This window comes from Novosphingobium rosa NBRC 15208 (assembly GCF_001598555.1).
In the GTDB taxonomy this organism is placed as follows: Bacteria; Pseudomonadota; Alphaproteobacteria; order Sphingomonadales; family Sphingomonadaceae; genus Novosphingobium; species Novosphingobium rosa.
Genome location: NZ_BCZE01000027.1, coordinates 57,672 through 102,054, shown reverse-complemented (window position 1 = coordinate 102,054; position 44,383 = coordinate 57,672). Strand labels below are relative to the sequence as shown.

Genomic DNA, 44,383 nt, shown 5'->3' with positions numbered 1-44,383 from the left:
GGCCTATGTCGCGGCGCCCACGGCGGGCCCTTCGGCAGGCCTCACCGGCGCCTTGGCCATGGCCTATCGCACCGCCACGCGCCAATGGCCGATGCATTGGCATGCCGCGCCATCCGCCGCCCATGACGCTCTCACGCAGGACAGCACCCATGCATAGCCCCCTTCCACCGCAGGCCGCGGACGAGGCCAATGAGGCGCATATCACCGTGTCGATTGTCCTGAGCGCGGCCGGGGCGGCGCTGGGCGGGCTGCTGTTCGGTTTCGACACGGCTGTCATCTCCGGCGCGACCCAGCCCTTGCAGGCGCATTTCGGGCTGAGCGAGGCGATGCTGGGCTTCACGGTGGCCTCCGCGCTGATCGGCACGGTTCTGGGCTCGCTGATCGCAGGAGCGCCGGCGGACCGCTTCGGTCGCCGCAAGGTGATGCTGGTGGTGGCGATCTGCTATGTCATCTCGGCGCTGGGCACGGGGCTGGCCGATCAATGGCCTGTGCTGATCGCCTTCCGCTCGCTGGGCGGACTTGCCATTGGTGCGGCTTCGGTGGTGACGCCGATCTATATCGCCGAGGTGTCTCCGGCCCGGTTCAGAGGGCGGCTGGTGGCCCTCAACCAGTTCAACATCGTGCTGGGCATTTTGCTGGCCTTCCTCTCCAACTATGCGGTCTCCAAGCTGGTGGCGGAAAGCGTGGCATGGCGCTGGATGTTCGGCATCGTGGCCTTGCCCTCGGCGCTCTATCTGCTGATGACGCTGCTTTTGCCCGAAAGCCCGCGCTGGCTGGCGATCAACGGCCTGCCCGAGAAAGCCGAGCGCGTGTTGCAGCGGCTGGGCTTTGCCGATCCGCGATCCGAACTGGCTCGCATTCAGGAGGCCGGGGCGCAGCTGACGGGGGCGGTGGAGACAAGGCTGTTCGGCGCCACCTATCGCAAGCCTGTGGCCTGCGCGGTGGCGATCGCCATGTTCAATCAGCTCTCCGGCATCAATGCGCTGCTTTATTACGCGCCGAAGATCTTTCAACTCGCCGGGGCGAAGGGAGACAGTGCGCTGCTTCAGTCGATCGCGGTGGGGGGCACCAATTTTGCCTTCACGATCCTTGCCCTGTTCCTGATCGACCGGTTCGGTCGCAAGCCCCTGCTTTATGTCGGTTCGGTGCTATGTGCGGGGGCGCTGTTGCTGGTCGGCTATCAGCTGGAGGCCGCGGCGCCCAATGGATCGCTGATCCTGGCGGGGTTGCTTGGTTTTATCGCGGCCTTTGCGGTGTCTCAGGGCGCGGTGATCTGGGTCTTTATCTCGGAAGTCTTTCCCAGCGCTGTGCGTGGCAAGGGGCAGGCGCTGGGCAGCACGACGCATTGGGTGATGGCGGCGGCGATTACCTGGCTCTTTCCGGTTTTTGCCGCGAAGGTGGGGGGATGGGTCTTTGTGTTTTTCGGCGCGATGATGATCCTGCAGCTGATCTGGACCTGGAAAGCCATGCCCGAAACCAATGGCATCGTGCTTGAGGACATTCACGTCGGTTGAAACATGGCGCGCCGCTGCGCGCAACGTGACAGCAACGCTCATCTGGTCCCGGATCGACGGTATCGCTGATCAGCAGATCGGCATCTTTGGCAAAGCGTGTGGCCGCCTTGCCTGCGATGTCATCGATGTCGGCAGGCGTGAGGTGATCGATCACCGGAACTTTGCCGGCGAGGCCTGTCTGGGGTCTGAGTAAGATAAGCAAGGCGGGAAAGTCTGAAGAAGGGGGGGAGAAGAGAGCGCTCTCAGCCTTGCATGCGAAATAATGGAAATGTATGCATTTTCTCTCTTGCGCCCGAAGATGCAGCTCTTTGAAATTCGGCGTAAACCAGGCGGGCGCGTGATAATTTTTGTTAATTCGATCTGCGCGGGACAACTCGCAGGGACTTTCAGGCAGTTCATTACCCTTTCCTAACCAGACGAGCCCATCCTTGAGGCCAGAAGGTCTCTGGAGAGAAACGGATATGGAGGCACGCTTCGCCCCTGGTCAGCTTGCCATGGTTTTCCCAGGGCTCAGGGGGTGGCGATATGGCCTGCCCTGCGCGTTCATGATGTGTCATGCCTTTGCCGGGCAGGCGATCCCTGAACACAAATCCGTCGTTTCGCTGGGTTTTCTCACGCTGGCTCCGCTTATCGCGGGCTTGCTGTGCTGGTGGCGAGGCAGGGCCGGGGCGGCACAGGGTTGGTTGCTGCTCGCGCTGGCCATGCTCTTATGGGCCGGAGGGATGGCTGCCAATGTGTTGGTCTATCTCGCGCTTGGCAATGTCACGGGGGAGTCGATCGCCTCCATGCTGCTTTTCGTCCTTTATGGCGTGCCCATTATCTTCGCCACAGCCAGCCCCACCAGCGAAGCCTGGCCGGTGAGACTGGTCGATGCCATACTTGCTGCGGCGCTGGGGGGGCTGTTCTTCGCCCATACCTCCACATTCTCGACGATGGCGGGCGCCAGCGTGGAGGGCGCCGGCAAATTGGCGCGGATGTTCGATATCGAGAATGTCTTCATCGCGGTTTTCGCGCTGGTTCGCTTTTCTGCCTGCCGCGATGCTGCCGAGCGGGCGTTTTTCAAGGCCCTTTCGGTCTATGCGCTGCTTTACCTGATGACAGCCGCCTATATCAACCACTGGCAGGAAAACGCCGATTTCGGCGATATGGTCGATGTGATCATCGATCTTCCGTTTCTGGCGCTGATGGTGATGGCGGCCCATGCGCAACCCACGCAGGATCGCCCCGTCCAGATTCCCCTCAGGCGCGAAAGGCTGGTGCAGGCGGCCAGTCCGCTGATGTTGCCCGCCACTTTGCTCGCGGTGGCAACGGCGCTGGTCTGGACGCATCCGGTGTGGACGATGGCCGGGTTCGCGCTGGCAACGCTGGTTTATGGCTTGCGAAACATTCTGGCGCATCTGCGCAATCTCGAGGAGCGGGACAGGCTGGATGCGCTCTCGCGGACCGACGGCCTGACCGCCCTGCCCAATCGGCGCAGCTTTGACGTCGCCCTTCAGGCTGAATGGGCGCGTGCCTGCCGTAGCGGGGGCTCTCTGGCGATCCTGATGATCGACATCGATCATTTCAAGCAACTCAACGATCGGTTCGGACATCCCGAAGGCGATTGCCGCCTGCGCGATGTGGCGAAGGCGCTGGCTTCCTGCGCCACCCGGGCGGGCGATTTCGTGGCGCGTTACGGCGGCGAGGAATTCGTGGCGATCCTGCCCGCCTGTGACGCGCATCAGGCCAGGGATCTGGCGGAGATCATGCGGCTTTGCGTGCTGAATATGGCGCTGCCTTCACCGGCTGAGGGCGGTGTCGTCACCGTCAGCATCGGTGTTGGCTGGGGGCGTATGACCAAGGCCAACACCCCCGAAGCGCTGTTGTCACGTGCTGATGAGGCGCTCTATGAGGCCAAGCGCGGCGGGCGCAATGCGGTCCGCCTCCTCGAAGACTTGCCTTTCCCCAACGCCGCCCCCGGCTGATCGGTGATACGCCGGTCAACGATAAGGGCGACGAAGGTGGATGGTCTGTCAGGGGGTCAGGGTTTCGCGCAAGCCTTGCGCGTTTCAAGATAGATCGGATTTCCGATCAGCAGGCGCTTGCCATCGGCGCCGCGCACATCGGCTCGAAACCAGCGGGCCTGGATCGCGGCGGGCAGGGTGAAATCGATGGTGGCCTCGTCCGAGGCGATTGCTCCTCCGCCCGGCAGCCCCTGATGGCGGCCATCCACGATCAGATCGACATGCGCGCCCTTCTCGCCGCGCACATGCACCTGACCTGCCACCGCCAGACAGGCGCCGCGCTCCAGCGTCGACCCCATGGGCGCCATCGGCCCGCCTTTGACGCCGGCTGCCATATCGAGCAGATGCGCGGGATTGGCGCCGCCCAGATCGATGAACACCCGGCCCGAGCGCACCCCGGCAAGAAGATCGCGCTGAGACAGGTTCTGGGCGAAGACCACCGTGGCGGGCATCCCCACCGGCGATTGCCCGCCCACCGGCGAGGTGCCCGCCCGGCCATCGAGCGGATCGTGGTTGTCGCTGCCGCCGATGCCGGTGAGGTGATGGCCCTTGTTAAGCTGTGCCTCCCACCATGCCGTGCCGGATCCTGAGCCATCGTCGAAATGGCCGCCCGCATCGGCGGCGATCCCGCCATTGGCGACCTCGATGGCATCGACCCGCTTGAAATCGGTGTCAGGCGCCGACCAGCCGCAGCCGAGGCAAGTTTCGCCCGTGGGGATTTCGGGGTGGTTGAGGGAGATCAGCGCGCCTGTCGGTTTGGCGGCGTCGAAGATGGCGTTCACCGATGGATAGCCGGCGCCGCCGACGCGAAAGTCGATGAAATCCGTGATGCCGGTCAGATTGAAATGGCCGTATTGCGTGGTCATTTCGCGGCCCGGGATCACCAGCATGCTGTCGAAATAGGGGGCGTCCTGCGCCAGCTCGGCATAGTGCGAGGTGACATTGTGGTCGGATACCGAGACGAAATCGAGCCCCTTGTCATAGGCCGCCTTCAGCGAATGCCAGACCGGACACGGCACCGCCTTGCCGCCGGGGACGGAGCGGCACTGGGCATCGCTCTGGCCGGTATGGACGTGGAAATCGCCGCGATACCAGCCCGGCCCCGCCTTCTTCACGCCGGGATCGAGCACCTGCGCGGCAGGGCCTTGATCGAAATGGACCGTGACCTTGTAAGGCGTGACATTGCCCGGCTTGATGAAGGCCACCGCCACGCTCAGCCGCCAGCGTCCGGCAGGCAGAGGGCCGGGCAGATAGGAGGTGGAGGCGAAGGTTTCGGCCAGCGTGATATGCGGCTTGATGGCGCCGCCCCAGCCGCGTTCGCGCTGCGGATCGTAAACGCCCAGCACCAGATAGGTGCCTTTGGAAGGATCGGCGCCGTCGACATCGATGGTCATCTTCGTCACGCCCGCCGGAACATCGAAGGGCAGTTCCCGGTAGGTGGCGCGATCGCTGTCGTGAAGCGTGCCGGTGAGGACAACGTCCGGCAGGGGCGCGGCGAGGGCGGGTTGCGCCATGGTAAGAAGGGCAGGGGCAAGCAGGGCAGGGGCAAGCAGGGCAGGGGCAAGCAGGGCAGGGGCGAGCAGCAGCGTGCGGGGCATCGGGGCGTCCTTAAGGCTTATGGGCGGGGCAGCGGGCGGTGACGGGGTTGCAGCGCAGCTTGCGCCCGCCCGGCAGGCTGGCGCGATAGGCCAGCCCCTGCGGGTTGGGCACGCCGTCGTAATAGTCGGTGCTGACGAATTGCGCGCCCGAGGCCACGGCGGACTTCAGGCGGGTGGAATCGTTGGCGCGGGCCTCTTTGGTGTCGGCATCGGCGCGGGTGCGGACCAGATAGCCGGCGCGGAGCAGGCGGGCGATCTCCGCTTCATGGCCGCGCGGTTCCTGAATGTTGAAGACCGCCGCTTCGGGCGCATCCTCGGGGTAGTAGCCGAACATCGCGCGGCCCCGCAGCGAGGGATGACCGCTGCGGTACAGCGCCTCGTGATGGTCATTGCCGTCCAGCACGAAGAGGAAGCGACCTTTGGCCTGCCTGAGCGTCGGCCATGCGTGATCGTGGGAGGCTTGCGCCAGCGTGGCGCGCTCGCCCCGCACATCGTCGGGCGTGATCAATCGCTCCCGCCCGATCACCGCGAGGAGATCGGCATCCAGTGCTTCCAGCGAGGCGGCATCGAACACCGCATCATGCAGCCAGAAACCCTTGATCGGCGGGTGGTCCGAGGCATTGACCAGCACCGTCAGCGGAAGATGGTCGGGATGCGTGTCCGACCAGCGGCGCAGCACGGCCAGACAGTCGCGGAAGGTGAGGCAATGGCTTTCGATGTCGAGCTGAGGCACATGCAGCACCTTCGCGCCCGGCGCCATCATCGCATCGCGTAGCGCCGGCGCGGCCATATGGTAAGGTGTGGCATAGAGCCCGCCTTCAGGATCGGGCGCGACATCGATCTCGATCTGGCGGATGCCCAGCGCAAGTTGCGCCTCAAGCGGCGGATGGCCGTAGCTCAGCTCATCCCGGTATTGCGGGGCCAGGGCCAGCAGCCGCGCATCCTCTTCCGCCGAAGGATAGCGCTTGTAGCTGTTGTGCGAGCCCAGTTCCTGCAGCTGATCCAGCCGCAGATCACCCGGCATGCCCTCGACCGGCTGCGCCAGCGCGACACCTGCCAGCAGCAGGGCGGCGGCCGGGATCGCCCCGGCCGCCATCAAGCCCCTTACCACTGGTAAGACGCCGTCAGCTTGAAGAAGCGCCCGGTCTGGACATAGGAGCCGTTGCCCCCGCCATCCTGCGTGCCCAGATATTGCGTGCCTTTGCCCATCGTCTTCCAGAACTGCGCCTTGTCGAGCAGGTTCTGCACCTGAAGCCCGAAGGTCACATGGCCCAGATTGAGCCCGACATTGAGGTCCAGCGTGCTGGAAGGTTGCAGATACTGGTCCAGATTGTTGCTGGTCAGGCTCAGCAGTTGCAGCCCGGTGCGCTGCCACGTCAGCATGGTGTTGAAAGGCCCGTGCTCATAGCTGACGTTGACATTGTACATCTGCTCGGGCGCGCGGGGCAGCCAGGTCTTGCGGTTGTCATAGGCGGCGCCCGCATCGGCGCTGCTGTGCTGGAAGGTGGCATTGGCGCCGATGCCGAAGCCGGAGAGCAGCCCGGGCAGCTCCTTCAGCTTGTGGTTGGCGCTCAGCTCGATGCCATAGAGATGCGCCGAGGTGCCGTTTTCGGGCATGGTCACATCGCCCAGCGTGCCGCTGGCGCTGTTGGGCAGGCTGCCGGTGGCGCTGGCGGTGAAGATGTAGTTCTGCAGCGCCTTGTAATAGGTGGCGACCGTCAGGAACGAGCCGTCATGCCCATACCACTCCACACCCAGATCGAAATTGTTCGAGGTGGTGGCTTTCAGATTGGGGTTCGAGCGCGAAATATACCGCGTGCCCGAAATATCGTCGATGGTCACCGTCTCGGGCCCGGCGATCAGCCCGAAAGCGGGGCGCGAGAAACCACGATGCGCCGAGGCGCGCACCACCAATTGCTGATCCGGTCGCCACACCAGATTGAGGCTGGGCAACAGTTCGCCATAGGTGTTCCCGCTCTTGACCCAGCCGCCGGTGTCGGTGGTCAGCACCTGCCACTGGGTCGCCTTGAAATCGGTGTATTCATAGCGCAGCCCCGCCACCGCCTGCACCGGCCCCAGATGCAGATTGGCCTGCACATAGGCGGCATAGGTGCTTTCTGTGCCATAGACCGAATTGCGCAGATAATCGTTCACCGTATAGACGCCCGGATTGCCGGTGACCTGCCCGGTGTCGGGATCCAGCCCATACTGGCTGGTGTATTTGTAGGGCACGATGCCATTGACGAAGGTGGAGCGATCGAAGCTTTTCCACGCCAGCCCATAGGCATCGGTGATCGCCGTGCCCGCCAGCTGGCTGACCGTGGGCCCCTGCGGATTGGTGTAGGCCACGACATGGCCCGCCGCATCCTTGATGACGAAATTGTCGCCATTGTTGCCCATGAACTGATGCTGATATTCATAGCGCTTGGAAATGCTGACCCGCGCACCCGCCTTCACGCTGTCCAGCCAGCCATTGCCGACCTTGTATTCGGCGCCCACCTTGCCGGCATAGAGCATGTTGGAAGCGCCGCTGTCCGACCCCTGGAACTTCCAGAGGGCCGTGTTGTCGGCATTGCTGGCATAGTTGCGTGCGGTGGCATTGGTGTAGGCCACTGTCGGCGCGGCGGGGTTGGCGGCGTCGAAATTGGCCGAACCGTCGACGATGTACTGGCCGTAGAGCGAACCCTCGACATAGTTGGGCCGCGCCCAGGTGCTGCGCCCCACCGAAAGGTCATAGGTCAGCGTCAGGCGGTCGCTGAATCTGGTGGCGCCGCCCGCCTGAACCGAGGCCAGCGAGGTGGTCTGGTCGCGCGTCTGGAAATAGCCGCTGGACAGCAGGCCGACCGGTACGAAGCTGCCGCTGGCGTCATAGCCGGTGGCGATGGAGAACAGGCCGTGCTGGCTGTCGGTGGCGCTGTTTTCATAGCGGCCATAGGTGCCGCGCAGATAGAGCGTCTGGCGATCGCCATGGTAATCGAGCGCGATGTTGCCGCCATAGCGCTTGATATGGTCGCGGTAGAAGTCCGACTGCAGGCCCTGCAGCGACACCCCGCCCTTCAGATTGCGCCAGTCGCTGACATTGGCCTCGCTTTCCAGCGTGGGCGTATAGCTGCGGGCCTGAAGCGTGGTGCCCACCGAACTGCGGTTGTCGTAATAGGCGGTGGCGTAGATCCCAAACTGCTTCTCGGTCCCGAAGGTGCGGGCGAATTCCCCCTGCGCCGTGCCGCCCGCCGCCGGAAAGCCCATATCCACCGCCTTGCCCGACAGCGTGCCGGCCAAAGTGATCTTGTTGAGCCGCCCCTTGGCGAAATCGAAGGCCGAGGGCGTGGCGATATCGATCACGCCGCCGATGGCATCGCCGGGCATGTCGGCGGTGGGGGTCTTGGTGACCGTCACATTGGCGATGCCATAGGGCGCGATCATCTTGAGCGAGAGCGCGCGGGTCGAGAAATCGGCGGTCGGCACTTCGATGCCGTTCATCGTGTAGCTGTTGTAGCTGGCGTCGATGCCGCGGATGGTGACGAATTCCTTCTCGCCCGTCGCGGCCTGGCCCAGGCCCATGTCGCTGTAGCCGGTCAGGCCCGGCAGATGCGAGATGATGTCGACGATGTTGCCGCCCGGCTGCCTGGCGATCTCCTCGGCGGACATGACCTCCACCGTGGCGGCGGACTCTTTCTTCAGCTTGACCGGGTTGGCGATGTGATCGCCGGTGACGATGATCTGGCCGTCACCGGCGTCCGCGGCATCGGTCGCGGCAGGCGCGGTCGCAGCAAATGCGGGCGTGGCCAGCGCACAGGCCAGCGCTGTGAGCGGCAGGGTGCTGCCGCCCCAATATTTTGACTTCATGGAAAAATGACCCTCGGCTGTCTCGATCGCCGCTACATATGATAGCGATAAATATCGTTTTTGTGACAGTCTTCAATTTTTTATGGCAGCCGGGGCAAGAGGCGATGCGCCAGACCGCCCTGTCCCCTCCGGCGGAGGCCGGAAAGGGCAGGGCGGCGCGTTATGCGATTGAAAATGACCTCAATCGGTGCATGTCCGCATGCGGCCTGACGCTTGCAAAGGTCGCATCGGTCATGGGGGTTCAGAAGCTGATCCGGGCGGTCCCCAGCACGCTGCGCGGCGCGCCGGGCATGTTGAGCAGCGCCGACGTGCCGTGGCCGGAAACGATGTAGCGCTTGTCGGTGAGGTTATAGACGTTGATCTGCAGCCGCAGCGGCCCGAATTCCGCCCAGCCCATCGCGTCGAGCGTCACGTAATGCGGCAGGATCGTGGTGTTGGCCGGGTCCGCCCAGCGGTTGGAGACATAATTGCCGCCGCCGCCGATGCCGTAATGCTTGGCGATCGTCTGGGTCACGAACAGATTGGCCTGATTCTTCGGCGTCAGCGTCGCGCTCTTGTTGACGAAGCTGGGCGTGGCCGAGGCGACGACCACGCTGTCGAGATAGGAATAGCCGGCAATCGCCTTCAGCCCCGATCCCAGATCGAGCGTGCCAGACAGCTCCACGCCCCGTGTGCGCTGGGTGCCGATGGGCACGACCGCATTGGTGGTGGGATCGGTGCCCTTGATGTTGGTGCGACGCAGGATGAAGGCGGCGACATTCAGGGACAGGCGGTTCTTGAACAGATTGTATTTCGCGCCGATTTCCTTGTTCTCGGTCTTCTCCGGCGCAAGGTTGGCGTTGGTGGTGGCAAGCGCGAAGGTCTCGCCCGAGGGCTGGTAACTGCGGCTCCACGAGGCGTAATAGGACTGCTTCGCATCCGGCTGAAGGACGAGGCCCGCGCGCGGGCTCCATGTGTTATCCACTCGCGAAAGGTTGGGTTGCCCCGCGATGCGTTGCACGGTGCGCTGCGAGAAACGGTCGTGACGCACACCGATCAGCGCCTTGATGCCATGCCCGAAATCGAGCAGATCCTGCGCATAAAGGCCGGTGACGTTGAAATAATTGATGTTGCTGGCGCTGATCGCGGTGAAGCTGGAGGGATCGACCTGCGGCAGCACCGGCGCGAAGGCCGAGGTGGTGCCCACCACGCGCGAGGCGAGGGTGATCGCGCCCTTGGCCTGACGCGCCTGTTCCCAACCATACAGCAGCGTGTTCTTGATACCGAGGACAGCCAGCTTTTGCGTCAGTTCTGCCTGGTTGGACCAACCATCCTCGTCACGCGCGATGCCGCCATGGCTGAGGGTGATGATGCCGGTGGTGTCATTGGCCGCCGTCACATTGGTGTTATGGCGGTCCAGCGTGTAGTGATAATGGCGGAAACCGTCGCGGAAGCTCAAAGTGTCCGAGATGCGCTGGGTCAGCGTGACGGTCTGCGAGAACACTTCGGAGCGCGCGACATCCGTCGCCCGCGCATTGGCCGCGCCATAATAGGTGCCGGGATCGACATTGACCGGGCGGCCCTTGATCGCCGGAATGCCGAAATCGTTGAGACGGCTGTCCATCAGATAATCGGCCTGCAGCAGCACGGTGGTGTCCTTGCCCTGCCCGAAGACGAAGGAGGGGGCGACCGCCTTGCGTTTGAGGAATTGCTGCGAGCGGAAGCTGCCATCATCCTCATAGGCGCCGGTGATGCGCCCGCCGACACCGGCCTGCGGGTCGAAATGGCCGACATCGAACTCGCCGCGATAGGTGTCATAGCTGCCGGCGGTGAAGGTGGCGGACATGATGTTCAGCGTCGGCTTCTTGGTCACGCGGTTGATCAACCCGCCCGACGAGCCGCGACCATAGAGCACCGCCGCCGGGCCCTTCACGACCTCGACCCGCTCGACATTGGACAGATCGCGGAAATAGAGGCCATCGTCGCGGAAGCCATCGACGAACTGGTCGGCAATGGCGGTGAAACCGCGAATGAACACCTGATCGCGCTGGCCGTCGCCCGAGCTCATGCCGATGCCGGGCACGTTCTTGAGGGCGTCCTGCAAGGAGAGGGCGCGCTGGTCGAGCAGCACTTGCGCCGGCACCACGGTGACCGATTGCGGAATGTCGCGCAGCGGCGCCGCGATCTTGGCGGCATTGGTGTCGTCGACCGCATAGGATCGGGGCGGGCGCACGCCGTTCACGATGATGTTGGAAGCGTCTGTCGGCGCTTCGGATGCGGGTGCGCCGGCCCAGGCCGCCGTGGCGGGCAGCGTGAGCGTGACGAGCAGAAGCGAACGGAATGATGCGCGCATGATGGAAGATGGCCCCTTGTTTGACAGGAGCCATAGTCAGGGGTTGAAGCTATTGCAATGCATTCGCATCATTGTATCTGTCTTTTGCGTGAAATCCAATGGCCCATGGCGCGGACCGTTGCCGCCCCGATGGGTTCAAAATTTGAAGGTGACGATGCTATTGATATAGGATTCATTCCTGAATCCGGCGCGGGTGAGGACGCTTCCGGCAAAAATCCGGTCGAAATTGACCTGCCAGTTCAGGTGCCGGTTAAGCTTGAGATCCATCTTGGCGCGCCAGATGTCTCCAACGGTACTGCCGCGCACATTCTGCGTGCCTGCATAGGCCAGCGAGGTGCCGCCATTGTAGACGGCATCGTGATCGTCCATGCGCCAGACGTGGCTGTATTCGGTCGACAGATTGAGTCGCGGCGTCGGCTGGATCGAGGCCTGCGGCCCCACGAAGACGGCATTGGTGTAGACCAGATAGTTGTTCGACGTGGTCAGAATGGTGATGCCATGCATGAAGTTGAAATCATGCAAGGTGCCCTTGCCGTAAGCCCCGCCGCCCGACGCCACATCCGCGCGAAAGCCGATGCGGGGCTGAAGCGGGCTGGTGGCCAGCAAATAGGAGGCCTTGGTGAAGACTGCATAGGCTGAAACAGCGCGACCGGCAAAGCTGCCCGTCTGCCGGAAGGCGCTCCAGTCGAGCGCCATTCTGCCGATGTCGCCATGCAGATAGGCGCCGTAGATGTCGCGGTCGTCCCGCCCGCTGGTCTGGCCCCAGCTGCGGTTCAGGCCGTAGTGGTAATAGATCCCGTCCAGAAACAGGGTGGTCTTCACCTTGCCGACATGGCCTGTGTCGATATGCGTGCCCAGCACCGCGCCATCGAGGCGCTCGGCATGATTGACCGGATCGTTGAAGGCCCCGTCATTGAGCGTGGTGCCATAGAGATGGAAGACATCGACCCGGACATCCTTCCAGAGCCCGAAGGCGCGCACGCCATTCCACATTTGGCGGATGTTGGGATTTTCGCGGACGGTGGCGAGCTGGAGCGGGCCATCCCAGAAATCCTGCCGCCCGACGCGCAGGCCCAGATAGCCCTTCAAGGCCTTGCCATGGACCTCGCCAAAGGCCTGCAGGATGGTGGCGTCCTTTTGCTGGTTGGTCGGGATCTTGTTGAAATTATGCCCGCTTGCCAGGCCATTGGCGACTTCGGCATAGGCCGTGAACAGATCGCCCAGATCGACCCGCGCGCCCGCAATCGTCCGCTGCAGCACGGTGGTCTGGTAGCCGGTGGATTTGAGGCCGGGATTGTTCTGATAATCGATCCAGTTGCGCATCGTGCCGTTCAGGCTGAGCCGGACGACACCCCCCCGGGTCAGCGGGATCTCCTTCAGGATGTTGAAGATATCTCCCTTGTGGCGCGGTACGTTGCGCCAGTCTTCCATATATCGCGACATCCAGTAGCCGCCGCCCTGATAAGGCCCCCAGCCGCCGCCTCTCGGCCAATAGATATCATATTCCCCCTTGGGCGAGTCAGGCTTGCGTGGGCTCGCCGGGAACAGGACGGCAAGATTGGCGCCGCGCGGGTCGGGCGTCACGATTTGGGGCGTCGCGATCCGGGGCGGGGCATCGCTGTCGGGCGCGGAGGCGGCAGCCGGGGTCGACAAGCCCGCAACGGCGCCCGCCACCCCCGCCAGCACAAGGCGGTTGACGTACATTCGGAACATCCTCTGTGTTTTCGCGCCGGCTCATGCGTGAGCCCTGGCGGTGTCGGGAAGATCGCCGCGCCTAACCGCGGAGCGGGACTTCCATCAGATCGCGGCCCACCACGATCTCGCCCTTGTAATGCCGGGCGACAGCCTGCCGCCACATATCGTCGGTGATCCAGTCCATGTCGCCGGGCACGAAATGGGTGAGCACCAGCTTTTTCGCCCGCGCCCGCGTCGCGATCATGCCGACCTGTTCGGCGGTGGTGTGGCTGTTGATCAGATGGTTGCGGAAGGTGGAGGTGCCATGGGCGCGTTTGACCAGCTCATCGACACCCGGAACATACAGCACCTCGTGCACCAGCACGTCGACATCCCGCGCGAAATCGGCCAGCGCCGGATTGTAGGCCGTGTCGCCGGTGATGACGATGCTGCCATGGGGCGTCTCGAAACGGTAGGCGAGGTCCTCGATCGGGGGATGCGGCGTGGTGAAGGCGGTCACGCTCACGCCATCCTGAGTCATGACATGGCCTTGCCGTGCGATAAAATCATGGGTGCGCAGCAGGGATGCGGGATCGACGCGCCCCTCATCCACCATGCGTGTTGCGATATCCATATGGTTGAGGCGCCAGAAATCGGCGGCCATGGCCTCCAGCCCTGCCGGGCCATAGGCATCGATCGGGCGGTGCAAGGCGCCGGCGGCCCAGATGTTGTAGACCAGATTGCCGAATTCCAGCTCATGGTCGGAATGCATATGCGAGATGAAGATCGCCCTTATGTCGGCAAGGTTCAGGCCTGCTTTGACGCATTGCGCCGTCACGCCCAGGCCCGCGTCGATGATATAGGCATTGCCGTCCACCACCAGCGCATTGGCCGGGTTGGCGCGTTTGCCGCCCACGCGCGGACCGCCCTTCGTGCCCAACAGCACGAGCTTGGCTCCCTTGCCTGGCGATGCTTGCGGCGCGGTGGCCGCGAAAGCGGGATCGATCAGCATGCCCGCTGCCGCAGCGGCCGTGCCCTTCAGAAGGGTGCGGCGATCGAAGGCGCGAAAGCGCGCGTGATTGTTCATTCATCCTCTCCATCCATGCTCAACAGACCTTGAGCCATGTCAGATGACTTGCGCCTATCACCGCTGCTTTCCGCGCGTCAATAAGAATGCGACTCGTATTCTGTTTTTCGAGGCGTGGACAATCTGCGGCAAATCGGCGATGCACCGCGCCATGACGGACCCCACACTGGCCATCGACGTGGAAGGCGACCTGGCGAAGATCGGGGTTGTTCCCGCCCTGCAGGCGCGCAGCCGCACCTTGCGCGACGCGCTGATCCGCGAGGGCCTGGCCATCGCCCGGCGGACCAGCTTTGACGCTGTCAGCATCCACGATATCTGCGCGGCGGCGGGGTGCTCGACGGGGGCCTTCTATTCCCGCTTCCCTGACAAGGCGACGCTCTTCAAGGCGGTGATGGTCTTTGCCGCTGCGGAATCAGGGCCGATGCTGGAAAGCATTGTCGCCACCGCGCCGTTTGGTGACATCATGCCCCGGCTGATGAGAGCGCAGGTGGATCGTTATGTGGAGCAGGCCACGTTCTTCCGCTCAGCCTTCAGGGTCAGTCTGGAGGCGAGCGAAGCCTGGGAGCCTTTCCGGCGCAATGCGCATAACCTTGCCAGCGCCTATATCGTGCGGCTGCGTGGTGAAGCCAACGTCGATCCCTCCAGCATCGACGTCGACCGGGTGCGTTTTGCCTTTCAGATCATGTATGCGCTGCTGAACAACACGCTGATCAACAGCCCCGGACCATTTTTCCTTGAGAGCCCTCAATTCCCCGCCTTGATGGAAAACGCGGTCCTTGGGGCGATGGGGGTGACGCAGATCGTGGCCCAGGGGTGAAGGCTGGAGAAAGGGCCGGCCACCCACCAGCGCCGGTCTGCCAGCGGTGTTGGCATTGTGAGACCTGAGCCGGCTCAATCTGACCGGCTTGCTTGGCTCGTTCCGAAGATCAATTGCCGCAGCATCGGCCTTTGCAGAAACCTTGCGGGAAAGATCGGCGCCGGCGCGCTGGCCAGATCGAGCCTTTCGATGTGCCGCGCATCCAGAGCCAGATCGAGCGCGCCCAGATTGTCCTCAAGCTGCGCGGCGGTTCTGGCGCCGAGGATCGGCGAGGTCACCCCCGGCCTGCCCAGCAGCCATGCCAGCGCAACCTGCGCCGGGCTGGCGCCGATCTCCTGCGCTATGCCGCGCACCGTTTCACCCAGCGCGATGGCCTCCTCGCTCATATGGCCGGAGGAGGCGATCACCCCCTTGCGCGTCGCGGAGACATCGGCCTGAGCGCTGCCCGTCACATCGGCGCGGCTGTATTTGCCGGTCAGCACCCCGCCGCCCAAGGGCGACCATGGCAGCACGCCCAGCCCCAGTTCGCGCGCCATCGGCACCAGCTCATGCTCGACGCTGCGCTCCACCAGACTCCATTCGATCTGCAGCGCCACCAGCGGGGCCAGCCCGCGCAGATCGGCCAGCGTCTGCATCCGGGCGATGCGCCATGCAGGCGTGTTGCAGATGCCGAGATAGACGATCTTGCCCTCGCGGACCAGATCGTCCAGCCCGCGCATCACCTCCTCCTCGCCGGTGGTCATGTCCCAGGCGTGGAGATAGAACAGGTCGATACGGTCGGTGCCCAGCTGCCTCAGGCTCTGCTCGACCGAGCGCACCAGATTGAGCCGGTGATTGCCCCCGGCATTGGGATTGGCCGCATCGCGCGACATGGTGAATTTCGTGGCCAGCACGACCTTCTCGCGTTTGTCGCGCAGAAAGCTGCCGAGGATGCGTTCGGAAGCACCATTGGTGTAATTCACGGCGGTATCCAGCAGATTGCCGCCCCGGTCGGTGTAGAGATCGAACATGCGCCGGGCCTCGGCCTCATCGGCGCCCCAGCCCCAATCGGCGCCGAAGGTCATCGTGCCCAGCGCCAAAGGTGAAATCCGCAGGCCGGAGCGGCCCAGCAGACGATAGCTGTCCAGAGTGGTCATGGCCTGTCTCCCTTATTGCGCGGTCCAGCCGCCATCGACCATCAGCATGGCGCCGGTGATGAAGCTGGCGGCGGGCGAGGCGAGGAAGGCGATGGCCTCGGCCACCTCCTGCGGCTGGCCGATGCGGCCAATGGGGTGCTGCTCGCCGAAGCTGCGCAGCATGGCGCGGCCATCGCCCTCGATCACGCCCTCCATGATGTCGGTTTCGATCACGCCCGGCGCCACCGCATTGGAGCGGATGCCGCGCGGACCGCCCTCTATGGCGATCACCCGCATCAGCTGGGCGATGGCCCCTTTCGAGGAGGCGTAGGCCGCCTGCGTGGCGAAGGCCACCATTGAGGACACCGACGCAACGGTGACGATGGCGCCGCCTTGCGTCATCACCTTCATCGCCTCACGCGCATGGACGAAATTGCCGCGCGCATTGACCGCCAGAATGGCGTCGAAATCCGCGACGCTGGTGTCTTCGATGGGCAGGTTCAGCGTGCGCCCGGCGTTGTTGACCAGAATGTCGAGCCTGCCGAAGCGCTCCATCGCCAGCGCCATGGTGCGGCGGGCGACCTCTTCATCCCCCGCATCGCCCGACAAGGTGGCGATGCTGTCCGACGCCAGAGCGGCCACGCTGTCCGCACGATCGGTGGCGACGATGCGTGCGCCCCTTCCGTGCAGCAGCGCGACGGTGGCCCGGCCAATGCCGCGCGCCGCGCCGGTGACGACGGCGACCTGTCCGGCCAGATCGAGGTTGTGGTAGGGTTTGCTCATGCGGTCCTCCTGTGATGGGGAGGAGGTAGGCGTTGCAGGGTGGCGCGATAACTCGCTCGATTATACCTGCATTGTTCAGTATATCTAACCAATGAGCATCGATCTAAACGGGGTTACGGCGTTTCTGGCCATCGCCGATGCGCAGGGGTTTCGCCGCGCGGCCGACCGGCTGGGCGTGACGCGCTCGGCGGTGAGTCAGGCGCTGCGCAAGCTGGAAGACCATCTGGGGGTGGCGCTCGTCCAGCGCACCACGCGCAGCGTCAGCCTGACCGAGGCGGGCGAGCAGCTCCATGCGCGCCTTGCCCCCGCCATGGCGGATATGGGCGCCGCCCTGAGCGCGGCGGGCGACCGGCATGCGGCGCCCAGCGGGCGTTTGCGGCTGGCGGTGTCCTCCATCGCCGAATGGTTTCTGGCCGGGCCGCTGTTCGCCAGCTTTATCGAGGCCCATCCCGGTGTGCAGCTGGACATCACCGTCACCGATGAAGAGTTCGATATCGTCGCGCGCGGCTATGATGCGGGGGTTCGGCTGGGCGAGGTGGTGGAGATGGACATGGTGGCCATCCCCGCCTCGGGCGATCAGCGCCAGATGGTGGTGGGATCGCCGGCCTATCTGAAAAGGCATGGCGCGCCGGGCCATCCGCGCGATCTGATGGCGCATCGCTGCATCGGCTGGCGGCCCGCGCCCGAAGTCGCGCCCTATCGCTGGGAGTTCGAGGAGGAAGGCCGCCCCTTCGTGCTGGCGCTGGACCCGCAGGTGACCACCAACGATATGGGCGTGATGCTGCGTACGGCCCTGGCCGGGGGCGGCCTGACCTTCGGGGTGGAGGAAACCTTCCGGCCTTATCTGGAACGCGGCGAACTGGTGGCCTTGCTGGAAGATTATTGCCCGCCTTTTCCGGGCTTTTTCCTCTATTTTCCGGATCGGCGCAATCTGGCGCCCAAATTGCGCGCCTTTGTCGATCATGTGAAAGCCTGTCGCCCGCGCGGCTGAGCTGCCGCCCAAGCCGCGATCTGCCCGTCAGGCGGCGAAGCGGCTGCCCTTGAGCGATGGAAGCTGGCTGTTCTGGCTGAACTCGAAGTGATGGATCAGCCCTTCGAGAATAAGGGCTTGCTGGGCCAATGTCTGGGCAGACCGCGTTGATTCCTCAACCAGCTTGAGGTTCTTTCTGGTCAGCAGGTCGAACTCGCCCATGGTCGCCTCGACCTGCCCGATCGCGCTGACCTGATCTCCGGTCGCCATGGCAAGGCCATCGATCCGCGTCTGCAGTTGCGAGGTCTGGGCGCTGATATGCTCAAGCTCCACCTGCGAGCGGGCGATCATATCGACCCCGGCCGCCACGTCTTTCACACTCTCCCGGATGATCGCCGCAATGTCGCGCGCCGCCAGCGAACTGCGCTGGGACAATTCCCGCACTTCATGCGCCACAATCGCGAAACCGCGTCCGGCCTCGCCTGCTCTGGCCGCCTCCACCCCGGCGTTGAGCGCGAGCAGATTGGTCTGAAAGGCGATGCCGTCGATCAGGCTGACGATTTCCTCCATCTTCCGGCTCGATTGCGCGATCTGCGCCATCGCCGCCACCGCATGGGTCATGACCTCGCTGCCGCTGGAGGCATGGTTCAGGGCGTTGCGCGCCAGCCTGGCCGCCTCGGCGGCATCCTGCGAGGCATGGGTCACCGAAACCGTGAGATGACGCACCGCATTGGCGGTGACGGTAAGGCTGGAGGCCTGTTGCTCGGTGCGTTGCGCCAGATCGGCGGCGGAGTCCGAAATGTCGCTGGCCCCCGACTTGACCGACTGGGACGCATGGTCGACATGGCACATCAGCCCGGCCATGGTCGCCAGAGCTTCGTTGAAATCGCAGCGCAACGCGTCATAGTCGTGCGAGAAGGGGTGATGGATCGATGCGGTCAGGTGCCCACCCTTGAGCGCGGCGAGGCCCTTGCCCAATTCGGACACCACCTGCCGCTGTTGCTCCATCTGGGCTTGCGCCTGCTCCTCGATCCGGCGCGCCACTCCTTCCTTGATCGCGCCAAGCGCCCGCCCGATCTGGCCCACCTCATCGGTCAGATGCTGGCCCGGCACCTCGCGGTCGAGGTCGCCGGAGGCCATGTCCTGCATGGCCGCCGAAAGCCGCAGCAGGGGGCGGATCACCCGGTGCAGGAAGAGCGCGATCCCCGCTGCCGCCGCGATGATCGCCACGGCCATCAACAGCAGGCCAAGCTGGTTGGTGCGCGCCACGGCGCGTTTCCCGTCTGCGCCGGCGCGATCCGCCTCTGTGCGATTGTGCAGCACGATGATGTCCAGCGTGTGGGAGAGGTCCGCGCCGACCTTGCTGAGGCTGTTGTCGAGCGCCGCATGGTCCTCGTTTTGCGCCGTATCCTTGGGCAGGGTGGCGCGGGCGGCGATCTTGTAGGCGTTCCATGCCGCCGTAACGTCATTGTATTCCCGGCGCTCGGTGTCGTCGGAGATCAGCGGCTGGTAATCGCGAAGCAGTTGATCGGTTTCGCTTTCGATCCTGAGATAGTCGCCGATGCCCTTGCGCCTTGTCTCCCGGTCCGGCCCGGCAACGGCCATATCGGTGGCCAGTTGCGCCATCGAGGAATGATCGTCGATCTTGTCGAGAAGGACGAGGCCGGGAAGCGTATCATCCATGGTCGCGCGCAAGTCATCGCCCAAAGTATGGACCCCGTGCAGGCCGACCAGCGCACAGGCGATGGCGGCACTGGCCAGAATGGCGTTGCCGATTTTGGACACAGTCGCAATGCTGAGCCTGCCAAGAAATACCATGTGCAATCCTGCCGCGCGCTTCGATCCCGGTTCGCCTTTTGGATAGGGATATGAACTCAATATGCGGGGATCATTGAGGTAGGTGTTTGCGCGGGGAGTGATGGCCGTCTGATCTTTGGCTCTTTGGCCGCACCTTGGCATGAACGATGCGCGCGGGAATGAGCCGGCGTTACGGGAGGGCAGCCTTCAACTGCCGGCCTGGTCCGTTACGGATACGCCGTCACGTTTTGGACCCGCAACCTCCCCGCACCGGCTAACTGGCGCGCCTCGGGAAAGGCAGCACGCTGGAGGTCATCACGCGCTCGCGCAGCAGGCGGATGAAGTCATGGTGCATTTGCGTCGGCAGCCAGTTGGAGCGCATGGTCACGCCGATGACCGGAACGGGGGTGATCGGATCGAAAGGCAGCGGCACCAGCGTGTCGGCCTCATGGATGATTTCATAGGAGGTCATCAGCGTCAGCCGGTTGCTGCCGCTCAGCAGGTGGCGCACCACCGATATGGCCGAGCCGGAGATCTGCGCGCGGGGCTGGGCGGTGTTGGCGAACAGCCGCTCGAAGCAGCAGCGGCGGCTGGAGCCGGGGGCGCCCACCACCCAGTCGAAGGCGAGCAGATCCTCCAGCGTGACATGCTTGAGGCGGGTGAGGGGATGGCCGCGCCGGGCGGCGATGCGATAGGGCGTCTCGGCCAGGAACTGGTTGCTCAGATCGGCGGCCTGCGTGTCCTGCACCAGTCCCAGCACCAGATCGACATCGCCCGCCCGCAGGCTCTTCATCATCACGCTGGCCCCTTCATTGACGATCCGCAGATCGACCTCGGGATGGCTCGCGACGAAGTCCTCCAGCACCGATGCCAGCAGCATGCTGCCGCCGAAGGGCAGGGCGCCGATGACGATCCGGCTTTCACCGGCGCCGCGCGCGCTCTCGATCTCTTGAATGCCCCATTCGATTTCCTGCAGGGCCAGCCTGATCTTGCGGCCGAATTCGATGCCCGCAGGCGTCACCATCACCCCGGCGGCGGTGCGGTAATAGATCGGCTGGCGCAGGTTGCTTTCCAGATCGCGGGCGGCGCGCTGCAGGGAAGCCTGCGTCAGGCCCAGCTTCTCGGCGGCCAGCGCGAAAGAGCCGCAATCGATGATGGCGATCAGGCTGCGGGCTTGAGCGCGCGACAGGCGGTTGGCCACGACATGCGCGTTTTCAAGGCCGCCCGGTACGCCAAGATCGACCAGCGCCTGCTCGAACTGGCGGAACAGGCGGCTGACGCGGCGATGCATGATCTGGCCTGCCGCGGTCAGATAGCTGCCGCTGGCCCGCCGTTCCAGCAGGATGATGCCGAGCTGCTGCTCAAGCTTGGTCAGCGCCTGCGTGACGGCCGGTTGAGACAGATTGCACTCTTCCGAGCCACGTCGCACGCTGTTGAGCCGGCCGACGCTTTCGAACAGCTTGAGCTGGCGAAAGCTGATCGAGTCGCCATCGCGCGATGTCTGGGTGTCAGGCATGTTTCTTCTCCCTGCCGATAGCGATAGCAGGAAAATTTATCGCTTGGAATGACGTGAAACTTATCATCGCGCGCTATGCTGCACTGCAATCCGGACAATGGGAAGGTCGCCATGGATGGCCCAAGCAGCCGGATGTTGCATGATAAATCGTTGGATTCGGCAGAAATAAAAGCGATATAATCTTTTAAAAACAAGTTTTTGCTATTTTTCTTCCTGTGGCGTCCGATTGTTCGTGAAGGCAGGCCGCCCGGCGCCAGATGCCAGGCTGGATGGGGCCTGCGGCTTATGGAGGCGCAAGCTTTGAATGGCATCAATCGTATCGCCTGAGCGCAAAATCAATAACGCACTGCACCATGAACGAGCCATCCTTTGCCCCTGCAACGTGGAAAGTATCACCGACGCCAGCATTTCGATGAGGCTTGCGCCGGGCGGTCCTTAAAGCTGAGCGAGCCCCACGGAAAAAGGGGCGCCGCCCCGGTCGCCGGGGCAGGCCTGTGCTGGAGAAAAGCATGAAGCGGAGAGATTTTCTGGGCAACACGCTGGCCGCCGGGGGGCTGGCCGTCAGCTTGGGTGGAAAGCTGCGGGCTGGCGCGCCGGGCGCAAGGGTGGGCAAACGCGGCACCATGCTGATGAACCGCATCGGCCCTTCGACCAGCGAGCTGTTCATCGCCGATCTCGATGGCGGGCATGAGCGCAAGCTGCTGGCCGACAGCGGGTTTGACTATAATGCCAGCCTGTCCGCCGATGGCCGCTGGCTGGCCTTCACCTCCGAACGCAACGGCGATGGCCAGTCCGATCTGTTCCGCGCCTCGATCGACGGGCGGAGCGTGCAGCCTCTGGCCGCGACGCCAGCTGTTGAGGATGCCGGCGCGATCTCCCCCGATGGCACGCGGATCGCTTTCGTCTCCACCCGCGCGGAGGGCACGGCTGACATCTGGCTTCTCGATCTGCGCAGCCGAAAACTGACCAATCTGACCGCCAGCGCCGCGGTGCGCGGCGATCCCGATCTGCCGCATGGCTTCTTCCGCCCCAGCTGGTCGCCCGATGGCCGCTGGATCGCCTTCTCCAGCGATCGCAACACGCCGTGGCGCGGGCATGACGACACCAAGGGCTGGGAGCATACGCAGGCGCTCAGCATCTATGCGATCCGGCCCGACGGCACCGGCTTTCGCCGTCTGGCCTATCGCGCCGATTACACGCTGGGCACGCCGAAATGGTCGCCCGATGGCCGCCGCATCGTTTTTTACGAGATCACCGTCGAGGGCACCTGGCTGGCACGGAGGCCGGAAGGCATTGGTCGGGTGCAATCGCAGATCGTCTCGGTCGATGTCGCCACGGGCGAAAGGGTGGAGCATACCTCCGGGCCCGGGCTGAAGGTCTTCCCGCAGTTTCTGGCGCAGGGCGAGATCGGCTATCTGGTGAAAGGCGGCCCCCATGAGGGGCTGGCCTATACATCGACCCGCGCGCCCCTGCCGCGCCCGGCAGTGCGTGCGCCGGTCTGGACGGCGGATGGCAAATCGGTGATCTATCAGAAGGTGGGCTTCAAGGTCCGTGCCCCCTTCACCCCGCTCTACAGCTGGGATGCGCAATGGGATTATCGCTTCATGGACGTCTTCCCCGCGCTGTCAGGCGACGGGACGATGGTCTATACCGACAAGCAGTTCGGCAATGCCTCGGTCGTCACCTCCCGGCCCGATGGCAGCGACCGCAAGGTGGTGTTCAATGTCGATGGCAAGGGGCTGGATCCGGTGCTGGTCAAGAAGGGGCTGGCCGGGGCGTTCCAGCCCGCATGGTCGCCCGATGGCCAGTGGATCGCCTTCGGCCTTGGCCAGTGGTTTCAGGAAAGGGCCCATGGCAAGGCCACGCTGATGCGGGTGCGGCTCGACGGCAGCGCGGCGGAACCTTTGACCGACGGCACGATCAATGCCGGTTTCCCCAGCTATTCCGCCGATGGGCGGTTCATCGTCTATCGCGTCTGGGGCGATGGCGAGCTGGGCTTGCGCATCCTCGATCTGGAAAGCCGCAAGGTGCGGGTGCTGACGAAGGAGCTGGACAATCTGCCGGGCTGGTCGCCCGATGGGCAGCGGATCGTCTTCACCCGCAAGGTCGATACGGTGAATTATGACGTGTTCACCATCCGCCCCGATGGCGGTGACCTGCGCCGCCTGACCAGCCATGGCGCGAATGACGGTCATGCTGTCTGGACCGCAGACGGGCGCATCGCCTGGAGCAGCGGGCGCTATGGCTTTCGCGATGAAGCAGCCTTGTATGACAACACCTTCCAGCAATATGGCCAGATCTGGCTGATGAATGCGGACGGCAGCGGGCAGCATGCGCTGACGGACAGCATCTGGGAGGATTCGATGCCGCTCTATCTGCCTGCCCGATGAACGTCCGGCGCCGTGGAAAGGATCATGCGATGACATGGAAAGCAATGCCTGCCCTGCTGCTTGCGGGGGTGGCGCTGGCATGGAGCTGTCAGGCCTCCGCCGATGCGGCAGGCAGGCCGGGCAAGGCAGGGGCGGAAAAGGGCGAGCTGGTCTATCTGGGCACGCATGGCGCCCAATTGCGCGCCGCCCGCTTCGATGCCCGCAGCGGCGTGTTGACGGACATCGGTGTTGTGGCGGAGGATGGGCGCCCCACATGGGCCGTGGCTCATCCGCATCTGCCCATGATCTATGTGACGGATGAGGCAGGCAATGATGGCCAGTCGAATGGTCATGTGCTGGCCTATCGCATCGATGCGGCGACAGGTGCGCTCAGGCTTGTCAGCAAGGTCGATGCCGGGGGCGGGGGGACGACCTTCCTCTCGCTCGATCCGCATGGCGGAACGCTGGTGGCGGCGAATTATGGCGGCGGCTCCGTGGCGACCTTCCCGGTGCAGGCGGATGGCGCGCTGGGGCCGCGCGCATCGCTGGTGCAGGATCACGGGACAGGCCCGCACCGGCGGCAGAAAAGCCCTCATGCCCATGCCGCCATCGTGGCGCCGGGCGGCAGGGCTTTGCTGGTGGCAGACCTCGGAGCGGATCGGGTGTTCGTCTATCCCTTCGATCCGATGCGTCATGAGGCTCAGGCGCCCCGGCCCGGATCTGCGGGCGATTACGTGGCGCCACCGGGCAGCGGGCCGCGCCATATGGTGGCGGCGCGCGATGGTCGCTTCCTCTATCTGCTCGACGAACTCAACGCCGATCTGGTGACCCTGCGCTGGGATGCCGGGGCCGGGCATCTTTCCCCGGTGGATGAACAGCCGACGCGCTCCTCCGATGCCTTGGGGGAAAGCAGCGGGTCGGAACTTGCGCTCAGCAGGGATGGGCGGTTTCTCTACGCGGGCAATCGCAGCGAGGGCATGCTGCTGGCCTATGCGCTCGACAAACCCAGCGGCAAGGCGACGCTGGTGCAACGGATCGCCTCGGGCGGCAAGGTGCCATGGTCCTTCGCGCTCTCGCCCGACGGGCGCTGGATGCTGGTCGCCAATGAGCAATCCGACGAGATACGGGTCTTCGCGGTGGATGCGCGCAGCGGTCGGCTGACGGCCACCGACAAACAGCTGCAAACACCCCACCCGGTGAGCATCACCTTTGCCTCCGTGCGCTGAGCGTAGCATGCCAGCTTGATAAGATTTGAGTTTGGCTTGGCAGGTATTGGGTTGGCCCGATTGACCTGCATGGCCCTAACGCGCTTTGGAAGGGACATGCCCGATCCACGGGGCCGCCAAGCCATATTCTGGCCAAAGCCTGTTTCCGGAGAGTGACCTTGCCCGATAAGCTTCACCTGACCTTCGCCGTTGCCGAGCAGCCGCATACCTCCGCCTTGCGCAGCGGGCAGATCCCCGTCGCGGGTGTCGATGCCGAATGGCTGACCATCAAGCCGCAGATCGGCGCCTTCCGCCGCATGGTGCGCGATGTCGAATTCGATGTCTGCGAGCTGGCGCCCACCACCTATATCATCGCGCGGGCCTATGGCGCGCCCTTCATCGCCCTGCCGATCTTCGTGCTGCGCAAGTTCCATCACGCCGGTCTGCTGGTGCGCGAGGACAGCGGCATCAAGACGCCCAGGGATCTGGAAGGCAAGACCGTGGGCGTGCGTGCCTATTCGGTGACGACCGGCGCCTGGACTCGCCAGGTGCTGATCGACGAATTCGGCGTCGACAACAGCAAGATCAACTGGGTTGTCGATGATGAAGAGCATGTCACCCAGATGAAACTGCCTGCCAATGTGCGCCATGCCACCCGTCCGCTGGCCGACATGATGGCCGATGGCGAGCTGCAGGCCGGTTTTCACGGCAATGCCGGCATCGGCCGCAAGGGCAACCCCACCGCCGGCTTCAGCGCCAGCGGCTGGCAGGAGGTCGAGGCCCATTATCCCGACCTGCTCCCCAATGCCGAGGAGCTGGAGTGGGATTACTATCGCCGCACCGGCATCTATCCGATGCATGGCACGATCGTGATCCGGGAATCGGTCGTGAAGGAAAACCCCTGGGTCGCCAAGGCGATCTACGAGGCCTTTGACGAGGCGAAGCAGGGCTGGCTGAAGGATCTGCACTCGGGCGCGGCCAACACCGCTTCGGACGAGCGCTATCGCAAGCTGATCCCGCTGGTGGGGAATGACCCGCTGCCCTATGGCATCGAGGCCAACATCAAGACCATCGAGGCGCTGGAGAAGACCGCCTTCGATCAAGGCCTGACGCCGCGCCGGATGAGCATCGAGGAACTGTTCCTCGATCCTTCCAAGCTGTGAGTTTGCAGTAGAAAAGGGTGAGGTGCGAGGGGGTTACACCCTCGCGCTCCCTTTCGTGTCTGCGTTGCGCTTCGGGTTCGGCCTTGCGCCCGGCTCGCGGTGCCGCAGGCAGGAAAATGATGCCTGCGGCGCCTTAGGTCGCGCAGGTGGAGAGTGAGAGTGCAGCGATGGGGCGCCACTGCCGCTTCGTCGGGAGACGTCATGGGAGCGCGAGGAGGTAACCCCCTCGTATCTTCCTCTTCCTCAAGACTTATCTACTCCGGATCATAATGAATGATCGCCGGCCCTCGCATTGCCCTAAGCCACCGCATAAACCCGGCGCGGAAGGATAACCGCCCCGCCCGGCAGGATTGACGGAGACGTTCATGATTATCGACTGCCACGGCCATTTCACGACCGTACCCAAATCCTTCCGCGATTTCCGCGCCGCTCAGGTGGCGGCGGCCAACGATCCGGCGAATGCGCCCCCGCTGAGCGACAGCTACGTCACCGATGACCAGATCCGCGAAGGCGTGGGCAATGGCCAGCTCAAGCTGCAGCAGGAGCGCGGCTATGACCTGACGCTGTTCTCGCCCATCGCGGGGCTGATGAGCCACCATCTGGGCAATGAGCGCACCAGCCTGGAATGGGCAACGATCAGCAACGATCTGGTCCGCCGGGTCTGCGACATCTACCCTGACAATTTCGTGCCCGTCGGCATGCTGCCTCAGAGCCCCGGCGCGGCGCCGAAGAATTCGATCCCCGAACTGCGCCGCATTGTCGAGGAGCTGGGCTTTGTCGGGGTGAACGTCAACCCCGATCCTACCGGCGGCTACTGGACCGGCAAGCCCTTCACCGACCGTGAATGGTATCCGCTGTTCGAGGCGCTGTGCGATCTGGACGTGCCCGCGATGGTGCATGTGGCGGCCAGCTGCAATCCGAACTTCCACGGCACGGGCGCGCATTATCTCAATGCCGACACGTCGGTGTTCATGCAGATCCTGCAGAGCGACCTGTTCAAGGATTTCCCAACGCTGCGCCTTGTCATTCCCCATGGCGGCGGCGCGGTGCCTTACCACTGGGGCCGCTATCGCGGCATGAGCCTGGAGATGATGGACCGGCCTCTGGAAGGGCTGCTGGACAACATCTATTTCGACACCTGCGTCTACCATCACCCCGGCGTCGAACTGCTGACCAAGGTGGTGCCGACCTCGAATGTGATGTTCGGCAGCGAGATGATCGGTGCGGTGCGTGGCAAGGATCCCGCCACCGGCCACTATTTCGACGACACCAAGCGCTATGTCGATGCCTGCGAGGCGCTGTCGGATGCCGACCGTCACGCGATCTATGAGGGCAATGCGCGCCGCGTCTATCCGCGCCTCGATGCGCTGCTGAAGAAGCGCGGGCTGTAAGCGCCCGCAGCCGGGCCCGCGGGTCTGCCGAATTTATGACCCGCGGCCCAACATCAAATTCCCCGCATCGGCGAATTTGACGAAGCTGACATTCGCAGGACCGACCGATCCGATCGCGGTCCATCGCCGGAGCATCTCCGGCGAAACAGGGAGTCACGCCGCCTGTCCATGCGCAGGCGGCTCAAGGAGGGGCGTGCCGCGATGGCATCACAGATTTTCGACATTCATCCCCATATCATCTCGGATGATGAGACCCGCTACCCGCCCGCGCCGCTGTTCGGCAAGCGTTCGGACTGGTCGCAGGAGCGGCCCAACACCGTCGAGGCGCTGATCGCCGCGATGGACGAGGCCGGTGTGGACCGCGCCGCCGTGGTCCATTCCTCGACCACCTATGGCTTCGACAATGCCTATGTCGTCGATGGCTGCAACCAGTATCCCCACCGGCTGGTCGCGGTGGGCTCGGTCGATGTGGCGGCGCCCGATGCGGTGGCGGTGATCCGCGACTGGGTTGGCAAGGGGCTGAAGGGCCTGCGCATCTTCACCGGCGGCTCGACCAAGGATTTCGACCCCACCGAGCTGGAGAACCCTGCTGCCTACCCGGCTTGGGAGCTTCTGGGCGAACTCGGCATCCCGATGTGCATCCAGACCGGCCCGGTCGGCCTGCCGCAGGTTATCGACCTGGCGACGCGTTTCACCAATGTGAACATCATCCTCGACCATCTGGGCCGCCCCGATGTGCTGGATGGCCCGCCCTATGCCAAGGCCGCCAGCATGTTCGAACTGGCCGCCTTGCCCAACATCTACATGAAGCTGACGCCGCGCATTTTCGGCGATGTGAAAAAGGGCGAGGCCAGCGCCGAAACCTTCTTCCCCAAGGTGGTGGAGGCCTTTGGCGCCAACCGTCTGGCCTGGGGATCGAATTTCCCCACCTCGCCCGGCACGCTTGGCCAGATCAAGGCGGATGCCGAGGCTGGCCTTGCCTGCCTGAGCGATGAGGATCGGGCATGGATCTTTGGCAAGACGGCGCAGCTGCTGTACCCGTCGCTGGGCTGATGGTGCGGAGCGGGGCGTTATACGCTCCCGCTGCCACGCCGGCAGGATAAAAGTGCGAGACGATCACCCACGGAGAGGGTTTATGGCATCAGGTTCAACCATCAGAGGGGGCGGCGCCGGTTCGGGCGTGTCGCTCCCGGTCGGGCCATTGTCCGATATGGCGCGCTGGGCGATTTTGTTCCTGCTGGCGCTGGGGGTGCTGATCTCCTTCCTCGATCGCACCAGCATCGGCTCGGCCATCGCCGACAAGAGCTTTGTCAAAGAGTTCGCGCTGTCCAACGTCGGGCGCGGCTGGATCAATTCGGCCTTTTTCTGGTCTTATGGCATCGCTCAGGTGCCGATGGGCTGGGTGGTGGATCGCTATGGCGTGAAGCGGCCCTATGCGATCCTCTTTGTGCTGTGGTGCGGCGTGTCGTTCTTCACCAGCATGATCAATGTGCTGGGGGCGCTGTTTCTGATGCGGTTGCTGGTGGGTGTGGCCGAGGCGGTGGTGATCCCGGCCAGCTATCGCTGGATCCGCAACAATTTCGAGGAAGGCCGCAACGGCCTGGCCGTGGGCATCTTCGCCATGGGCAACAAGTTCGGCCCGGCCATCGGGGCGCCTGCCGCGGCATGGCTGATCGTCAATTACTCGTGGCGGGCGATGTTCGTGGCCATGGCGGTGGTGGGGCTGGTCTGGCTGCTGGGCTGGTTGTTTCTGGTGCCCGACGACATGCCGCAGGCCGAACATCGCGCGCAGATCCAGCGCAAGGCATCGGGCATCACGCTGGGCGCCGCGCTGCGCAGCCCGGTGGTCTGGGGCGGCATGCTGACCAACTTCTGCTACGGCTATTTCACCTTTTACTGCATGACGTGGATGCCGGCCTATCTGGTGGAAAAGCGCGGGCTGTCCCTCGCCAAATCGGGCGTCTACACCTTCTTCAGCTTTGCGGGCATCGCCATCATGGCGGTGATCGCGGGCTGGGCCGCCGACCGGCTGATCGCGCGCGGGCGCGATCCGGTTCTGGTGCGTAAAGGCTTTGTGATCGCGGGCTTTTGCGGCGGCTGCACCGTGCTGTTGGGCGCCTATGCGTCGAGCCTGAATGTCGCGCTGTTCTGGAATGTCTTTTCGCTGACGGCGCTGGGGCTGGCCACCGCCAACAATCTGGCGCTGTGCCGCCTGACGCTGATCCCCAAGCCCGCTGTGGGCCTGGTCACCGGTGTGCAGCAGGTGGCGACCAGCCTGGCGGGCGGTGTTTCGGCGTCGCTGTCGGGGTGGCTGCTTCAGAAAAGCGGGGGCTATGACGTGCCGATGCTGGTCATCTTCGTCTTCCTGCTGATCGGCGCGGTGGGGACATGGACCCTGTTGAGGCCGGAATGGGCGCCCAGATTGTCGGAAGAGTAGAAAGAGAGGGCCGCCTGATGCAATCGGGTGGTGACAAGAATGAATTGGCCGGGCGCGGGGGGAAAGGGTTAACCACCCGCCTGACCCCGGGGCGGGCAACCGCCGGACTTCAAAGAGGATCATATGGCGAAAATCGTGTTCGGTATGGCTGTGCCCCACAGCGGCATGCTGGGGCAGAAGCCGGAAGACTGGCTCGCCAATGGCGAGCGTGACCGCAACAACCAGGAATTGTGGTTCCGCGGCCGGACCTACACTTATCCCGAGCTGGAAGCCCTGCGCGGCGCGGCTTTCGAGCCCTTCCTGACCATCGAGGAACGCACGGAGCGAGCCACCCGCTGCCGCAAGGCGCTCGATACGATGGCGCAGGCTTACAGGGATGCGAAGATCGATGTGGCCATTGTGCTGGGCAAGGACCAGAAGGAGATCTGGCCCGATCAGTCGCCTTCCATCACCATCTACTCGGGCGAGGATGTCCACAACGGGCCGCCGCAGCGCCCGGTCTATGCGCCTGACCATCATGTGGTGCATCAGGCCTATCCGGATTTTGCGACATATCTCATCAAGACCTTCCAGAAGGAGGGTTTCGATCTTAACGATCTTCAGGCCTGGCCCGAAAACGTCTGGATGGCCCAGCGCCAGGGCATGAAGCCGGACTATCCGGTGGTGCCGCATGCCTACAGCTTCGTCTATCACCAGATCATGGGCGGCGATGTGCCGCGTCATGTGCCGATGCTGTTCAACCTGTTCTATCCGCCCACGCAGCCTTCCATGGCGCGCTGCATCCAGTTCGGCCGCGTGCTGCGTGAAGCCATCGAGGCCTGGCCCGAGGATGTGCGCGTGGCGGTGATCGCCAGCGGCGGCCTGACGCACTTCGTGAACGACGAGGAGTTCGACCGCGATGTGATGGGCAAGCTGGCCGCTTACGATTTCGATGGGCTCTCGGCCATTGATGACAGCTGGTTCCAGTCCGGTACGTCGGAGGTGAAGATCTATTCCATCGTGGTGATGGCGCTGCAGCATACCGGAGCGCAGATGACGCTGGTCGATTACGTGCCCTGTTGGCGCACCGCAGCCGGCACGGGCGAGGGCATGGGCTTCATGTATTGGCAGGCTCCCGAAGCCTGAGGCATTCCCACATTCTTAAAGGACAATTCCATGAGCAATCGCCTGAACGGCATCATCCGCGCTTTCGAGGAGGGCAAGCCCGCCTTCACCTGCTTCGCCAAATCGGACAAGCAGAGCGCCATCGACCTGTCGGACAGCCCCTATGACGGGCTGGTCGTGGAAATGGAGCATAATCCCTTCGATATGTCCGCGCTGGGCGATTTCCTGCAATATCTGCTCAACCGCAAGCAGATCCATGGCGCGGCCACGGTCGCCCCAGCGGTGACGCCGCTGGTGCGCATTCCTTCGAACGGCGGCGAGATGGACCAGTGGCAGGCCAAGCAGTCGCTGGATCGCGGCGTTTATGGCATCATCACGCCGCATGTGAAGACGGTGCAGCAGGCCTACAACGCCGTGGCCGCCTGCCGCTATGCCCGCCCGAAAAACGCGCCCCTGTATGAGCCCAAGGGCGTGCGTGGCGATGGCCCCGCCACGGCGGCCCGCTATTGGGGGCTGAGCCAGCCCGACTATTACGCCAAGGCCGATGTCTGGCCGCTGGCGCCTGAGGGTGAGCTGCTGGTCGGGCTGATGATCGAGAGCATCGAGGCGATCGAAAATCTCGACGACATGCTGGCCAATGTGCCCGGCATCGGCTTCTGCCTGATCGGTGAGGGAGATCTGTCGCAGGAGCTGGGCTATGCCCGCCAGTATGAGCATCCCGAAGTGCTGGGCGCGATGGCAAAGATCGTCGAGACCTGCAAGAAGCACAATGTCGTGGTCGGCAACCCGCACACCAATGCCAAGAATGTCGAGCGCCTGCTGGGTGAGGGCTATCGCTTCCTGATGAGCGCGCCTCAGCGGTCCTATGGCGTGATCGGGCAGGCGCGGGAGATGGCCGGGTATTAAGAAAACAAGGGAAGGTGCGAGGGTGTTACACCCTCGCGCTCCCGGTTTTTGTCGGCCTTGGCGTTACGGGTTCGGCGTTGGAGCAAGGTCGCAGCGCCGCCAAGACTGCGCTGTCGGATTTCAGGCCTGCGGCGCTTTTTGGTGGTGCAGGTGGAGAGGTTCGGCGCAAGGATCGGGCGCCACTGCCCTACCGTCGGAAGACGTTCCGGGAGCGCGAGGGCCCGGAGCATTCCTCTTGAGGAATGCGACCAACAAGGACTTCCCCTTCAAATCAATCACCCCACGGCCCCTTCCAATTGGTGTCGGAGGCCTTTCTTCCCGATGACGGGCTGCGGGACCATGCCCGCCGCAAAATGGATGGAACGCGATGAACGGATCGGAAAGCCTTGTCACCACGCTGGTCGCGCAGGGGGTGGATGTTTGCTTCGCCAATCCGGGCACGTCGGAGATGCATTTTCTGGCCGCGCTGGAGAACCCCGCGATGCGCTCGGTGTTGTGCCTGTATGAGGGCGTGGCGACGGGCGCGGCGGATGGCTATTACCGCATGAAGGGCACGCCGGCCTCCACGCTGCTGCATCTGGGGCCGGGTCTGGCCAATGGCCTGTCGAACATTCACAACGCCAAGCGCGCGGGCAGCGCGATGGTCAACATCATCGGCGAGCATGCCACGCATCACCTGAAGTATGATGCGCCCTTGAAGTCCGATATCGAGGGGCTGGCGCGCCCGCTGTGCCATTGGGTGCGGCGCACGGATACGGCGAAAACGCTGGCCTATGATGCCTATCGCGCCGTCACCGCCGCGCGCCCGGGCAAGATTGCCACGCTGATCCTGCCGGGCGACACCAGTTGGGGCGATGCGGGCGAGGTGCCCGGTTTCCCCATCGAACTGCCCGAACCGCCAGCCCCCAGTCAGGAGCGGATCGACCATATCGCCCGCACCATCAAGGGTGCGCAGGAGCCCGTGCTGGTCATTCTGGCGGGCCTTGCCACCCATGGTCCCGCTGTCGAACTGGCGGGCCGTCTTGCCGCCGCTACCGGCGCGCGCATCGCCACGCAGTTCTTCACTGCCCGGATCGAGCGCGGCGCGGGCCGCGCGCCGCTGGAGCGCATCCCCTATTTCGTGCCCGCCGCGCTGGAGTATCTGGCGCCCTTCCGCCACATCATCACGCTGGAAACCACCGAGCCGATTGCCTTTTTCAGCTATCCCGGCTCGCCCAGCCTGCTCAAGCATCCCGATGCCGCTGTTCACACCCTGTCCGAAACCGGCGAGGACAGTGCCAAGGCGCTGGAGATGCTGCTGGATGCTCTGGGGGCTACCAACACCGCGCCAATCCTGCAGCCGCGCATCGAAACGCCGGTGCCGCAGGGCAAGCTGGACCCCACCAGCATCGCCCATGCGCTGGCCGCGGCCATGCCGGAACACTGCATTCTGGTCGATGAATCGCTGACCACCGGCCGCCAGTCGATGGGGCTGACGGCGGGCGCCCTGCCGCATGATACCATCCAGAACATGGGCGGCTCGATCGGCTATGGCACGCCTGTCGCCACCGGAGCGGCGGTGGCTTGCCCGGATCGCCGCGTCTTCACCATCGTGGGCGATGGCAGCGCGATGTATACGATCCAGTCGCTATGGACGCAGGCGCGTGAAAGCCTGAACGTCACCACCATCGTCTTCGCCAACCACTCTTACCAGATCCTCAAGAGCGAATATGCCAACATGGGCTTTGGCGCGCCGGGCCCTCAGGCGCTGGCGATGATCGACATCGGCAATCCGCGCATCGACTGGGTGGCCATGGGCACCAGCATGGGCGTGCCCAGCGTGCGCGTGGAAACTGCCGAGGATTTCCATGCCCAGATGGTGCGCACCGTGGGCGAAAGCGGCCCGGCGCTCATCGAAGTCTGTCTGTAAAACAAAGGGAAGAGGTTCATGACCGACACCACCGCTGACGTGCTGACCCTGCGCGCCAACATCGACGACTATCCCGTCACCAAGGCGCTGCGCGAGGGCCGTGTTACCTCCGATATCGTCAAGCTGGACATCTGCGGCCCCAGCCCGGCGCAGAACGGCTTCAAGCCGATGCTGCGCGAAAACGCCTTCGATTGCGGCGAGCTGGCCATCGTCACCTATCTGCAGGCCAGGTGCTACGGTAAGCCCTATGTGATGCTGCCCGCGCCGATCTCGGGCCGTTTTCAGCATCACTGCGCGGGCTTCAACCGCGAGCTGGGCCATGTCAGCCCCAAGGACATCGAGGGCACGCGTGTGGGCGTGCGCACCTATGCCCAGACCACCGGCCTGTGGGTGCGCGGCATTCTGCAGCACGAATATGGCGTGGACCTCAACAAGGTGACCTGGTGCACCGTGGGCGAGGGGCACCTTCTCGAATACACCGATCCGGCCAATTGCGAACGCCTGCCCAAGGGCAGCGACATCGGCCAGATGATGCTCGACGGCGAACTGAAGGCCACGCTGCAGGGCATCGACCTGCCCAAGGATTCGCGTGTCGAGCGTCTCGTCCCCGATCCTTTCAACGCCGCCAAGGACTGGTTCGCGCGCGAGGGCGTGGTGCCCATCAACCACATCTTCGTGGTGCATGAGGAGATTTCGAGGAACCGCCCCGACGTGGTGCGCGAACTCTACCGCATGGTGCAGGAAAGCCGAGACCTTACCGAAGGCGGCGTGTCCGATCCTTTCCCGCCGATGGGCCGCGCGGCCAATGAAAAGGGCCTGCAACTGGCCATCGACTGGGCCTTCGAGCAGAAGATCATCCCGCGCAAGCTGTCGGTGGACGAGCTTTTTGACGAAACGACCGGGAATCTGGGGTAAGATTCGGGAAGTAAAAGAGAAATGCGAGGGCCATCGCCCTCGCGCTCCCTTTACTGTCTGCCTTGGCGCCTTGCCTATCGGTCCTGCACGCATTCTTGGCGCCGCAGGCTTTCTTGCGGCGCGCTTGCACAGTAGGATGGCCTGCCTGCGGTGGTGTAGGTGGAGAGGCTGGGCGCATCATCGCGGTGCTACTGCCCATGCGTCGGGAGACGTTATGGGAGCGCGAGGGCCCGGAGCATCTCTCTTGAGAGATGCGACCAACAAAGACGCTCCCCTCGCATTTCTATTTTTAATATCTCCCCCAGCCTTTCCATCTTGCAGCGCGGCACGTCCAGCGTCAGGAACCGACTGTGACCGACAGCACCTTCCCCTTCGCCTATCGCGACTTCCGCCTGTTCTGGATCGCGCGCATTTTCGCGATGCTGGCGCAGAGCAGCATGGTCCTGTCGATCGGCTGGCAGGTGTACGACGTTGCGCGCCTGACGATGAGCGTGAAGGAGGCTGCTTTCCGGCTCGGCCTGATCGGTTTTTTCCAGTTCCTGCCGGTGCTGTTGCTCACGCCGGTTTCGGGGCTGGTGGCGGATCGGGTGGACCGGCGGCTGATCGCCAGCCTGTCCCTGATGGTGCAATGGTTGGGGGCGGTGCTGTTGACGGTGCTGGCCTTTGGCAGTTCGGTCAGTCTGGTGATGCTTTATCTTGTCTCCACTGCCCTGGGGGTGTTTCGCGCCTTCTATATGCCCTCGATGAATGCGCTGGCCCCCAATCTGGTCCCGCGTGAGGTGCTGCCGCGCGCGATCGCCACCAATGCCATGGCCGGGCGGGCCGGAGCCATTCTGGGGCCGGTGCTGGGCGGGATGGCCTATGCGCTGGGGCCGGGCTACGCCTTCGGGCTGGCGGCGGTGCTGCTGCTGGTCGCCGTGTGCTGCCTGATCGCCATCCGCACCCGCATGAATGCCGCCGAGCGCAGCACGGCCCATCCCTTCGAGCAGATGCGCGAGGGACTGTCCTATGTCTTCACCAACCGCCTGCTGCTGGGAACGATCTCGCTCGATCTGTTTGCCGTGCTGCTGGGGGGCGCCACGGCGATCCTGCCCGCCTATGCCCGCGATATCCTGCATGTCGGGCCGCAGGGGCTGGGCATGCTGCGCGCCAGTCCCGCGGTGGGGGCGCTCACCATGGCCGTGTGGTTCGCTTGGCGGCCGCTCCGCGATCAGGTGGGCGGCGCGATGCTGGTGGCCGTGGCGGTGTTCGGTGTGGCGACCATGGGCTTCGGGCTGTCGCGATGGTTGCCGCTGTCGATGCTGTCGCTGATCGTGATCGGCGCGGCGGATATGGTTTCGGTGGTGATCCGCCAGTCGCTGATGCAGCTGCACACGCCCAATGAGATGCGCGGACGGGTAGGCGCCATCTCGACCCTGTTCATTTCGGCCTCCAACGAATTGGGCGAGGCGGAGAGCGGCTTTATGGCCGCCCTGCTGGGGCCGGTTGCCGCTGTTGTCGTGGGCGGGCTGGGCTCGGTTCTGGTGGCGGCGGCATGGTCGCGACTGTTTCCGGAATTGCGCGCCGCCCGGCGTTTCGACGCGCCGAAACAGGTCAAATAATCCGCCGATTAGGCAATGATCCGCGACAGTGAGTTGCCAGACGAGCGCTTGCACGAAGCGCTGCGTTTCCCGAAACTTCACCCGAAAGAACGGTCCGCTCCGCGCCTGCCCATGTCAGGCTGGCGGGCCGCAATCACGAGAAGAGCGGGTGATGGAAAGCGGAATGATAGCAGTGTCGGGTGCGGTCGCTTTTCCGGCTGACGCCTTATGAACGACCAGCCTTTCGGAACGATTGTCTACATCGGCACGCAGGGCGGCGGGCCCGATGGTGGCATTCATGCCACCCGTCTGGACGAAGCCACCGGTCGTCTCGGCCCGGTCAGCCTGGTGGCGGCGGTCGATCGGCCGACCTGGGTGCTTGCCGACACCGGGCGGGGCCTTCTTCATGCCGTGAGCGAAATGGGCAATGCCGGAGATCGCATCGGCGACGTCATGAGCTTTCGCATCGATGGGGCAAGCGCGGGGCTGACCCTCCTTGGCAAAGCGCCTTCCGGGGGGGGAGGGCCCACGCATCTGGCTCTTGGCCCGGATGGGGAAACGCTGTTCGTCGCCAATTTCGGCGGTGGCGAGGTGGCGGTGATGCCCATCTCGGCGCAAGGGGTGGTGCAGCCCGTCTGCGCGCGCCTTGTCAACAGCGGGAGCGGGCCGCATCGGCGCCAGAAAGGCCCGCATGCCCATGGCGTGACGCTGGACCCGTCGGCGGGCTTTCTGCTCGTGGCCGATATGGGCGCGGACCGGATCTTCCTCCATCGCTACGATGCCGCGCGCCGTGCCCTTGAGGATGCGCCCGATCTGCATGTCGCGGTGCCCGCCGGGGCCGGGCCGCGCCTGCTGCTTTTCGGCAAAGATGGCCGCTTCGCCTATCTGCTGACCGAGCTGTCCGCCGAAATTTACGTCTATGGCTGGGATACCGCGACCGGGCGCCTCACCCCGCAAGGCATGATCCGGCTCGATCCGCCCGATGCTCCGGGCGATCCCAGTGCCGCCGGCTTCACCCTGTCCGCCGATGGGCGCTTTCTTTACGCGACGAACCGCAGGACGGGAGCGATCCATGTCTTCGCCATCGATGCTGCTGATGGCCAGCTGACGCCTGTGCAGACCATCGACGCAGGGGGGGACAAGCCCTGGGCCGTCGAGATCACGCCGACCGGCCGCTGGCTGCTGGTGGCCAATCAGGCATCAAACCTTGTGCGCCTGTTCGCGGTGGACCCCGCCAGCGGACAGCTCACCGCCACCTCCGCCGTGCTGGCGGTTGGTGCCCCCACAAGCTTCGCTTTCGCCAGCGCCTGACCGCGCTACGATCCACCGCTGCCGCGGCGATCGATCACTCTTTTCCATGATCGGAGAGTTACCTTGAACACCGACCCACAGACCCGCGCCGCGCCGGGCATCCCCGCTGAGAAGGGCGCCAAAAAGGGCGTGATGCTGATGAACCGCATCGGCCCTTCCTCCAGCGCGCTCTACATCGCCAATGCCGACGGTAGCGATGAGCGACTGCTGCTGCCTGAGGGCAACCTCGACTATCACGCCAGCTTCTCGCCCGATGGCCAGTGGATCAGCTTTACCAGCGAGCGCAACGGCGATGGGCAGGCCGATGTCTTCCGCTGCCGTCCGGATGGCAGCGATGTGCAGCCGGTGGTGGAGACGCCTTCGGTGGAAGATGCGCTGGTGCTCTCGCCCGATGGCAGCAAGGGTGCTTTCGTGTCCACCGCCGATGGCTATCGCGCCAACATCTGGGTGGTCGATCTCGCCACGGGTGAAAAGCGCAGACTGACCGGCGGCGACACCTCGAAAATCGATGCGGAAACGCCAGACTGCTCCTTCCGCCCCGCCTGGTCCCCCGATGGCGCGTGGATTGCTTTCTCGTCCGACCGCAACACCGGCTGGACCGGGCACAGCAATGGCCATGGCTGGGAGCATACGCAGGAACTCTCGATCTATGTCATCCGCGCCGATGGCAGCGATCTGCGCCAGCTCGTCTCGAAGCCGGGCTATTGCCTCGGATCGCCCAAATGGTCGCCCGATGGCAGCCGGATCGTCTTCTACGAACTGGAGCGGGAGCATACATGGGGGGCGCGCCGCCCGGAATGGATCGGGCGGATCGCATCCCAGATCGTCTCGGTGGACGCCGCGACGGGCAAGGATCGCATCGAGCATACCACCGGCCCCGATCTGAAGCTGGCCCCGCAGTTCATGGCCAATGGCAAGGATGTCGCCTATTTCATCAAGGCGGGCGGCGCCGGGCCCGGCATGCGCGCCACCGATGCGGCATGGGTGCAGAAAGAGGCGGCCACCGGCCTGCATTACACCTCGGGCGCGTCATCGGTGCTGCGCCAGCTGCGCTCACCCTGCTGGTCGCCCGATGGTACGAAGGTGGTCTATGAGAAGGTCGGCTTCGGTTTTCGCGCCCAGAACAAGCCGCTCTACAGCTGGGACGAGGACTGGGACTATCGCTCCACCGACACTTTCCCGGTGCTGTCGCGCCAGGGGCGGCTGATGATCACCCAGAAGCAGCTGGGCAATTCATCGGTGGTGACGATGAAGGCGGATGGTAGCGATCAGGTCGTGGCCTTCGACGCGGCCAAGGCCGGGCTCGATCCGCTGCTCAACAAGAAGGGCATTGCCGGGGCATTCCAGCCGACATGGTCGCCCGATGGGCAATGGGCGGCCTTTGGATGCGGCAACTGGTTCCAGGAACGCAAAGGCCATGACAAGGCCGTGCTGATGCGCGCCAGGGTGGACGGTTCCTTCCATGAGGCGCTGACCGATGGCACGGTGCATTCGGGCTTTCCCAGCTATTCGGCGGATGGGCGTTACATTGTCTACCGCGTCTGGGGCGAGGGGCATTTCGGCCTGCGCATCCATGATCTGGAGGACAACAGCACCCGTGTCCTGACGCAAGAGAAGGACAATCTGCCCTTCTGGTCGCCCGATGGCGAACTGATCACCTTCACCCGTCAGTTCGGCCCGGCAAACTATCATGTCTGCACCATCCGGCCCGATGGCAGCGATTATCGCATCCTGACGGAGACCGGCGCCAATGACGGCCATTCGGTGTGGACCCATGACAACCGCATCCTCTATTCCAGCGGCATGTATGGTTTCCGCGATGAGGCGGCGATCTATGACTTCACCTTCCAGCCCTATGGCCAGATCTTCGTGATGGATGCCGATGGCGGCAACAAGCGCCTGCTGACCGACAGCCTGTGGGAGGATTCCATGCCGCTCTACATTCCGGCCGAGTTCCTCTGATGGTGTGAACCGGCGGCGGTCGGGGTTTCCGCCGCCGCCGGTGTTATGATCGGGCGGGAATATGCCCGCTCAATTCCGCGCCGGCGTCACGCCTGAATGCCAGATTGGCCAGCAGCGCCAGCAGCGACAGGCCGGTCACGGTCCAGATGGCGAGGGAAAAATCCTTGAAACCGGGGCGGACATGGCCGTGCCAGCGCATCGCCAGACCCAGCGTGGTGGCGCCCGCGCAGATGCCCAGCGACAGCGAGAGCTGCTGGAAGGTCGCGTAAAAGCTGGTCGCCCGGCTCATGTGATCGGCGGGGATATCGGCATAGGCAATCGCATTGTAGGCGGTGAACTGCAGCGACACCAGAAAGCCGCAGACCATCAGCAGGGCAAAGATCGCTCCCATCGGCCAGCCCGGGCCGATCCATCCCGCGATGGCATAGCAGAGCGGGGAGGCGACGCCGATCACCGCCAGCGTGGTGCGGAAGCCGAAGCGCCGCAAGGCCCGGCGCGCCACGCCCTTCATCGCAAAGGCGCCCAGCGCGGTGGACAGGGTGATGCCGCCGCTGGCCGCCGCGTTCAGCCCGAACGCCAGTTGCAGCACCATCGGCATCAGGAAAGGCATGGCGCCCTGCGTGATCCGGATCAGCGTGCCGCCGATCACCGACAGCCGGAAGGTCGCGATGCGCATCAGCGCGATGTCGAGCAGGGGAAAGGCGGTGCGGCGGGCGTGACGCACATACAGCAGTGTTGCCAGTGCGCCCAGCCCGATCAGCAGCATGGCGACAGGCCCCTGGCCGACCCTTTCCGCCAATTGCAGGCCGAAAATCAGCGGCGCCAGCGCCAGCGCGCAGAGGATGAAGCCCATGCGGTCGAAGGGCGTATGGGTTTCGGGCGCGGTATCGGCAATGAAGCGGCCGACCAGCACGATGCCCAGCACCCCCATCGGCACGTTGATCCAGAAGATCCAGCGCCAGTCGAGCCAGGTTACGATCGCCCCACCCACCGGAGGGCCCAGAATGGGGCCGATCATCGCCGGCATGGTGAGCCAGGCCATGGCCGCGACCATCTCGTCCTTGCGCACCGAGCGCAGCAGCACCAGACGCCCGACCGGCACCATCAGCGCCCCGCCGATGCCCTGCAGAAAGCGGGCCATGACCAGCGTGGCCAGCCCCGGCGCAAAGCCGCAGGCCACCGAACCGAGGACAAAGACGGCAATCGCCGCCTGGAATGTCTTGCGGGCGCCAAAACGGTCGGCCACCGGGCCGGAGGCGGGAATAAAGACCGCCAGCGCCAGCAGATAGCCGGTGAGGGCCAGGCTGATATCGGAGGGCGATACGCCGAATTCACGGGCCATGGTCGGCAGCGCGGTGGCCAGCACCGTCGCGTCGAGATTTTGCATGAACAGCGCGCAGGCGACGATGAGGGCCACGCGCTGATAGGGGATCTGTGGCTGAACGCTCATGATGATGCGGGCTCCGGCGCGAAAGCGGCTTGAAGGAACGCTGCCTTGGCATGGCATTCGGCCCATTCGCCGCGGGGATCGGAATCGCGCACGATCCCCGACCCCACCCCGAAGCTGATCCGCGCGGTCGCGTGGTGCTGGACCAGCGTGCGGATCAGCACATTGAACGCCGCGCTGCCATCCGGAGCGATATAGCCCATCGATCCAGTGTAACAGCCCCGGTTGCGTTGCTCCTGCCCGGCGATGATCTCCATGGCGCGGATCTTGGGGGCGCCGGTGATCGAACCGCAGGGGAACAGGCGCTCGATCACATCGATGGCATCCAGACCGGACTGCAGTTGGGCGGTGATCGAGCTCGTCATCTGATGCAGGGTGGGGTAGGTCTCGATGCCGAAGAGGTCTTCCACCCGCACGCTGCCCGGCTGCGAGACCCGCGACAGGTCATTGCGCAGCAAATCCACGATCATCAGATTTTCGGCGCGCTCCTTGGGATCGGCCTGCAGGCGCGCCTTGGCGGCGGCATCCCGCGCGGCATCGGTGCCGCGTCTGGCCGTGCCCTTCATCGGGCGGGCGGAAACGATGGTGTCACGCAGGGCGAAGAACAGTTCGGGGGAGAAGGACTGCAGCGTCGCCTCGCCTGTTGAGAGCATCCCGCCCCAGCCCGCCTGTTGCGCGCCGCGCAGGGCGAGGTAGCGTTCGAACGGGTCTCCATGATCCTCGATCAGGGCTTCGAGTGTGAAATTGACCTGATAGCAATCGCCGGCCTCGATCAGCGCCAGAATGTCAGAGACGCTCCGGAGGTAGCTACCCTCCAGGGCCGAAGGGATCGGCGATCGTTCGATGGTGCCGGTCCGATCGGCGGCCCTTGGGGGGAGGGTGATCGTGCGGGGCGCGTCGAACAGGCCGAACCACAGCAAAGGCAGATCGCCCGGGCCCCGAAAGCGGCTGGCAAGCCGGGGTTCCAGCGCAAAGCCGGCCTCATAGGCGAGAAAGCCCGCCGCATGATGGCCCCGCGCCACGCCCTCGCGCAGGCGGTCCAGCGCCGGGCGGACATCCTCCAGCCGGTGTGCCGCGATGATCTCATGCGGCTGATGGAACAGCAGGCCGGGGGAGGCCCCACGTGCATCGTCCAGCAGCACATAGGGCGAGCCGCCTTCGGGCAGCGACGACGCATGCGCGGCAGGAACGCCGCCGGTGTCCTGCCAGCCGGATGGCACAAGGCGTCGCTGAAGCTGACCCAAGCGTCCCTCTCAGCCCTTGCGCAGCAGCACGCGGGTGCCGGCCATCGCACCGGGGACGGCGCGGGGTTTGTCGATCCGCACCTCGGCCTCGGTCACGACATCGGCCTCCAGACATTTGCGCGCCAGCCTCTGCGCGAAGGTCTCGATCAGGCCGATGCGCTGCCCGGCAAGATGTCGCGCGTAATCGCCAATGTCGGCATAGTTGAAGGTTTCGCCCAGTTCGTCATGGCCGGGCGGCGTGACGGTCAGGGTGACATGCAGGATCAGCGGCTGAAGCACGCCATGCTCCGCGGCATAGGCGCCGATATCGGCCATGACCTGCAGATCGTGCAGCATGACCTCGCAGCGGCTGGTGATGCCCGGGTTCAAGGCCACCAGTTCGGGCCGTGCCACGGGCTGGCCGAAGGGTGCCGATGCGAGTCTGGTCATGAATGCAGGCTCCTTGCGGCCTTGATGGTGTTGGCAAGCAGGCAGGCGATGGTCATCGGGCCCACGCCGCCGGGCACGGGCGTGACGGCAGCGGCATGCTCCATCTCGCCTATGGCACAGTCTCCGACGATCTTCGACGTGCCATCCGCATTTTCAATGCGGTTGATCCCTACATCGATCACCACCGCGCCGGGTTTCACCCAGTCGCCCCGCACCAGACCGGGTGAACCGGCTGCCGCCACGATCAGGTCCGCCTTGCGCGCGATGTCGGGCAGGCCCTGCGTGGCGATATGGGTGACGGTGACGGTGCATTCGCGTTCGAGCAGCAGCATGGCGATCGGCTTGCCCACGATGTTCGACTTGCCGATCACCACCGCATGCTTGCCCCGCAGATCATCGATCACCGTATCGATCAGCATCATGCAGCCCAGCGGCGTGCAGGGCACCAGCCCGTCCGTGCCGGTCGAGAGCCGCCCGACATTGACGGGGTGAAACCCGTCGACATCCTTGCCCGGCGTGATGGCGTCCAGCACCCGTGTGGCCGCGATATGGCCGGGCAGGGGCAGCTGGACCAGAATGCCGTCGACCGAGGGGTCGGCATTGAGCCGGGCGATCAGGGCCAGCAGATCGGCCTGTGAGGTGGCGCCATCCAGCCGGTACTCGATCGAGGCGATGCCGGTCTTGCGGCACTGGGCGATCTTGCGGCGCACGTAGATCTCGCTGGCCGGATTAGCGCCCACCAGCACCACGGCAAGAGCCGGGGCACGGCCCGTTTCGGCGAGAAACCGGGCCGCCTCCCGCGCCACCTCTTCGCTCAGGCCTTCGGCGATCTGCTTGCCCGGGATGGTCCGCAGCATCGGGTCAGTGCCGGAAGACGACGGTGCGGCTGCCGTTGAGCAGCACACGGTCCTCCAGATGTAGGCGCACCGCTTCGGAGAGGACGCGCCGCTCGATGTCACGCCCCTTGCGCACCAGCTCATCGGGCATATCGGCATGGCTGACCCGCTCGACATCCTGATGGATGATCGGGCCCTCATCCAGATCCGCCGTGACGTAATGGGCTGTCGCGCCGATCATCTTCACGCCCCGGTCATAGGCCTGATGATAGGGTTTCGCGCCCTTGAAGCCGGGCAGAAAGCTGTGATGGATGTTGATGCAGCGCCCCGAGAGAAACGCCGCCAGATCGTCGGACAGGATCTGCATATAGCGCGCCAGCACGATCAGTTCGGCCCCGGTTTCCTCGACCAGCGCCTTGATGCGAGCTTCCTGGCTGGGTTTGGTGTCGCGGGTGATCGGAAAATGGTGATAGGGGATGCCGCTTTGCAGCGAGATCGTCACCGCATCGCGCGGGTGATTGCCGACGATGCCCACCACATCCATCGGCAGCTCGCCGATGCGGCGGCGATAGAGCAGATCGCCCAGACAATGGTCGAATTTGCTGACCATCATCAGCACCCTGGTCGGCGTGGCATGGCGGCGCAGTTTCCACGCCATGCCGAAACCGGCGGCCATCGGCTGGAAGGTCTCGCGAAAGCGGTTGAGGGCTTGCTCGTCCGGCAGGTCGACATCGACGCGCATGAAGAAGCGGCCGCTTTCCCGGTCATTGAACTGCGCGGCATCCAGAATGTTGCCGCCATGCGTGGCGAGGCATCCGGCGACGGCGGCCACCAGTCCCGGGCGGTCGGCGCATTGCAGGGTCAGCGTGCAGATATCGGTCACGGCAGGGTCTTTCTGTTCTTATGATTTACGGGCGGGCCTGATAGTCGGCGATCCAGGCGACGGTCTTTTCAAGCCCGCCAAAGGGATAGAAATGGAGCTGAACCTCGCCATGGGCGGGCGTCAGGCCGTGCGACAGCGCCTCGAGCATGCGGTCGGGCCCGGCGGTGCCGATCAGCCTTGTGATCGAGATGCCATATTTCGCCAGCACCGAGGCCGAGGCGCCCACGCCGCAACGCGCGG

Annotated in this window: 34 protein-coding genes (1 of these 34 running past the window's edge); 18 read left to right on the top strand and 16 right to left on the bottom strand. The window is 64.4% G+C overall.

The features are described from left to right. Positions 1-149: 149 nt before the first annotated feature. The 3 genes from SR3_RS11465 to SR3_RS11460 all read left to right on the top strand — a co-directional run bounded on the left by SR3_RS11465 (position 150) and on the right by SR3_RS11460 (position 3,478). Positions 150-1,514: a sugar porter family MFS transporter gene (locus tag SR3_RS11465; RefSeq protein ID WP_218018809.1), complete on the top strand. Its 1,365-nt coding sequence runs from the start codon at positions 150-152 to the stop codon at positions 1,512-1,514. After that, a complete protein-coding gene (locus SR3_RS31280; protein WP_157098796.1) occupies positions 1,492-1,707 on the top strand; it encodes a hypothetical protein in 216 nt (71 codons plus the stop codon). Before SR3_RS11465 ends, SR3_RS31280 begins: the two co-directional genes overlap by 23 nt. A gap of 352 nt (positions 1,708-2,059) precedes the next feature. Beyond that, a complete protein-coding gene (locus tag SR3_RS11460) occupies positions 2,060-3,478 on the top strand; it encodes a GGDEF domain-containing protein (RefSeq protein ID WP_068085545.1) in 1,419 nt (472 codons plus the stop codon). A 56-nt stretch (positions 3,479-3,534) separates the two neighbouring features. On the opposite strand, the gene SR3_RS11455 is transcribed toward SR3_RS11460, so the two are convergent. The 6 genes from SR3_RS11455 to SR3_RS11430 all read right to left on the bottom strand — a co-directional run bounded on the left by SR3_RS11455 (position 3,535) and on the right by SR3_RS11430 (position 14,054). Continuing rightward, positions 3,535-5,115: a CehA/McbA family metallohydrolase gene (locus SR3_RS11455; protein WP_068085543.1), complete on the bottom strand. Its 1,581-nt coding sequence runs from the start codon at positions 5,113-5,115 to the stop codon at positions 3,535-3,537. A gap of 10 nt (positions 5,116-5,125) precedes the next feature. Continuing rightward, on the bottom strand, positions 5,126-6,211 hold the full coding sequence (locus SR3_RS11450; RefSeq protein ID WP_068085540.1) for a Ca2+-dependent phosphoinositide-specific phospholipase C: 1,086 nt from the start codon (positions 6,209-6,211) through the stop codon (positions 5,126-5,128). An 8-nt stretch (positions 6,212-6,219) separates the two neighbouring features. Beyond that, on the bottom strand, positions 6,220-8,961 hold the full coding sequence (locus tag SR3_RS11445) for a TonB-dependent receptor (protein ID WP_068085537.1): 2,742 nt from the start codon (positions 8,959-8,961) through the stop codon (positions 6,220-6,222). Between the two features lie 241 nt (positions 8,962-9,202). Further along, complete coding sequence (locus SR3_RS11440) at positions 9,203-11,293, bottom strand: TonB-dependent receptor (RefSeq protein ID WP_068085535.1); 2,091 nt, start codon at positions 11,291-11,293, stop codon at positions 9,203-9,205. A 135-nt stretch (positions 11,294-11,428) separates the two neighbouring features. Continuing rightward, positions 11,429-12,997, bottom strand: coding sequence for an alginate export family protein (locus SR3_RS11435; protein WP_068085534.1), 1,569 nt, complete (start codon positions 12,995-12,997; stop codon positions 11,429-11,431). 70 nt (positions 12,998-13,067) lie between these two features. Continuing rightward, positions 13,068-14,054, bottom strand: a complete 987-nt coding sequence (locus tag SR3_RS11430) for an MBL fold metallo-hydrolase (protein ID WP_068085532.1) — start codon at positions 14,052-14,054, stop codon at positions 13,068-13,070. A 151-nt stretch (positions 14,055-14,205) separates the two neighbouring features. Here SR3_RS11430 and SR3_RS11425 point away from each other — a divergent pair, with 151 nt between their 5' ends. Next, positions 14,206-14,871: a TetR/AcrR family transcriptional regulator gene (locus SR3_RS11425; protein WP_068085573.1), complete on the top strand. Its 666-nt coding sequence runs from the start codon at positions 14,206-14,208 to the stop codon at positions 14,869-14,871. A gap of 74 nt (positions 14,872-14,945) precedes the next feature. Here the strand turns inward: SR3_RS11425 and SR3_RS11420 are convergent, their stop codons facing one another. Together SR3_RS11420 and SR3_RS11415 are read right to left on the bottom strand one after the other, a co-directional pair. Then, a complete protein-coding gene (locus SR3_RS11420; RefSeq protein WP_068085525.1) occupies positions 14,946-16,007 on the bottom strand; it encodes an aldo/keto reductase in 1,062 nt (353 codons plus the stop codon). Positions 16,008-16,019: 12 nt separating this feature from the next. After that, positions 16,020-16,769: an SDR family NAD(P)-dependent oxidoreductase gene (locus tag SR3_RS11415; protein ID WP_068085524.1), complete on the bottom strand. Its 750-nt coding sequence runs from the start codon at positions 16,767-16,769 to the stop codon at positions 16,020-16,022. 91 nt (positions 16,770-16,860) lie between these two features. Between SR3_RS11415 and SR3_RS11410 the strand changes: the two genes are divergently transcribed. Then, positions 16,861-17,760, top strand: a complete 900-nt coding sequence (locus SR3_RS11410) for a LysR family transcriptional regulator (protein WP_068085519.1) — start codon at positions 16,861-16,863, stop codon at positions 17,758-17,760. Positions 17,761-17,787: 27 nt separating this feature from the next. On the opposite strand, the gene SR3_RS11405 is transcribed toward SR3_RS11410, so the two are convergent. Together SR3_RS11405 and SR3_RS11400 are read right to left on the bottom strand one after the other, a co-directional pair. Then, the gene (locus tag SR3_RS11405; protein WP_169805617.1) at positions 17,788-19,524 is read right to left on the bottom strand and encodes a HAMP domain-containing methyl-accepting chemotaxis protein; all 1,737 of its coding nucleotides are present in this window, start codon (positions 19,522-19,524) and stop codon (positions 17,788-17,790) included. A 286-nt stretch (positions 19,525-19,810) separates the two neighbouring features. Further along, positions 19,811-21,052, bottom strand: a complete 1,242-nt coding sequence (locus tag SR3_RS11400; RefSeq protein WP_068085510.1) for a LysR family transcriptional regulator — start codon at positions 21,050-21,052, stop codon at positions 19,811-19,813. A 509-nt stretch (positions 21,053-21,561) separates the two neighbouring features. Between SR3_RS11400 and SR3_RS11395 the strand changes: the two genes are divergently transcribed. The 13 genes from SR3_RS11395 (at position 21,562) to SR3_RS11335 (ending at position 39,304) form a co-directional block, all read left to right on the top strand. Next, the gene (locus SR3_RS11395) at positions 21,562-23,442 is read left to right on the top strand and encodes a PD40 domain-containing protein (RefSeq protein ID WP_068085568.1); all 1,881 of its coding nucleotides are present in this window, start codon (positions 21,562-21,564) and stop codon (positions 23,440-23,442) included. A gap of 29 nt (positions 23,443-23,471) precedes the next feature. Further along, positions 23,472-24,647 (top strand): lactonase family protein, encoded by a 1,176-nt coding sequence (locus SR3_RS11390; RefSeq protein WP_169805616.1) that lies wholly within the window; start codon positions 23,472-23,474, stop codon positions 24,645-24,647. Positions 24,648-24,805: 158 nt separating this feature from the next. Then, positions 24,806-25,789, top strand: a complete 984-nt coding sequence (locus SR3_RS11385) for an ABC transporter substrate-binding protein (protein WP_068085566.1) — start codon at positions 24,806-24,808, stop codon at positions 25,787-25,789. A 365-nt stretch (positions 25,790-26,154) separates the two neighbouring features. Then, a complete protein-coding gene (locus SR3_RS11380) occupies positions 26,155-27,180 on the top strand; it encodes an amidohydrolase family protein (protein ID WP_068085505.1) in 1,026 nt (341 codons plus the stop codon). A 201-nt stretch (positions 27,181-27,381) separates the two neighbouring features. Next, positions 27,382-28,233 carry an amidohydrolase family protein gene (locus SR3_RS11375; RefSeq protein WP_068085501.1) on the top strand — a complete coding sequence of 284 codons (852 nt, stop codon included), beginning with the start codon at positions 27,382-27,384 and terminating at the stop codon, positions 28,231-28,233. Between the two features lie 82 nt (positions 28,234-28,315). Beyond that, positions 28,316-29,617, top strand: coding sequence for an MFS transporter (locus SR3_RS11370; RefSeq protein WP_084455423.1), 1,302 nt, complete (start codon positions 28,316-28,318; stop codon positions 29,615-29,617). A 123-nt stretch (positions 29,618-29,740) separates the two neighbouring features. Next, on the top strand, positions 29,741-30,742 hold the full coding sequence (locus tag SR3_RS11365; protein ID WP_068085499.1) for a DODA-type extradiol aromatic ring-opening family dioxygenase: 1,002 nt from the start codon (positions 29,741-29,743) through the stop codon (positions 30,740-30,742). Positions 30,743-30,772: 30 nt separating this feature from the next. Further along, a complete protein-coding gene (locus tag SR3_RS11360; protein WP_068085497.1) occupies positions 30,773-31,627 on the top strand; it encodes an HpcH/HpaI aldolase family protein in 855 nt (284 codons plus the stop codon). Positions 31,628-31,994: 367 nt separating this feature from the next. Next, entirely contained in the window at positions 31,995-33,536 is a 1,542-nt protein-coding gene (locus SR3_RS11355) for an acetolactate synthase large subunit (protein ID WP_068085490.1), read from the top strand. Positions 33,537-33,554: 18 nt separating this feature from the next. Further along, positions 33,555-34,451, top strand: coding sequence for a substrate-binding domain-containing protein (locus SR3_RS11350; RefSeq protein ID WP_068085488.1), 897 nt, complete (start codon positions 33,555-33,557; stop codon positions 34,449-34,451). A gap of 350 nt (positions 34,452-34,801) precedes the next feature. Beyond that, on the top strand, positions 34,802-36,052 hold the full coding sequence (locus SR3_RS11345; protein WP_068085486.1) for an MFS transporter: 1,251 nt from the start codon (positions 34,802-34,804) through the stop codon (positions 36,050-36,052). A 207-nt stretch (positions 36,053-36,259) separates the two neighbouring features. Continuing rightward, positions 36,260-37,342 (top strand): lactonase family protein, encoded by a 1,083-nt coding sequence (locus SR3_RS11340; RefSeq protein WP_068085484.1) that lies wholly within the window; start codon positions 36,260-36,262, stop codon positions 37,340-37,342. A gap of 63 nt (positions 37,343-37,405) precedes the next feature. Further along, on the top strand, positions 37,406-39,304 hold the full coding sequence (locus SR3_RS11335) for a TolB-like translocation protein (RefSeq protein WP_068085482.1): 1,899 nt from the start codon (positions 37,406-37,408) through the stop codon (positions 39,302-39,304). Between the two features lie 43 nt (positions 39,305-39,347). Here SR3_RS11335 and SR3_RS11330 read toward each other — a convergent pair whose 3' ends face one another. The 6 genes in view from SR3_RS11330 to SR3_RS11305 are tightly spaced (at most 25 nt apart) and all read right to left on the bottom strand, a layout consistent with a single transcriptional unit that may run on beyond the window. Next, positions 39,348-40,754, bottom strand: a complete 1,407-nt coding sequence (locus tag SR3_RS11330; protein ID WP_218018808.1) for an MFS transporter — start codon at positions 40,752-40,754, stop codon at positions 39,348-39,350. Continuing rightward, the gene (gene pabB / locus SR3_RS11325; protein ID WP_245653873.1) at positions 40,751-41,995 is read right to left on the bottom strand and encodes an aminodeoxychorismate synthase component I; all 1,245 of its coding nucleotides are present in this window, start codon (positions 41,993-41,995) and stop codon (positions 40,751-40,753) included. Before pabB ends, SR3_RS11330 begins: the two co-directional genes overlap by 4 nt. 9 nt (positions 41,996-42,004) lie before the next feature. After that, complete coding sequence (locus tag SR3_RS11320) at positions 42,005-42,424, bottom strand: dihydroneopterin aldolase (RefSeq protein WP_068085476.1); 420 nt, start codon at positions 42,422-42,424, stop codon at positions 42,005-42,007. Continuing rightward, complete coding sequence (locus tag SR3_RS11315; RefSeq protein ID WP_068085473.1) at positions 42,421-43,281, bottom strand: bifunctional 5,10-methylenetetrahydrofolate dehydrogenase/5,10-methenyltetrahydrofolate cyclohydrolase; 861 nt, start codon at positions 43,279-43,281, stop codon at positions 42,421-42,423. The genes SR3_RS11320 and SR3_RS11315 overlap by 4 nt, the downstream gene beginning before the upstream one ends. Positions 43,282-43,285: 4 nt before the next feature. Then, positions 43,286-44,143: a formyltetrahydrofolate deformylase gene (purU, locus tag SR3_RS11310; RefSeq protein WP_068085471.1), complete on the bottom strand. Its 858-nt coding sequence runs from the start codon at positions 44,141-44,143 to the stop codon at positions 43,286-43,288. Positions 44,144-44,168: 25 nt separating this feature from the next. Further along, on the bottom strand, positions 44,169-44,383 hold the end of the coding sequence (locus tag SR3_RS11305; RefSeq protein WP_068085555.1) for a methylenetetrahydrofolate reductase. The gene runs 655 nt beyond the window's last position; 215 of the gene's 870 nt are visible here — the last part of the coding sequence; its start codon lies beyond the right edge, outside the window; its stop codon occupies positions 44,169-44,171.

Bases quoted from the DNA above. Each gene is read 5' to 3' on its own strand.
- SR3_RS11465 (WP_218018809.1), top strand. From the start codon at position 150: ATGCATAGCCCCCTTCCACCGCAGGCCGCGGACGAGGCCAATGAGGCG.
- SR3_RS11460 (WP_068085545.1), top strand. From the start codon at position 2,060: ATGATGTGTCATGCCTTTGCCGGGCAGGCGATCCCTGAACACAAATCC.
- SR3_RS11455 (WP_068085543.1), bottom strand. From the start codon at position 5,115: ATGCCCCGCACGCTGCTGCTCGCCCCTGCCCTGCTTGCCCCTGCCCTG.
- SR3_RS11450 (WP_068085540.1), bottom strand. From the start codon at position 6,211: ATGGCGGCCGGGGCGATCCCGGCCGCCGCCCTGCTGCTGGCAGGTGTC.
- SR3_RS11445 (WP_068085537.1), bottom strand. From the start codon at position 8,961: ATGAAGTCAAAATATTGGGGCGGCAGCACCCTGCCGCTCACAGCGCTG.
- SR3_RS11440 (WP_068085535.1), bottom strand. From the start codon at position 11,293: ATGCGCGCATCATTCCGTTCGCTTCTGCTCGTCACGCTCACGCTGCCC.
- SR3_RS11435 (WP_068085534.1), bottom strand. From the start codon at position 12,997: ATGTACGTCAACCGCCTTGTGCTGGCGGGGGTGGCGGGCGCCGTTGCG.
- SR3_RS11430 (WP_068085532.1), bottom strand. From the start codon at position 14,054: ATGAACAATCACGCGCGCTTTCGCGCCTTCGATCGCCGCACCCTTCTG.
- SR3_RS11425 (WP_068085573.1), top strand. From the start codon at position 14,206: ATGACGGACCCCACACTGGCCATCGACGTGGAAGGCGACCTGGCGAAG.
- SR3_RS11420 (WP_068085525.1), bottom strand. From the start codon at position 16,007: ATGACCACTCTGGACAGCTATCGTCTGCTGGGCCGCTCCGGCCTGCGG.
- SR3_RS11415 (WP_068085524.1), bottom strand. From the start codon at position 16,769: ATGAGCAAACCCTACCACAACCTCGATCTGGCCGGACAGGTCGCCGTC.
- SR3_RS11410 (WP_068085519.1), top strand. From the start codon at position 16,861: ATGAGCATCGATCTAAACGGGGTTACGGCGTTTCTGGCCATCGCCGAT.
- SR3_RS11400 (WP_068085510.1), bottom strand. From the start codon at position 21,052: ATGCCTGACACCCAGACATCGCGCGATGGCGACTCGATCAGCTTTCGC.
- SR3_RS11395 (WP_068085568.1), top strand. From the start codon at position 21,562: ATGAAGCGGAGAGATTTTCTGGGCAACACGCTGGCCGCCGGGGGGCTG.
- SR3_RS11390 (WP_169805616.1), top strand. From the start codon at position 23,472: ATGACATGGAAAGCAATGCCTGCCCTGCTGCTTGCGGGGGTGGCGCTG.
- SR3_RS11380 (WP_068085505.1), top strand. From the start codon at position 26,155: ATGATTATCGACTGCCACGGCCATTTCACGACCGTACCCAAATCCTTC.
- SR3_RS11375 (WP_068085501.1), top strand. From the start codon at position 27,382: ATGGCATCACAGATTTTCGACATTCATCCCCATATCATCTCGGATGAT.
- SR3_RS11370 (WP_084455423.1), top strand. From the start codon at position 28,316: ATGGCATCAGGTTCAACCATCAGAGGGGGCGGCGCCGGTTCGGGCGTG.
- SR3_RS11365 (WP_068085499.1), top strand. From the start codon at position 29,741: ATGGCGAAAATCGTGTTCGGTATGGCTGTGCCCCACAGCGGCATGCTG.
- SR3_RS11360 (WP_068085497.1), top strand. From the start codon at position 30,773: ATGAGCAATCGCCTGAACGGCATCATCCGCGCTTTCGAGGAGGGCAAG.
- SR3_RS11355 (WP_068085490.1), top strand. From the start codon at position 31,995: ATGAACGGATCGGAAAGCCTTGTCACCACGCTGGTCGCGCAGGGGGTG.
- SR3_RS11350 (WP_068085488.1), top strand. From the start codon at position 33,555: ATGACCGACACCACCGCTGACGTGCTGACCCTGCGCGCCAACATCGAC.
- SR3_RS11340 (WP_068085484.1), top strand. From the start codon at position 36,260: ATGAACGACCAGCCTTTCGGAACGATTGTCTACATCGGCACGCAGGGC.
- SR3_RS11330 (WP_218018808.1), bottom strand. From the start codon at position 40,754: ATGAGCGTTCAGCCACAGATCCCCTATCAGCGCGTGGCCCTCATCGTC.
- SR3_RS11320 (WP_068085476.1), bottom strand. From the start codon at position 42,424: ATGACCAGACTCGCATCGGCACCCTTCGGCCAGCCCGTGGCACGGCCC.
- SR3_RS11315 (WP_068085473.1), bottom strand. From the start codon at position 43,281: ATGCTGCGGACCATCCCGGGCAAGCAGATCGCCGAAGGCCTGAGCGAA.